Origin of the sequence: Saccharopolyspora shandongensis (assembly GCF_900106995.1) — a bacterium.
Classification (GTDB): domain Bacteria; phylum Actinomycetota; class Actinomycetes; order Mycobacteriales; family Pseudonocardiaceae; genus Saccharopolyspora; species Saccharopolyspora shandongensis.
This window is the reverse complement of sequence record NZ_FNOK01000050.1, coordinates 1-56015: the sequence shown is the minus strand read 5'-3', so window position 1 is coordinate 56015 and position 56015 is coordinate 1. Positions and strand designations below refer to the sequence as shown.

General features: G+C 68.6%; 54 protein-coding genes and 3 pseudogenes (1 of these 57 running past the window's edge). 38 read left to right on the top strand and 19 right to left on the bottom strand.

Annotated features, from left to right (window positions below):
* Together BLW84_RS35745 and BLW84_RS50510 are read left to right on the top strand one after the other, a co-directional pair.
* A protein-coding gene (locus BLW84_RS35745) for a hypothetical protein (RefSeq protein ID WP_093274861.1) crosses the window boundary here: on the top strand, positions 1–794 show its 3' portion. It extends 550 nt beyond the left edge of the window; only the last 794 of its 1344 coding nucleotides appear in the window; its start codon lies beyond the left edge, outside the window; its stop codon occupies positions 792–794.
* 28 nt (positions 795–822) lie between these two features.
* Positions 823–963 (top strand): annotated as a pseudogene (locus tag BLW84_RS50510) (hypothetical protein); the annotation flags it as partial.
* Positions 964–1714: 751 nt separating this feature from the next.
* Here BLW84_RS50510 and BLW84_RS49550 read toward each other — a convergent pair.
* Positions 1715–2407: a hypothetical protein gene (locus BLW84_RS49550; protein ID WP_245761621.1), complete on the bottom strand. Its 693-nt coding sequence runs from the start codon at positions 2405–2407 to the stop codon at positions 1715–1717.
* Between the two features lie 362 nt (positions 2408–2769).
* Between BLW84_RS49550 and BLW84_RS35735 the strand changes: the two genes are divergently transcribed.
* The gene (locus tag BLW84_RS35735; protein WP_093274858.1) at positions 2770–3207 is read left to right on the top strand and encodes a universal stress protein; all 438 of its coding nucleotides are present in this window, start codon (positions 2770–2772) and stop codon (positions 3205–3207) included.
* A 94-nt stretch (positions 3208–3301) separates the two neighbouring features.
* Positions 3302–3583: a hypothetical protein gene (locus BLW84_RS47955; protein WP_177226866.1), complete on the top strand. Its 282-nt coding sequence runs from the start codon at positions 3302–3304 to the stop codon at positions 3581–3583.
* 638 nt (positions 3584–4221) lie between these two features.
* On the opposite strand, the pseudogene BLW84_RS35725 reads toward BLW84_RS47955, so the two are convergent.
* A pseudogene (locus BLW84_RS35725) lies at positions 4222–4629 on the bottom strand (putative PEP-binding protein); the annotation flags it as partial.
* A 148-nt stretch (positions 4630–4777) separates the two neighbouring features.
* On the opposite strand from BLW84_RS35725, the gene BLW84_RS35720 reads away from it, so the two are divergent.
* From BLW84_RS35720 to BLW84_RS35710, 3 genes are all read left to right on the top strand, one after another.
* Positions 4778–6103, top strand: coding sequence for a phosphoribosyltransferase (locus tag BLW84_RS35720; protein WP_093274855.1), 1326 nt, complete (start codon positions 4778–4780; stop codon positions 6101–6103).
* A 100-nt stretch (positions 6104–6203) separates the two neighbouring features.
* Positions 6204–7073, top strand: a complete 870-nt coding sequence (locus BLW84_RS35715) for a universal stress protein (protein ID WP_093274853.1) — start codon at positions 6204–6206, stop codon at positions 7071–7073.
* A gap of 17 nt (positions 7074–7090) precedes the next feature.
* Positions 7091–8302, top strand: a complete 1212-nt coding sequence (locus tag BLW84_RS35710; protein ID WP_093274851.1) for a site-2 protease family protein — start codon at positions 7091–7093, stop codon at positions 8300–8302.
* A 122-nt stretch (positions 8303–8424) separates the two neighbouring features.
* Here BLW84_RS35710 and BLW84_RS35705 read toward each other — a convergent pair whose 3' ends face one another.
* Entirely contained in the window at positions 8425–11217 is a 2793-nt protein-coding gene (locus BLW84_RS35705; protein ID WP_093274850.1) for an AMP-binding protein, read from the bottom strand.
* 254 nt (positions 11218–11471) lie between these two features.
* Positions 11472–12008, bottom strand: coding sequence for a hydrogenase maturation protease (locus BLW84_RS35700; protein WP_218157604.1), 537 nt, complete (start codon positions 12006–12008; stop codon positions 11472–11474).
* Between the two features lie 101 nt (positions 12009–12109).
* Here BLW84_RS35700 and BLW84_RS35695 point away from each other — a divergent pair, with 101 nt between their 5' ends.
* From BLW84_RS35695 to BLW84_RS35675, 5 genes are read left to right on the top strand one after another with little or no spacing between them, the layout of a single operon-like run.
* A complete protein-coding gene (locus BLW84_RS35695) occupies positions 12110–13279 on the top strand; it encodes a 4Fe-4S dicluster domain-containing protein (RefSeq protein WP_093274845.1) in 1170 nt (389 codons plus the stop codon).
* Entirely contained in the window at positions 13276–13746 is a 471-nt protein-coding gene (locus tag BLW84_RS35690) for a Crp/Fnr family transcriptional regulator (protein ID WP_218157603.1), read from the top strand. Before BLW84_RS35695 ends, BLW84_RS35690 begins: the two co-directional genes overlap by 4 nt.
* Positions 13743–14561 (top strand): FAD/NAD(P)-binding protein, encoded by an 819-nt coding sequence (locus BLW84_RS35685; RefSeq protein ID WP_093274842.1) that lies wholly within the window; start codon positions 13743–13745, stop codon positions 14559–14561. Before BLW84_RS35690 ends, BLW84_RS35685 begins: the two co-directional genes overlap by 4 nt.
* 1 nt (position 14562) lies before the next feature.
* On the top strand, positions 14563–15360 hold the full coding sequence (locus BLW84_RS35680) for an NADH-quinone oxidoreductase subunit B family protein (protein WP_093274839.1): 798 nt from the start codon (positions 14563–14565) through the stop codon (positions 15358–15360).
* Complete coding sequence (locus BLW84_RS35675; RefSeq protein ID WP_093274837.1) at positions 15357–16733, top strand: Ni/Fe hydrogenase subunit alpha; 1377 nt, start codon at positions 15357–15359, stop codon at positions 16731–16733. Before BLW84_RS35680 ends, BLW84_RS35675 begins: the two co-directional genes overlap by 4 nt.
* A 441-nt stretch (positions 16734–17174) precedes the next feature.
* Here BLW84_RS35675 and BLW84_RS35670 read toward each other — a convergent pair whose 3' ends face one another.
* Positions 17175–19940, bottom strand: coding sequence for a cation-translocating P-type ATPase (locus BLW84_RS35670; protein ID WP_093274834.1), 2766 nt, complete (start codon positions 19938–19940; stop codon positions 17175–17177).
* Between the two features lie 155 nt (positions 19941–20095).
* Between BLW84_RS35670 and BLW84_RS35665 the strand changes: the two genes are divergently transcribed.
* Genes BLW84_RS35665 through BLW84_RS35625 form a run of 9 tightly spaced genes read left to right on the top strand, consistent with a single transcriptional unit; the run spans position 20096 to position 27718 of the window.
* Positions 20096–20542: a V-type ATP synthase subunit E family protein gene (locus BLW84_RS35665; RefSeq protein WP_143061218.1), complete on the top strand. Its 447-nt coding sequence runs from the start codon at positions 20096–20098 to the stop codon at positions 20540–20542.
* Positions 20539–21462, top strand: a complete 924-nt coding sequence (locus BLW84_RS35660; RefSeq protein WP_093274829.1) for a V-type ATPase subunit — start codon at positions 20539–20541, stop codon at positions 21460–21462. The genes BLW84_RS35665 and BLW84_RS35660 overlap by 4 nt, the downstream gene beginning before the upstream one ends.
* Positions 21449–22852 (top strand): V-type ATPase 116kDa subunit family protein, encoded by a 1404-nt coding sequence (locus BLW84_RS35655; RefSeq protein WP_143061217.1) that lies wholly within the window; start codon positions 21449–21451, stop codon positions 22850–22852. Before BLW84_RS35660 ends, BLW84_RS35655 begins: the two co-directional genes overlap by 14 nt.
* Entirely contained in the window at positions 22849–23271 is a 423-nt protein-coding gene (locus tag BLW84_RS35650) for an ATP synthase subunit C (protein ID WP_093274827.1), read from the top strand. Before BLW84_RS35655 ends, BLW84_RS35650 begins: the two co-directional genes overlap by 4 nt.
* Positions 23268–23498 (top strand): hypothetical protein, encoded by a 231-nt coding sequence (locus tag BLW84_RS35645; RefSeq protein ID WP_218157602.1) that lies wholly within the window; start codon positions 23268–23270, stop codon positions 23496–23498. Before BLW84_RS35650 ends, BLW84_RS35645 begins: the two co-directional genes overlap by 4 nt.
* A complete protein-coding gene (locus BLW84_RS35640) occupies positions 23495–23998 on the top strand; it encodes a hypothetical protein (RefSeq protein ID WP_093274826.1) in 504 nt (167 codons plus the stop codon). The genes BLW84_RS35645 and BLW84_RS35640 overlap by 4 nt, the downstream gene beginning before the upstream one ends.
* Positions 23986–25710, top strand: coding sequence for a V-type ATP synthase subunit A (locus BLW84_RS35635; protein WP_093274823.1), 1725 nt, complete (start codon positions 23986–23988; stop codon positions 25708–25710). Before BLW84_RS35640 ends, BLW84_RS35635 begins: the two co-directional genes overlap by 13 nt.
* The gene (locus BLW84_RS35630; protein ID WP_093274821.1) at positions 25707–27107 is read left to right on the top strand and encodes a V-type ATP synthase subunit B; all 1401 of its coding nucleotides are present in this window, start codon (positions 25707–25709) and stop codon (positions 27105–27107) included. Before BLW84_RS35635 ends, BLW84_RS35630 begins: the two co-directional genes overlap by 4 nt.
* Before the next feature lie 5 nt (positions 27108–27112).
* Complete coding sequence (locus tag BLW84_RS35625) at positions 27113–27718, top strand: V-type ATP synthase subunit D (protein ID WP_093274898.1); 606 nt, start codon at positions 27113–27115, stop codon at positions 27716–27718.
* Between the two features lie 142 nt (positions 27719–27860).
* Here the strand turns inward: BLW84_RS35625 and BLW84_RS35620 are convergent, their stop codons facing one another.
* Positions 27861–29915, bottom strand: coding sequence for an NAD(+) synthase (locus BLW84_RS35620; RefSeq protein WP_093274818.1), 2055 nt, complete (start codon positions 29913–29915; stop codon positions 27861–27863).
* A 163-nt stretch (positions 29916–30078) separates the two neighbouring features.
* Here BLW84_RS35620 and BLW84_RS35615 point away from each other — a divergent pair, with 163 nt between their 5' ends.
* Positions 30079–30924, top strand: a complete 846-nt coding sequence (locus BLW84_RS35615; protein ID WP_245761620.1) for a universal stress protein — start codon at positions 30079–30081, stop codon at positions 30922–30924.
* Positions 30925–30962: 38 nt separating this feature from the next.
* Here the strand turns inward: BLW84_RS35615 and BLW84_RS35610 are convergent, their stop codons facing one another.
* Both BLW84_RS35610 and BLW84_RS35605 read right to left on the bottom strand, forming a co-directional pair.
* Positions 30963–31394 carry a universal stress protein gene (locus BLW84_RS35610; RefSeq protein ID WP_093274816.1) on the bottom strand — a complete coding sequence of 144 codons (432 nt, stop codon included), beginning with the start codon at positions 31392–31394 and terminating at the stop codon, positions 30963–30965.
* 57 nt (positions 31395–31451) lie between these two features.
* A complete protein-coding gene (locus BLW84_RS35605) occupies positions 31452–32156 on the bottom strand; it encodes a hypothetical protein (protein ID WP_093274813.1) in 705 nt (234 codons plus the stop codon).
* A 118-nt stretch (positions 32157–32274) separates the two neighbouring features.
* Between BLW84_RS35605 and BLW84_RS35600 the strand changes: the two genes are divergently transcribed.
* Entirely contained in the window at positions 32275–32700 is a 426-nt protein-coding gene (locus BLW84_RS35600; RefSeq protein WP_342743203.1) for a sigma 54 modulation/S30EA ribosomal C-terminal domain-containing protein, read from the top strand.
* Positions 32701–32707: 7 nt separating this feature from the next.
* Here BLW84_RS35600 and BLW84_RS35595 read toward each other — a convergent pair whose 3' ends face one another.
* The 5 genes from BLW84_RS35595 to BLW84_RS35575 form a co-directional block, all read right to left on the bottom strand.
* A complete protein-coding gene (locus BLW84_RS35595; protein WP_093274811.1) occupies positions 32708–33079 on the bottom strand; it encodes a CBS domain-containing protein in 372 nt (123 codons plus the stop codon).
* Positions 33043–33738 (bottom strand): CBS domain-containing protein, encoded by a 696-nt coding sequence (locus BLW84_RS35590; protein ID WP_245761618.1) that lies wholly within the window; start codon positions 33736–33738, stop codon positions 33043–33045. Before BLW84_RS35590 ends, BLW84_RS35595 begins: the two co-directional genes overlap by 37 nt.
* A 223-nt stretch (positions 33739–33961) precedes the next feature.
* The gene (gene fdhF / locus BLW84_RS35585) at positions 33962–36643 is read right to left on the bottom strand and encodes a formate dehydrogenase subunit alpha (RefSeq protein ID WP_093274808.1); all 2682 of its coding nucleotides are present in this window, start codon (positions 36641–36643) and stop codon (positions 33962–33964) included.
* Positions 36643–38322, bottom strand: a complete 1680-nt coding sequence (locus BLW84_RS35580; RefSeq protein ID WP_093274806.1) for an NAD(P)H-dependent oxidoreductase subunit E — start codon at positions 38320–38322, stop codon at positions 36643–36645. The genes fdhF and BLW84_RS35580 overlap by 1 nt, the downstream gene beginning before the upstream one ends.
* 21 nt (positions 38323–38343) lie before the next feature.
* A complete protein-coding gene (locus BLW84_RS35575; RefSeq protein WP_093274803.1) occupies positions 38344–39162 on the bottom strand; it encodes a universal stress protein in 819 nt (272 codons plus the stop codon).
* A gap of 501 nt (positions 39163–39663) precedes the next feature.
* On the opposite strand from BLW84_RS35575, the gene BLW84_RS35570 reads away from it, so the two are divergent.
* The 10 genes from BLW84_RS35570 (at position 39664) to BLW84_RS35525 (ending at position 48610) form a co-directional block, all read left to right on the top strand.
* Positions 39664–42006, top strand: a complete 2343-nt coding sequence (locus BLW84_RS35570; protein ID WP_245761617.1) for an acetate--CoA ligase family protein — start codon at positions 39664–39666, stop codon at positions 42004–42006.
* A 135-nt stretch (positions 42007–42141) separates the two neighbouring features.
* The gene (locus BLW84_RS35565) at positions 42142–42660 is read left to right on the top strand and encodes a nitroreductase family protein (protein ID WP_245761625.1); all 519 of its coding nucleotides are present in this window, start codon (positions 42142–42144) and stop codon (positions 42658–42660) included.
* Positions 42657–43544 (top strand): universal stress protein, encoded by an 888-nt coding sequence (locus BLW84_RS35560; protein ID WP_093274798.1) that lies wholly within the window; start codon positions 42657–42659, stop codon positions 43542–43544. The genes BLW84_RS35565 and BLW84_RS35560 overlap by 4 nt, the downstream gene beginning before the upstream one ends.
* A gap of 29 nt (positions 43545–43573) precedes the next feature.
* Positions 43574–43831 carry an SHOCT domain-containing protein gene (locus BLW84_RS35555; RefSeq protein ID WP_093274795.1) on the top strand — a complete coding sequence of 86 codons (258 nt, stop codon included), beginning with the start codon at positions 43574–43576 and terminating at the stop codon, positions 43829–43831.
* 115 nt (positions 43832–43946) lie between these two features.
* The gene (locus BLW84_RS35550) at positions 43947–44585 is read left to right on the top strand and encodes a hypothetical protein (protein ID WP_245761616.1); all 639 of its coding nucleotides are present in this window, start codon (positions 43947–43949) and stop codon (positions 44583–44585) included.
* Positions 44586–44597: 12 nt separating this feature from the next.
* Complete coding sequence (locus tag BLW84_RS35545) at positions 44598–45935, top strand: nicotinate phosphoribosyltransferase (RefSeq protein WP_093274794.1); 1338 nt, start codon at positions 44598–44600, stop codon at positions 45933–45935.
* Between the two features lie 34 nt (positions 45936–45969).
* Complete coding sequence (locus BLW84_RS35540; RefSeq protein WP_245761615.1) at positions 45970–46407, top strand: cation transporting ATPase C-terminal domain-containing protein; 438 nt, start codon at positions 45970–45972, stop codon at positions 46405–46407.
* A gap of 56 nt (positions 46408–46463) precedes the next feature.
* Entirely contained in the window at positions 46464–47060 is a 597-nt protein-coding gene (locus tag BLW84_RS46715; RefSeq protein ID WP_143061216.1) for an Rv1733c family protein, read from the top strand.
* 34 nt (positions 47061–47094) lie between these two features.
* Positions 47095–47601: a universal stress protein gene (locus BLW84_RS35530; protein ID WP_245761614.1), complete on the top strand. Its 507-nt coding sequence runs from the start codon at positions 47095–47097 to the stop codon at positions 47599–47601.
* Positions 47602–47716: 115 nt separating this feature from the next.
* Positions 47717–48610, top strand: a complete 894-nt coding sequence (locus tag BLW84_RS35525) for a universal stress protein (RefSeq protein ID WP_093274784.1) — start codon at positions 47717–47719, stop codon at positions 48608–48610.
* A 25-nt stretch (positions 48611–48635) separates the two neighbouring features.
* Here the strand turns inward: BLW84_RS35525 and BLW84_RS35520 are convergent, their stop codons facing one another.
* Together BLW84_RS35520 and BLW84_RS35515 are read right to left on the bottom strand one after the other, a co-directional pair.
* Positions 48636–49472 (bottom strand): universal stress protein, encoded by an 837-nt coding sequence (locus BLW84_RS35520; protein ID WP_093274782.1) that lies wholly within the window; start codon positions 49470–49472, stop codon positions 48636–48638.
* Positions 49473–49485: 13 nt separating this feature from the next.
* Complete coding sequence (locus tag BLW84_RS35515) at positions 49486–50304, bottom strand: universal stress protein (protein WP_093274780.1); 819 nt, start codon at positions 50302–50304, stop codon at positions 49486–49488.
* A gap of 249 nt (positions 50305–50553) precedes the next feature.
* Between BLW84_RS35515 and fbp the strand changes: the two genes are divergently transcribed.
* The 4 genes and pseudogenes from fbp to BLW84_RS50670 all read left to right on the top strand — a co-directional run bounded on the left by fbp (position 50554) and on the right by BLW84_RS50670 (position 52507).
* A complete protein-coding gene (fbp, locus tag BLW84_RS35510; protein ID WP_093274888.1) occupies positions 50554–51672 on the top strand; it encodes a fructose-1,6-bisphosphate aldolase/phosphatase in 1119 nt (372 codons plus the stop codon).
* 176 nt (positions 51673–51848) lie between these two features.
* Positions 51849–52025 (top strand): hypothetical protein, encoded by a 177-nt coding sequence (locus BLW84_RS49545; protein WP_245761613.1) that lies wholly within the window; start codon positions 51849–51851, stop codon positions 52023–52025.
* Between the two features lie 36 nt (positions 52026–52061).
* Positions 52062–52262, top strand: a pseudogene (locus BLW84_RS50675) (P-type ATPase actuator domain-containing protein); the annotation flags it as partial.
* A gap of 80 nt (positions 52263–52342) precedes the next feature.
* On the top strand, positions 52343–52507 hold the full coding sequence (locus BLW84_RS50670; protein ID WP_245761612.1) for a hypothetical protein: 165 nt from the start codon (positions 52343–52345) through the stop codon (positions 52505–52507).
* A gap of 13 nt (positions 52508–52520) precedes the next feature.
* Here the strand turns inward: BLW84_RS50670 and BLW84_RS35500 are convergent, their stop codons facing one another.
* The 4 genes from BLW84_RS35500 to BLW84_RS35485 form a co-directional block, all read right to left on the bottom strand.
* Entirely contained in the window at positions 52521–52790 is a 270-nt protein-coding gene (locus BLW84_RS35500; RefSeq protein ID WP_093274777.1) for a DUF1876 domain-containing protein, read from the bottom strand.
* Positions 52791–52803: 13 nt separating this feature from the next.
* Positions 52804–53070, bottom strand: coding sequence for a DUF3040 domain-containing protein (locus BLW84_RS35495; protein WP_093274775.1), 267 nt, complete (start codon positions 53068–53070; stop codon positions 52804–52806).
* Positions 53071–53240: 170 nt separating this feature from the next.
* Entirely contained in the window at positions 53241–54140 is a 900-nt protein-coding gene (locus tag BLW84_RS35490; protein WP_093274772.1) for a universal stress protein, read from the bottom strand.
* Positions 54141–54240: 100 nt separating this feature from the next.
* Positions 54241–55059, bottom strand: coding sequence for a universal stress protein (locus tag BLW84_RS35485; RefSeq protein WP_093274771.1), 819 nt, complete (start codon positions 55057–55059; stop codon positions 54241–54243).
* Positions 55060–55214: 155 nt separating this feature from the next.
* On the opposite strand from BLW84_RS35485, the gene efeU reads away from it, so the two are divergent.
* On the top strand, positions 55215–56015 hold an 801-nt coding region (efeU, locus tag BLW84_RS35480), incomplete at its 3' end, for an iron uptake transporter permease EfeU (RefSeq protein WP_093274769.1).

Below are 56015 nucleotides of genomic sequence, written 5' to 3'. Positions count from 1 at the left end.
ACGCGAAGGAGCTGCTGAACCAACCGGAGCAGATCCTCCTGGTGCTGCTTGTGCTGATCCTCGCTGGGATGTTCCACGAGTGCGGGCACGTCGCGGCCTGCCGATATGGCGGTGCGCGGCCGGGCGCGATGGGTGTGGGTATCTATCTGGTGTGGCCCGCGATGTATAGCACGGTCACCGATTCCTACCGCCTCAGCCGCGTTGGTCGGCTGCGCACTGATCTCGGTGGCCTCTACTTCAACGTGATCGCGATGCTCATCATGATCATCGGCTACGTGCAGACCGGGCTCCCCTGGCTGCTGGCGGCACTCTTGGCCTGGCAGGTGACGAGCTTCTGGCAGTTGCTGCCGTCGATCCGCTTCGATGGCTACTACATCCTGAGTGATCTGGTGGGCGCCCCCGACCTCTTCGACCGGATGGGGCCCGTGCTGCGCAGCCTGCTACCGGGCCGCCGCCCGCACCCCCGCGTGCAGGAGCTGAAGCCCTGGGTCCGCCGAGTGATCACGGTGTGGGTCGTGCTGACGATCCCGTTCATGGCGTACTGGATCACCGCTTTCCTGCTCCTCGCACCGTACGTGCTGCCGACCCTGTGGCACTCGCTGATCCTGCAGTGGAACATCACGGGCGGCTCGATCCAGGCCGGCGACGCCGCCGGAGCCGCAGTCGGCATGCTCCGGCTGGCCATGCTGGTGCTGCCATGGGCGGGCATCACGCTTGTCCTCCCCAACCTGACCAGCCAATTCGCCCGCTCCTTCCGCAAGTGGCGAACCCGCCACACGCTCGAACCGCGCTAGCGCCACGGCCGGTTTCCGCGCAAAACCGGCACTTCGCGAGGGTGAGGAAGAAGGAGGCGTGAAGTTCGCGGACTACTTCGATTTCTCCGATTCGTTCACGGGCCAGCCGTCGCACCGCGTCCGGGCGCTGTTCCGCGGCGAGAACGAAGAAGCCTGGAGCTGTCCGTGAAGCGGCTACCCACACCTCGCGCGCTGACGGTGACCGCGGAGCCCTGCGGATCCTGCTCAGCGCACGCCGTGAGATCACTACCGCACGGACCCGTCAGATCAACCGGTTGCGGGCATTGCTGCTCGTCGGAGATGACACTGATCGCGACCTTGCTCGCGGTCCTCTCACGGACAGTCGCTGAATTCGATTGCGCGCCGCCGCGGCAAGAACGGCGACACCACCGAGCACGCGGTGCGACGCGCCGAAACCCGCCGCCTTGCGCTCGCCATCGACGACGCCGATCACGTGCTGACCGACAACAAGCAGCAGCTGACCGAACTGGTGACCGCGGTTTCCCCACTATTGCTGGAAAAACCCGGTGCTGGACCAGTCTGCAGCGCCCAGGCGAGCTCTCTTGGAGCTGGAACGAAAGGTGACGCTCGTTCGAATGGTCGCCGTAGTGATGTTCATGGGCGTTGTTGTTGGCATGGTCCTTTTCGTGTACCTGCCAGCCAATTTCGTCATATTCGGGCTCACGCTCGGTTTATCTGCCGGGATTATTCGTTTGGTGATTTCGGCGTGGGGGAGTTGGCTGCTCTTCACACTCCTGTGGCTGCCACTGACCGGCCGTTTGCCGTGGCGCCCGAAGCGTTTTCTCGAAGATGCCTACGACCGTGGCGTACTCCGCACAACTGGTGCGGTCTACCAATTCCGCCACGCCTGGCTCCGCGAACACCTCGCCGACCACTACCGAAGCTGGCCGAACAGCACATCACGACACCCGACCCGAGCGGCCGAACCACACCAGCGACTCCGAAGTCTGCGATCGCCAGAGACGGTCATGATCGGCACGGTAGTGCGCCCTCGGCGAGCTACCTGACGACCATGCGGCCTGAACGTGCGTGCATCTGCGCCAGTTCGCGCCAGCGGGTGGGGACTGTCCCACGAGCAGGCCTGCGCAGGCAAGCAGCACGGTGAGGGCCGTCAGGGGCACACAGCACGGTGATGGTGAGACGGGCTGGGGGGGATGGCGCGGCCGGTGCGGATGGCTGTGCGGACATGGTGGACTCGCTGGGTGAACGTTGCGTTGATCAGGCTGACCACGCCTGCGATGGCGAGCCGGCTCGTGTTCGCGCCGCGTGCGGCCAGGAGCAGGACCGCGTCGGCTGCGGCCATGACCAGGGCGGTGGAGCCCCAGGCGTTGCGGGTGGCTGATGTCGTCGTCGGTGACCAGGCGGGTGGCGAAGCGGTGGAGCGGTCGTTTCGCGGCGAGCAGTGCCACCACGGCGACGGCGATCGGCACGGCCCAGGTCGGCTGGGTCCAGGCCAGCGCCCCGAGCAGCACGGTGGCGATCGCCGCGATCTCGGTGGTCGCCCCCACGTCGGCCTCGGCGGAAGCCCGGATGATGAGGACGTACCAGGCGATGACCAGCAGGCCGGCGGCGCTGATCGTGACGATCAGCACGGCCGGGCCGAGCGCCTCGGCTGCCCGGCGGTGCTGTGCTCGCGTTCCAAGCCCAGCAGCAGCCCGATCGCCATCGCCGTGGCGAAGTGCACGAGCGCAGTCGTGGTGTCCACCAGACCCCCTCAGCCCGGGACGATGTGTGGTCATCGGCGGCGCGGGGAAAGCCAGGGAGACTCCGCACTGCGTCGCCGGATGCCACCCGCCCGTTCTCCCCATCAGCGTTGCCGCCAACGGTGTCCGTCCCTAGAGGACTTCGTCAGCACGGGTTCGGCCGCGTCGATGTGCGATCTCGCGTAGTGGCGAGTACACCCGGCGTCATTGACTGCCAGGTGCCGACCTGAGGTCGGGGAAGCGGGGGAGCTATGACGGAGGACGAGCCGCGGATCGTGGTGGGTGTGGACGGTTCGCCCGGCTCCCGAGCTGCACTGCGCTGGGCGCTGCGGTACGCGGAGCAGAGCAGCGGACGCGTCATCGCGTTGATCGCGTGTGGGTATCCGGCCCTCATCGACGTGGTGCTGCCGATGTCGGAGGGCGACGTAGCCGCCGAGGCCAGGCGGGAGTTGCGGAAAGCGGTCGAGGAAACCGCCGCCTCGCTGGGAGCGAAGGTTCCGGTGGAGCAGACGGTGGTGCGAGATCACGCGGCACGGGCGCTGCTGGACGAGGCCCAGGAGGCGGACCTCTTGGTGGTGGGCAGCCGCGGGCGCGGTGGGTTCGCCGGGGTTCTCCTCGGATCGGTCGGCCAGCACTGCGTGCTCCACGCGCCGTGTCCGGTCGTCATCGTCCGCCACGCCGACGGCTGACCGCCCGGGGTCGACCGGCCCCGTTCCGGCCGACCGACTCGCGGGTATCCGGGCGGCGTTGAGCGGGAAACCCGTGGTGCGGGGGAGTGTCGCGATGACGAGCAGAACGATCCCGTCGCAGGAGACGATGCGTTCGGTGCTGGCCCTGGCGTGCCGGGCGCCGTCGGTGCACAACAGTCAGCCCTGGCGGTGGAAGCTGGCCGAGTATTCGGTGCGCCTCTACCTCGATCGTTCCCGGCTGTTGGAGGTCATCGACCCGACCGGGCGGGAGATGGTGATCAGCTGTGGCGCGGTCCTCAACCACGCCCGCATCGCGTTCGCAGCCGACGAGCCCGGGTGCACCGCCTGCCGAACCCGGCACAACCGGACCACCTGACGTCGATCGAGTTCACCGAGCTGACCGAGATCGATCCGCACGTCGAGACACTGGCGGCAGCGGCGGCGAACCGGCGCACCGACCGGCGGCCAGAACTGCACGCTCAGATTCGCCCTGGAAGACGGCGAGCGCCGCGAAGTGGAACTTGCGATCCAGCACGCCGGCGCGGAGCAGCGGGACCAACCCGAGCACAGGTAGGAGCTCGCCGCCTGGGCGGGCCGGCACGCGTCTGCCGAGGGAGTGTCGGCGCACAGCCTTCCAGCAGAGCACCTGCGCGGCATGCCTGAACGCGATTTCGCGCTGGTTGCCGAGGCCGAGGGGGAGTTGCCGGTACCGATCCTGGACGACGGCGCGGTGCCGGCGGTGCTGTCCACTCGCGGCGACAGCTAGGAGGAGCGCGGTCCTTCTCAGCGTGACGGAGCAACGTCTGGCGACGTGCCCGTTGAGCCAGGTCGGCGAGGTCGCCACCGCCCGCAATCAGGTCCGGGACCAGGTCCTGGGTGGAAGTGGCTTTCCGCAGATGGTGATCCGGCTGGGGTGGCCGGTCACGAGCGAGTTCCCCGACCTGCTCACACCGCGCCGCCCGTGTCGGAGGTGGTCGAGCCGTTGTTCCCCCGGGGATGACGTCTCAGACCTGATCTGGCCGCTTCCAGGAGGATCTTGCGTTCGGCAGCATCCACGACGTGCCGCACCGCGGGCACGGCGTCGGGGTTGACCGAGATCGACGTGATGCCGAGCCGGACCAGGTGTTCGGCGAACTCCGGATCGTTGGTCGGGGCCAGGCCGCACAGCGACGACGTGATCCCATTCCGGCGGGCGGCGCCGATGATGCGTCCGATCGCATCCAGCACCGCAGGATCGGACTCGTCGAACAGCTGCGTGCACACCTCGGAGTCGCGGTCGACGCCGAGGACGAGCTGGGTGAGGTCGTTGCTGCCGATGGACACGCCATCGATGCCCAGCCGGGTGTAAGCGGACAGCCAGTACTGCACAGACGGGACTTCCGCCATGACCCACCGTGCTGCGCCTCGATGTCCGCCATCAGGCCGTGTAGGACGTTGCCAGCGGTCGCGCTCGTGCGCATGCCCAAGTACTCGGCGGACGGAGTCCGAGCACGGACGAAGGGACGTTGGGCCGGTGCGTGCGTGTTGTCTGCGGGCGAACACTGGCCGGGGAGCCGTAGGAGGTGACGGCATGCCGTTCGGTGATCGCAGAGATGCGGGGTGGCGGCTGGCCGAGCAGTTGCAGCACCTGCGCGACGAGGACGTCGTGGTGTTGGGATTGCCGCGGGGTGGTGTTCCGGTCGCATTCGAGGTGGCCCGGGCACTGGACGCCCCGCTGGACGTGATCGTCGTCCGCAAGCTCGGAGTTCCCTTCCACCCGGAGTTGGGGATGGGGGCGATCGGAGAGGGCGATGTCCGGATCATCAACGACGAGGTGATGTGGCGAACCGGCGTGCGGCCCGCCGAGCTGGCCGAAGTCGAGCAGCGGGAGCGGGTCGAGTTGGACCGGCGGGCCCAGCGGTTCCGGGACGGTCGCGCGCGGGCGGAGCTGTCGGGGCGGACGGCGCTCATCGTCGATGACGGGATCGCGACCGGCTCCACTGCTGCGGTGGCCTGCCGCGTGGCTCGCGCGCAGGGCGCGGCGCGGGTGGTGTTGGCGGTGCCGGTAGCCCCGCGCAATGCACTGGAGAGGCTGCGGGAATCCGTGGACGAACTGGTCTGTCTGGAAACACCCGAGGGGTTCTGGGCTATCGGCCAGTGGTACGCGGACTTCTGCCAAACCTTGGACGCGGAGGTGGTCGACTTGCTCGACCGGGCTGCGCAGGCCCATCCCGCTCCCACCACGGCCGGGGATCCCGATGCGTGGCTGCGGGATGAAGAGGTCGAAGTCGCAGTCGGTCCGGTGCGGCTGGCGGGACATCTGAGCGTGCTCGAGCGCGCCCAGGGGACCGTGGTGTTCGCGCACGGCAGCGGCAGCAGCCGGCACAGCCCCCGCAACCGGTACGTGGCCGGGAAACTCAACCGCGCCGGGTTGGGGACGTTGCTGTTCGACCTGCTCGCCGGGGCCGAGGAGCTCGACCGCAGAAACGTCTTCGACATCGAACTGCTGGCGTCTCGGCTGGTCGAGGTCGCCAGGTGGCTGCACACCCAGCCGGAAGCCCGGCACCTCGGCGTCGGTTACTTCGGCGCGAGCACCGGTGCCGCGGCAGCGCTGTGGGCGGCTGCCGAGGCACCGGACCTGGTGAATGCTGTGGTCTCCCGCGGCGGTCGGCCGGACCTGGCTGCCGAGCGGCTGGCCGAGGTGCAGGCACCGACGCTGCTGATCGTGGGCAGCCGGGACGACGCGGTGCTCGAACTCAACCAGCAAGCACACGCCCTGATGCGCGGTGAGAGCCGGATGGCGGTCGTGCGGGGAGCGACCCATCTGTTCGAGGAGGAAGGGACTCTGGACGAGGCTGCGGAACTAGCCCGCGACTGGTTCACCAGTCACCTCGCGGCAGTCGGGCGCAGGGCCTGAGGCGCAACGATCAGCGCACCCGAGCGCAGGGCATCGCCAATTGATGGCCCTTCTCCTCGTTGCGTCGATTCCTGGCCCATCGAGGGGAGGGGCGAGTCCGATGCCGGAAGTCGGTCATGCGGTCGTAGTGGGACTTGATGCTTCGAAGGCATCCCGCCATGCTGCAGGGTGGGCAGCTCGGGAAGCTGCCAGCAGGCGTCGTCCGCTGTTGCTGGTGCACGTGTTCCCCAGGCCATTGCTGGAGCTCACCCGGTTTCGCCAGCCGGGCACGGCAGAACCTCACGAGCCCCTTCAACAGGCCATGTGCCGGGAGTTGAGCACGGTATTGCAGCAGTGCCTCCAGATCGCTCCCGGATTGGAGATATGCACCGAAATGATCTCCGGCGATCCGGTTGAGGTGCTCGCGAGGAAGTCCGAGCACGCCGAGTTGCTGGTGGTGGGCTCGTCGGGCATCGGCAGCCCGGATCTGGTCTTGGTCGGCTCTACCGCAGCCGAGTTGCTCACCCACCAGACAGGTGCACCCGTGGTCATCACCCGCGGCGCTGATCAGGCTGGGCAGGAATCCCCACAGGTTGTGGTCGTGGGCGTGGACGGCTCCTCGAACAGCGTTCGTGCGGTTGACTTCGCTTCCCGGCATCATTGCCGTTTGGTCGCTGTGCACGCCTGGAGCGACCTGCCTCTGGATTACCCGCAGGCATGGGTTCTTGATCATGACGAGGCGCATCGGGAAGCCTCGGAGCTGTTGTCGCGCTCTCTGTCGGGGTACGCGGAACGCTATCCCGATGTTCTGGTGCGCGAAGTGGTCACGGTCCAGCGTCCGGCGCAAGCGCTCGTCGAGGCTTCGCGAGGTGCGGGGTTGCTGGTTGTCGGTAGCCGTGGTCGGGGTCCGGTCCGCCGGGCCGTGCTGGGGTCGGTCAGTCACGCTGTGGTGCACGCCGCGCCGTGCACCGTCGCGGTGCTCCGCGGATAAAGGGCGGGGTGGGGACGATGAAGGACACGATCCCGCTGGGACGATTCGCCGGAGTGCGGATCGGCTTGCATTGGAGCGTGGCGGGCATCGTCGCACTGGTGGCGGTTGGCCTGGGAGTGTATTGGCTACCGGTTGCCTTTCCTGGGCATGCGCCGGTTGCCTACGCGCTCGGCGGGGCCGTCTCCGCGGTGCTGTTGGTGTGTTCGGTGTTGGCGCACGAGCTCGCGCATTCGGTCGTCGCCCGGCGCAACGGTGTCGTGGTGGAGGGCATCACCCTGTGGTTGCTGGGTGGAGTCGCGCGGCTTCGGGGCGAGGCGCGCACTGCTGGAGCCGACTTCCGAATCGCCGTCGTCGGTCCGGCGTCCAGTGCGGTGCTCGCGCTGGTGTTCGGAGTGGGCGGCTGGATGGCGGTTCGGCTGGGCGCCGATGAGTTGATCGTGGCCGTGCTGGGCTATCTGGCGGTGCTCAACGCCGTGGTGGCGGTGTTCAACCTGGTACCCGCAGCGCCACTGGACGGTGGCCGGGTGTTGCGGTCGGCGTTGTGGGCGTTGACTGGTGATCGGTTCAGGGCGGCGGTGTGGTCGGCGTGGGCGGGACGCGGCTTCGGATTCCTCTTGATCGTCGCGGGCCTCGCCGAGGTGCTGGGGCGCAGCACCGGTGGGCTGTGGTTGGTGCTGGTGGGCCTTTTCATCGTCAACATGGCCTCCGCTGAGGAACGCCAGGCCCGCATCGGCGTGGCGCTGGCCGGGATCTCGGTCGGGGACGTGATGTCCAGCCCCGTCGAGACGGTGGAGGCCAGGCAGTCGGTGGAGCAGTTCTTCCGCGATGCCGTCGTATCTCACCGGCACTCGGCTTTTCCGGTGCTGGACGAGCACGGGCAGCTGCGAGGTCTGGTGACCCTCCAGCACCTTCGTGAAGTGCCGGTGGAGGTACGCGGCGGGACCGCGCTGGGGCAGGTGGCCTGCCCGGTGGAGAAGATCGCGGTGGCCGAGCCGGGGGAGCCATTGGCACTTGTGTTGCCTCGCATGACTCAAACCAGCCGGGGCCGGATCCTCGTCTGCAGCGCAGGAGAACTCCGCGGCATCATCTCGCCCTCCGACGTAGCCCGCGTCCTGTCCGACCACAGCCTCACCGCCACGCTGCCCGCAGGGGCCGATCTCACCTGGGAGCCCGAGACGAGACCCCCGCCATCGGACTGGTGGTTCCCGGGGCAGCAGCGGCCCCGCTGACTTCCAAGTCGAATCCCGGCTCGGTGCGTGTCCGCAGAATCCGACCGGAGTGAATGGCGTTGGTGGAGCTTATTCCTCAAGGCCCAGCGTCCACAGCATCAGCACGGCTGCGGCTTGCGCACTCAGCTGCTGAGATCTGGTTCCCCGCAGTGTTCGGAGATCGCGTGGCGGGCCGCCCGCTCCAGTTCGATCGCCGCCGCCCAGTCCGAACCCGTGGGAAAGATTGGTGTTCCAACGGTGACGTGCACGGCATTGTGGCGACTGAAGCGGTGCTGACCGGGCGGGAAGATGGCACGTGTGCCGTGAACAACAACGGGGACGACTGGACGCCCTGAGCGTGCGGCGATCACGAACGCTCCCATGTGAAATGGCCGCAAGCCAGGCGTCGGCGACAGTCCACCCTCCGGGAAGAGAACGAGCCGTTGACCGTCCTGCGCTGCAGCAGTGAGGCGGTCGGTGTCGGCAACACCCTGCTCTCGATCGGTCCGCTCGACGAACAGCGTGCCCACGCGCCGCAGCAGGAATCCGGTCGTTCGCTTGGTTGCGAGGATTTCGGCGGCGACGAATGTGTAACGGCCGGGCAGGGCCGCGATCAACGCGATGACGTCGAGGTAGCTGGGGTGGTTGGCGACCACGATGCAGCCTTGGACGTCTGCGAGGGACTCGGCATGGTCCACGGCCAGCCGAGTCCGGGTGAGACGGGCCAAGCTCAGAGCCGCCCGGCGGGCGATGTCGAAAGCTCGGTTGGGAAACACGGCTGCACCGAGAACAGTCGGGCCGCCGACCAGCACGACCAGGAACCAACACCAGACTGTGAAGGCGACATCGGACACTCGCCGCACACCGCGGCGCAGTGGACCTGTCATCGCCTCCGCGGCGAAGCGAAGTCCGTGCCACCACGCGGGGCGGCCAGGCGCACCCACCACGCCCTGTTCGTAGCTGCCACGGCAGGCCGCGCGCCGGATCTTGCCGCTGGCGGTCTTCGGCACCGCGCCGGGCGGCGCGAGCACGACATCGTCGGGCGCCGCGCCCAGCAGGTCAACGGAGACGGCGGCGATGCGTTCACGCAGCGCGGCACGTGCGGCTGTTGCTGTTTGGGGTGTTTCTGCGACCACGATGAGCCGTTCGGCCTTGCCGGCGCGCGATGTCGTGGCGAACACGGCGACGCAGTCCTTGCTGATTCCCGGAAGGTCGCCGACGGCGGCTTCGAGCTCTTCGGGGTGCAGGTTCCGTCCGGCCCGGATGATGAGGTCCTTGACCCGACCGGTGACGTACAGTTCACCGACGTCTCGATATCCGAGATCACCGGTGTCCCACCAGCCGCGCCGGCGCAGTGCCGCAGTCTCGAGGGGATTGCGGAAATAGCCCGGAGTCGCCGACGGACCCCGGAATTCGATCCGGCCCTCGCGCCGATCATCGGTCTCATTGCCTGCGGTGTCCACGATTCTGATCTCATGGCCAGGAAGCGGCACACCGCAGCCGACGAACCGCAGCGGATCCGGATCATCTTTCGCGGCAGGCCGTGCGCGCCCCGATCGCAGGAATTCCTCGCGGTCCACGCGATCCACGACCGGTCCGCGTCCTATGGGCGGAAAGGTCAGCCCCACGCATGACTCGGCCAGACCGTAGGCCGGGGTCAGCGCCTGTCGGCGCAACCCGTATGGCTGGAATCGATCCGCGAATCGCGCGAGGGTATCGGCGCGGACCGGTTCTGCACCGCTGAACGCCAAGCGCCAAGAGCTGAGATCCAGCCCGTCGAGCTCCGCGTCGTCGATCTCTCGCACGCACAACTCGTAGGCGAAGTTCGCTCCTGCAGACAGACTGGCCCGGTGGTTGTGTACGGCCCACAACCATCGGGACGGCCGGGTCAGAAACGCCGACGGTGGCATGGCCACCAGCGGAAGTCCAAAGTAGAGACTTGACAACCAAGTCCCTATCAGGCCCATGTCGTGATACAACGGCAGCCAGCTCACGCACACGTCTGATGTGGACACCCCGGCGGCTTGGCCCATCGCCCGGATGTTGGCCAGCAGGTTGGCATGGGTGAGCATCACGCCCTTTGGGTTGCCGGTACTGCCCGACGTGTACTGCAGCAACGCGACATCCCGGGCGTTCCGCCTGACCGCACCAGACTCGCCGTGCCCGGTCAGCTCGGAAGATGTGACGACATGCCGCAGCGACGCGACGTGTCCACGAACCAGCTTCGTCATCCGAACGGCAGCGGAATCGGTGACCAGCACCCTCGCTTCGGCGTTGGCGAGGATACCCACCTGGCGACGAAGATGGTTGGTCAACTGCGACGGACGCGCAGGCGGATAGATCGGCACCGGGACTCCGCCGGCCAGCATGACCCCTGCGAAGCAGGCGAAGTACTCCCGACCGGTGGGCAGCATCAGCGCCACCGCATCACCGGGACGAACATTTCGAGCCGCCAGTCCCGCGGCCACCGTTGCCGCACCGTGCCCGAGATCGGAGTAACTGAGGTCCTCGACAGCGGTGTCGTGCAGGATTCGCAGATGCTGCCGCTGCGGGTGGACCTTGATATGCCAGTCCAGGGCCTCGACCAAGGTAGTGATCGTGTCGGGTATCCGTTCGGCCTGCGGCGGCAACACCTGCCAGTCCTGGGCCGGCCGAGGCGCGCCCGTACGGGAGGAACGGCGCACGACCGCGAGAAGATCGCGAGGCGTCTCGATGCTGCCCAGGGTGCCCTCCGGCAGGCTGACACCGAAGGCGCCCTCCATCCGGGTCAGCAACTCGGCGAGGGCGAGACTGTCCAGCCCGAGATCGCGATCAAACGCACTGTCAAGGGTGGCGACAGCGGCGAGATCGGCGGTACGCCGTTCAGCCACCAAACCCCGCACCGCACTGACCAACAGCGTCTCATCACTGGCCGCTGTTGGTTCGGCTGCGCTCATAGCGACCGCTCCCCACTCGCCTGCATCCACGTCCAGCGCCGGGCTGCCCGAGGTGATCGGTAACCGGCCATCTCAAACGCGGCTAGACCACCCTGAGACATCCCCCTCCGTAGCTCCCCGTCCAGCCTTCACGCCTGGCCAGGGCACTGTGAATAGGCCCAAAGGCCCCACATGGCGAAACGCGTATGCGCCCCCGCGGCGACGGATCACGTTCGCCAGCAGCCCTGCGGAGGCAGATCAGCTCGATGTTTACGTCAGCTGTTGATCGCGCGAACCACGGTGTGCCTGATCTCTTCCTCGATTCGATTCGCGAGGGGTTCCACTACGTCCGAGACCTGCTGCGACAGGCCAGAGCCGAGACTGGTCTCCGCGCTTTCGACCGCGAAGACGACCAGTTGCCGCGGCAGCCGGTCCAGTACGCGGGCGAGTTCGACGGCGTCGCTGAGGCCGAGTCCGTGCGAACTGGTCTTGCTGCGCGGTCTCCATGGCTGGTCGCCTTCGAACTGCAGCCGGTGTACTCGGCCGGGGTGGGCGGGGCGGGCGTGTGCCGCGTCGACCACGATGGTGAGGTGGGTGTCCTCCCACATGGCGATCAGCCGGGCGGGGTCGCCGTCGCACGCCGTGAGGATGGCTTCGCCGGGCAGCGGTCGGCACCGCGCACGTTCGCTCATCCGGGACACGACGGCCCAGCCCACGCCGTCGTCGCGACGGTACTCATTGCCGACTCCGATGACAGCGATCCGGGCAGGGACATACATGCGCTTCTCCCTTCGCCCGTTCGTGCCGGCCACCTCGGGTCATGGTGTGGGCCGCTGGTTGTGGCCGCCATGCGGGGCTGCCGGTGGGTCGCCATAATCCCGCCAGCGGCACTCTCGGCACCGGGAGGTGGGCGATGACGAACAGCGGTGGCTCCACCGCAGTGATCGACTCAACTGGCCTGGACGCGTTGATCTCGGTTCTGGCCGGTCGGGGCCGAACTGTCATCGGACCCACCGTTCGCGATGGGGCCATCGTGCTGGCCGAGATATCCAGCGGCAACGAGCTCCCCTACGGCTGGGGCGTCGAGCTGGAGGCCGGCTACTACCGGCTGCGTGCCCGCGAGGACGGGGCCGCGTTCGCCAACAGCGCGGGGCCACAGTCGTGGAAGACGTTCCTGCACCCGCAACGGGTACGGCAGTGGACCGCCGAACGCGGCGCCGAAGGCGATTTCACGGTGGCTGAGGACACCACGCCGCCCCCATCGTATGCGTTCCTCGGCGTGCGCCCGTGCGATCTGCGAGCCATCGCGGTGCAGGACCGCGTGCTCACCGGCGGACAGTTCACGGACCCTGCGTACCGCGGGCGGCGCGAGCGGGCCTTCCTGGTGGCGGTGGAGTGCACCGAGCCAGGTGCCACATGCTTCTGCGCGTCCATGGACGCCGGGCCAGCCGCTGGCCCCGGCTACGACCTGGTGCTTACCGAGGTGCTCGACGACGAAGGGCATCGCTTCCTCGCCCGGGCCGGCAGCGAGGAGGGCGAGTCGGTGCTGGCTGAGCTGCCGCGCCGCCCTGCCGACGACACCACCCGTGTCGCGGCGCACGAACGGGTCACCGACGCCGCAGGGCGCATGGGTCGCACCATGCCGGCGGTCGACCTGCATGTGCTGATGCGTGACACGTTGGCGGCCGAGCGCTGGAACGATGTCGCATCACGCTGTCTGACCTGCGGTAACTGCACCATGGTCTGCCCCACCTGCTTCTGTACCACGGTCGAGGACGTCACCGACCTCAGCGGTGACCATGCCGAGCGATGGCGGCGCTGGGAATCCTGTTTCGACTTGGAGTTCACCCACCTGCAGAGCGGCCCGGTCCGTACGTCGCAGCGTAGCCGCTACCGGCAGTGGGCCACCCACAAACTCGGCACCTGGTATGACCAGTTCGGCAGCTCGGGGTGCGTTGGCTGCGGGCGGTGCATCGTCTGGTGCCCGGTCGGCATCGACATCACAGAGGAAGCCCACGCGCTGAACAACGAGAGGGCTGCCTCCGCATCGGAGCCTGCCGCATTCGACGAGGATCCATCGTGACGGTCGTTCGGCACGGCTTTGTCGGTGCGCTGCCACCTGAGCATCGCGAGCGGCTGCTCGGACTTGCCCACGAGACTTCTTTCCCCTCTGGCATCCGCATTTTCGATGAGGATGGCGAGGCCGATCGGTTCTGGATCATCCGTTCGGGACGGGTCGCGCTCGATATCCACATCCCAGGCCGCGGCTCCGTTGTCGTGGAGACCATTGGTGATGACGAACTGCTCGGCTGGTCCTGGATGTTCGAGCCGTATCGCTGGCACTTGGGGGCGCAAACGTGCAGCCCGGTGCGGGCGTACGAGTTCGACGCGAAGCAGGTGCGCGACGCGCGTGATGCGGATCCTGCGTTCGGATTGGCGCTGACTGACTGCGTTGCCCAAGTGGTCGCACGGCGGTTGAAGGCCGCGCGCCTGCGCCTTCTGGACCTCTACGCGGTCGGAGGCACCGACGACGGCGGTAGCAGCGTATGACCGCCGGGTTCGCTCTTCCATCGCCGTACCGCGTCGTGGAGCGCACCGACGACACGCTGAACACCGCGACGATCGTCCTGGAGCCGGCGAGTTCGGCGCTGCCCCCGTTTTCTCCCGGGCAGTTCGCCATGGTGTACGCGTTCGGTGTCGGCGACATCCCGGTGTCGGTCAGCGGTATCCACGGGCATCGCTTGACGCACACCATCCGGGCCGTCGGGGCGATCTCCAGCGCACTGCACACGGTGCGGCCTGGCCAGGTGGTTGGTGTGCGCGGTCCGTTCGGCACCGGCTGGGGCCTGCCCCGCAGTCGCGGGCGCGATCTGCTGGTCGTGGCAGGTGGTATCGGGCTGGCGCCGCTGCGGACGGTGGTGCTTGAAGCGCTCGCCGAGCCCGAGTCGTACGGGCGGCTCAACGTTCTGGTCGGAGCGCGTGCCCCCGGCGAGTTGCTCTACACCGCTCAGACGCGCAGCTGGCAGGCGGCCGGGGCCCGAGTCTTGATCACTGTGGACCAGCCAGACGAGGCGTGGACCGGAGATGTCGGGGTCGTCACCACTCTGCTCGACCGGGCGACCTTCGAGCCGAAGGAGACGGCGGCGTTCCTCTGCGGCCCGGAGGTGATGATCCGGGCCACCGCCCGCGACCTGGTCCATCGAGGCGTTCCAGCCGACCGGATCCGCGTCGCGCTCGAACGCACCATGCACTGCGGCACCGGCCATTGCGGCCACTGCCAACTCGGACCGCTGCTGCTGTGCCGCGACGGGCCTGTCGTGAGTTGGACGCGTGCCGGGCCCCTGCTCGCAGTACGGGAGCTGTGACATGTCTGCTGAAACCGACCACCGCGAGAGGCTACCGAAACTGGCCGTGTGGAAGTTCGCGTCCTGCGATGGCTGTCAGCTGACCTTGCTGGACTGCGAGGACGAACTGCTTGGCATCGCGGAGAACATGGAGATCTCCTACTTCCTCGAGGCTTCCAGCGCGCCCGGGCCGGGACCCTATGACCTGTCGCTGGTCGAAGGCTCGGTGACCACGCAGCATGATGCCGAGCGGATCCAGCACATCCGCAACGTCTCCAGTCGGCTGGTGACCATCGGTGCCTGCGCCACCGCGGGCGGCGTGCAGGCGTTGCGCAATTACGCCGACGTGGCCGAGTTCCTCTCCGTCGTCTACGCCCGGCCGGACTACATCGAGACCTTGGCTACCTCCACTCCGATCAGCGCGCATGTCCCTGTCGACTTCGAGTTGCGAGGTTGCCCTATCGACCGCGGGCAGCTGATCGAGGTCATAATGGCGTTTCTCGCTGGACGAACACCAAACGTGCCCGCCCACAGCGTGTGCTTCGAATGCAAGCGGCGCGGCAACGTGTGCGTGACCGTCGCGCACGGCACGCCATGCCTCGGCCCGGTCACGCATTCCGGTTGCGGTGCACTCTGCCCGACCTATGGACGCGGCTGCTACGGCTGCTTTGGCCCGTCCAACTCCACCAACTTCGGCGCGTTCATCCCGTTGTTGCGCCGAGACGGGATGGACACCCTCGACGTGGTGCGGGTGTTGCGCACTTTCAACACCGCCGCCCCGGAGTTCGACGAGGTTTCGCGAAAGGAACTGCGGCAGTGACCGACCGTACGTCGAAGGTGCTGCGCATCGGTGCCCTCGCCCGCGTCGAAGGCGAGGGCGCGCTGCATTTGAGACTGCAGGATGGCGAGGTCGCGGAGGCCCGGCTGGCGATCTACGAGCCCCCGCGTTTCTTCGAGGCGTTCCTGCGCGGGCGCTCCTACCGCGAGCCACCCGACATCACCGCTCGTGTATGCGGAATCTGTCCGGTTGCGTACCAGATGAGCGCGTCCCGGGCGATCGAGGATGCTTGCGGTGTCGTCGTGGGCGGCCAGCTGGCGGCACTGCGTCGGCTGCTGTACTGCGGCGAGTGGATCGAAAGCCAGACCCTGCACATCTACCTGCTTCACGCGCCCGATTTCCTCGGTGCAGACAGCGCCACCGATCTGGCTCGTACCCACCGCGCCGATGTCGAACGCGGCCTTCGCCTCAAGCAGGCGGGCAACGCGATCGTCGAACTGCTGGGTGGGCGCGCGATCCACCCGATCAACGCGCGCCTCGGCGGCTTCCACCGCCTCCCCGCATCGTCCGAGCTGCGCCCGTTGGCCGAGCGGTTGCGTCGCGCTCGGGACGATGCCGCGGCGACTGCGCGCTGGGTGGCGGGTTTCGACTTCCCCGACACCGGGTGCGATCACGACTTGCTGGCTCTGGCCGAACCCGGCACCTACGCCATCGAATCGGGCACCCCGACGGTGATGATCAGCCCGAGCGGGGCCGGACTACCCGCCGACACCAACCTCGCGCTGCCCACCCGCACCTTCGATGTCCGCGAGTTCGACGAACACGTCGTCGAAACCCAGGTGCCACACTCCACCGCGCTGCACTCCCGTCTCGACGGGCACCGTCACCTGACAGGCACGCTCGCCCGCTACGCGATCAGTGGCCGCTGGCTGTCCCCGATCGCACTCGAGGCAGCCCAGGACGCCGGGCTCGGTGACCCGCGTGAGGGCGCGGTGTGCCGCAATCCATTCCGCAGTATCGTCGTCCGAGCGATCGAGGTGCTCTACGCGGTCGACGAGGCACTGCGCATCATCGACGCCTACGAGCCGACGCCACGGCCCTGCGTCGACGTGCGCCCGCGCGCCGGCACCGGTTACGGAGCGACGGAGGCACCGCGGGGCCTGCTGTACCACCGCTACAGCATGCGTGACGACGGAACGATCACCGACGCGAACATCGTCCCACCGACCGCGCAGAACCAGGGCGCGATCGAGCACGACCTGCTTCGGCTCGTGCAAGAACGCCTGGACAGTGGGCGAACAACGGATGCCGAGTTGGCCTTTCTATGTGAAAAGGCCATCCGCAACCACGACCCATGCATCTCCTGCTCAGCCCACTTCCTCAATCTCACCGTCGACCGCGGAAACCATCGTTGATCACGTGGTCCCGAAAGGCATGTCCTCGACGCTGTGCCGGATATCGGCGGGTGCGGTTTCTCGCTGGTGCCAAAGAAGTTCGGCGGGACAAAACCCTCCCACACCACGGGCCTGCGCAGCCTTCTCCTGCCGCGGCTGGTGTGGTCGGATTCCCCGATGGTGTGTGGATCGCGCCGACCGTGATCGAGAACCCGCCATGTCTGCGGACACCGGCATCCTCTTGCCGATGTAAGCGTCTCGTGGAGTAATTACGTGTCCGACCCTAGCTCGTTGATCCACCACTGGGATTGTCGAATCCCGGGGGAGCCCGTCCCGTCGCCGGTGATTACCGGCAAGCACGACTACCTGAAGAATAGCGCTCATGGCGCATGCGGCGCTGCAAGATCTGCGCCCCCGAACTTCCCGCAGCTTGGGTGACGGAACCTCCTCTGGGCCCTCAACTTACTGACATTCCACTGGTCTGCCGCGGTTCGCGTCCTCCGTGAAGCGGTGCTTTCTGCGGCGCAATAGCCAGCGTCGCAGCTCGTCGGCGCCCCAGACGATGACGGGATAGGGCAAGACGAAGGCGAGCATGTCCGGCGTCAACGCCGCTGTGCCGAGAAGTTCTTGCAGGGGCGGGAGGTAGATGATCGCGACGGTGAGGAGTAGTTCGAACGCGATTCCCCACAGCAGCAGCGGGTTGGACAGCGCGCCGATGGATCGCAGCGACGCGTGTTCGGTGCGTGCGGCGAAGGCGGTGCCGATCTGGCCGGCGACCATGCCGAGGAAGGTCATGGTCGTGGCTTGCAGGTACGCGTGGTGCAAGGGCGTGCCGGGGGCGGTGGGGGCGCCTGGACGCCACCCGGCGGTGAGCAGGACGTAGCAGAACCCGGCCATCGCCAGGACGGCGGCGATCACGCCGAGGAACAGCCAGGCGCGCAGCAGCATCGGCGCAGTGACGACCGGTTCGCTGCGTTTGCGGGGCGGCCGCCGCATCAGGCCGGGTTCGGCGGGTTCGCGACCGAGCGCAAGCGCAGGGAGGGTTTCGGTGCCGACGTCGAATGCCAGCAGTTGCAGGACGGACAGCGGTAACGGGATGGCGCCCCCGGAGAGCGCGAACACCAGGAATGGCGTCACTTCTGGGGTGGCGTGGGCGAAGATGTAGACGATGAACTTCCGGATGTTGTCGTAGACCTGCCGCCCGGCCTGGATCGCTTCGGTGATGGTGGCGAAGTTGTCGTCGGTGAGCACCATTGTGGACGCTTCCCGGGCGACGTCCGTGCCCGAGCGACCCATGGCCACCCCGATGTCGGCGCGCCGCAAGGCGGGGGCGTCGTTCGCGCCGTCGCCGGTCATCGCGACCACGTGCCCGGCGTCGCGCAATGCGTCGGCGATGCGCAGCTTCGCTTCCGGCGACGACCGGGCGAAGATCAGCTCGGTCGTCTCCCGGAGCAACTTGTCGAGGTCGTTCTCGTTCATCTGGTCGAGCTGGTCGTCGGTGACCACCACGGGCTCGTCGCGGGTGATCCCGACCTGGGCGGCTATGGCGGTTGCGGTCAGGCCGTGGTCGCCGGTGATGACGATGATGCGGATGCCCGCTTCGTGGCAGTTGACGACCGCGTCGGGCACCTCGGCGCGGGGCGGGTCGATCATGGCGGTGGTGCCGAGCAGGACCAGGTCCCGCTCGGCCTGCTCGTGGTCTTCCGGGATGTTCTCGCCTGTTGCCAGGTCTCTTTCTGCCACTGCAAGCACTCGCAGTCCGCGCTGCGCTTGGGCGTCGACGAGTTCGTCGAGCGCGGTGCGCCGCTGCGGTGTGAGTGGACGTGGATGGCCGCCGGCGTCGAGTTCGTGGGTGCATCGCGGGAGGACGGCTTCGGGCGCTCCCTTGGTGTGAACCCGGATCTGGCCGTCGGTGTCCTCGTCGATGGTGGACATGCGCTTGCGAGCGGGGTCGAAGTGGAACTGGCGGCGTCGTCTGCGTTGTCGGTCGTCGGGGTCGACCTGCACGCCCAGCTCGGCGCTGGCGTTGAGCAGCGCGATTTCGGTGGGGTCGCCGACCGCGCCGCCCGGATCGTCGAGGCGGGCGTTGTTGCACGCCGCCATCGCGATCGCTAAGTGGGCGAGCGGCACATCGCCAGGCGATGCTCGGTCCGGGGCCGAACTTCCGGTCGCGGTGCTGATGATCGTGACGCGCATGCGGTTCTCGGTGAGGGTTCCGGTCTTGTCGGTGCAGATCACATCCGTTGAACCGAGCGTCTCGACCGCGCTGAGCCGTTTGACGACCGCGCCGCGGCGGGCGAGTCCGCGCACTCCGATCGCCAGCGCCAGGGTGATCACTGGGAGCAAACCTTCGGGGACGTTGCCTACGAGCAGACCGACCGCGAAGATCACGGCGTTGAGGAACGACAGCCCGGCACCCAGGGTCGCCACCGGGATGAAAGCCGCTCCCAGCAGCACCGAGATCAGCGCGATCAGCCAGGCGACCCGCCGCACCTGTGTTTCCAGCGGGCTGTCGTCCTTCTTCACCCGCTCGGACAACGCGGCGATCCTGCCCAGCTCGGTGTGCATGCCGGTGGCGAACACCACCGCGCGCGCTTCGCCCTCGGTGCACGTCGTGCCGCTGAACACGAGGTCACGTGCGTGCAGCAGGGGGACGCGGCTGTCGACCAGGTCGGCCGAGCGGAAGGCGGGCATCGATTCCCCGGTCAGCGCGGACAGGTCGACCTCGATGCCGCCGTCGAGCAGCCGGGCGTCCGCCGAGACCCGATCGCCTTCCTCGATGACGAGCACGTCCCCGGGCACCAACTCGATGGCCTCCACCTCGGACGCCCGCCCGTCGCGGAGGACCTTCGCACGCATCGGCAGGTACGCCGCGAGCGCCTCCACCGCCTTCTCCGCGTGTTGTTCCTGGACGAACGCGAACGCGGCGTTGATCACGATCACCACGACAATGGCGATGGCAACCGGTTCGATGCCCACCGCCCACGCCAGGCCGGCCGCCGCCCACAGCAGCAATGCCAGCGGGTGCGTGAACTGCTGTGCCAGCTCGCCCGGCCACTTCAGGCCACCTCGCCGCCGCAGTTCGTTCGGCCCGGCGTGGACCAGCCGTCGCTGCGCTTCGCGGGTGGTGAGCCCGGACCGGGAGCTGCGCAGGTCGCGCAGCAGGAGGTCGACCCGCTCGGTCGGGTCGAGGCGAACTCCGGGCTCCACATCAACGGCCTCAGCCATCGGGCACCCCCCCATCGACTTCCGGTTCCGCCACCGTCCAGGGCTACCCGTCGCAGCGGTCGGCCTCGCCGGAGCCATGGGACGTCCAAGGCTGCGTGTGCGGGCGGTCTGCGCGACCATCGGTGGGTCGGGGCCGCGTGCGGGAGGGAGCGCGGATGCGAGGAATTCGGGGCTTCTTCGAGCGCTTTCGCCCGGCGGGAACGCCAGGAGCGGCGGTGCGCCCCGGTGTGCCGGTCGACCGCGTGGCGGAGGCGTCCGCCGAGCTGGCACCCGTGTTCGCGCTGCTTGAGGATGCTGAGGCCGAGGCGCAGCGGGTCCGCGCGAACGGGCGGGAGGAGACCGCTCGAATCCGGCAGCAGGCCCGCGAACGAGCGGAGGCCATCGTTGCCGATGCCAACGCGCGTGCCGGAGCGGTGCGTGCCGACGTCGTGGCCGAGGCGTGGCGAACGGTAGAGCGGGAAGCGGAGCTCGTCGCCAGGTCGGCCGACGAAGCCGCGGCGCGGCTTCGGGAACGCGCGCGCGAGCGCATACCCTCGTTGGTGGACCGCGCTGTGTCCGCGGCTCTGGTCGCTCTCGGTGAACCCCCGGAACGCGTCCCATGAGCGCCAGGTGGAGCGCCGGATGCGTGCGGGCGAGGTCGCTGCTCAACCGGCGGCTGGGGATCGGCGGTGCCCGGGAGGTGGCCGCGTGCTCGTCATTGTCCGAGGCCCTGCACGTGCTCGCAGCCGGCCCGTACCACCAGGAGGTCCGGCCCGGGCAGTTGCTCGAGGATGCGGAGCGAGCCGTGGCCGCGACGGTGCTGTGGCATCTGCGGGTGCTGGCGGGATGGCAGCCGCACGAGGGCGCTGAGCTGGTGCGGACCTTGGCTGGTTGGTTCGAGGTCACCAATGTCGTGGAGCAGACCAGGGTCGGGGAGGCGGAGGCACTTCCCGACCCGTACCACCTCGGTGCGCTGGCGGTTTCCTGGCCGCGACTGGCCAACGCGGAGACGGCGGATGAGCTGCGGCGCGCGCTGGCCGCATCACCGTGGGGCGACCCTGGCGGGAGCACCGCACTGTCCGTGGCTGTCGGGATGCAGCTCGCGTGGGCGGTGCGAGTCGCCGTGCGAGTGCCCCAGGCGCAGACGTGGGCCGCGGGAGGCGCGGCGTTGCTGGTCGCGAGAGAGCGTTTCCTCGGGGACTGCCCGCTCGCGGAAGCGGCGGCGCGCCGAGCAGCGGTTCTGCTGGGTGCCGCTGCGTTGGACGCCGCGTCGCTGAGCGACTTCCGCGACCGGCTGCCCGGCGAGGCCCGGTGGTCCTTGTCTGGCGTGGCGGAACCGGGCGGACTGTGGCGGGCCGAGGCCGCATGGTGGGCCCGGGTGGACAGCGACGCGCGCAGGCTGGTGCGGTCTTCGGGGTTCGGACCCGACCCGGTGGTCGGCTGCATCGCGTTGCTGGGTGTCGATGCCCGGCGGGTGCGGATCGCGCTGGAACTCGCGGCGCGCGGCGGTAGGCCGCTGGAGGCCTTCGATGTCGTGGCGTGAGGCTGCACAACCGGTGCGGATGCAGCGCGTGGCTGTCCTCGCCCCGGCGGATCTCCTGCGCGACGTGCTGGTGCGCGTGGCCGACGCGGGAGTGGTCCAGTTCGAGCCGGACGGGCGAGGCGGCGAAGCGGCTCGGCGGCTTCACCGGGTGCGCTCGGGTGACGTCGCCCCGAAGCTTGCTGCGAGCCGTCCCGATCTGGACGCGTTGGAGGGCGCGGGGCGCTCGGACCTGCTGGCCGGGGAAGCGGAACTCGAAGGGCACCTGAGCGCAGCGGTGCGGCACGGCGCAGTCGCCGGATTGGTCGGCTGGTGCCCGACCCCGGATCTGCCGGGGTTGACGGCGAACCTGACCGCGGTCGGTGGAGCCGTGGTGCCCCTCCCCATGCCGGTCGGCGTCGACCCGCCGACGTTGTTGCGCTCGAAAGGCCCGGTGCACCGGTCGTTCGCCGGGTTGGTGCGGACCTACGGCACGGTCGCCTACCCCGATGTGGATCCCACGATGGCGGCGGGCGTCGCCTACGTGTTGATGTTCGGGATGATGTTCGGCGACGCCGGGCACGGCCTGCTGCTCATGGCGGCCGGAGTCACTTTGGCGATCGGGCGGCCGGGCCGACTGGCGCGCTGGCGACCGGCATGGCCGTTCGTGGCCGGTGCCGGGTTCACCGGCATCCTGTTCGGCCTGCTGTACGGAGAGTTCTTCGGGCCGACCGGGGTGCTGCCGGTGCTGTGGCTGGCTCCTCTGGCCGAGCCGGTCCGGCTGCTGACCGCAGCGGTCGGATCGGGTGCGGTGCTCCTCTCGGTCGCGTATGCGGTCGCGATCATCAACCGGTGGCGGGAGGGAGGGCCGCGGCTGGCGGTCTACGCCTCTTCCGGGATCGCGGGGGCGGCGCTGTTCCTCGGCATCGGTTCGGTCGCCGGTGGCCTGTACCTGTCCAGCGACGCCTTGGCCGTGGCTGGTGCGGGCGTGGCGGTGATGGGGCTGGTGTTGGCCGGTATCGGGTTCTTCGCCGCCGCCGCCGGTGGCGGCGCGGCAGGTGCGCTGCAGGCGGGTGTCCAGGTTTTCGACGCGGTCGTCCGGGTCGGCTCGAACCTGATCTCGTTCGCGCGGCTGGCCGCCTTCGGGCTCACCCATTCCGCGCTGGGCTGGCTCGTGTGGCTCGGCACTGCGACGTTGTTCGGAACCGGTCTGCTCGGCGCCTTCGCCGCCGTCGGGTTGTTCGTGGTGGGCAACGCCCTGTCGTTCGCGTTGGAGGCGCTGGTGGCCGGGATTCAGGCATTGCGGTTGGAATTCTATGAGCTGTTCTCGCGGGTGTTCGCGGTCGAAGGCCGACCGTTCCAGCCCTGGCACGTGCCCACCGAAGGGGCTGCTTCGTCCGGGGAGGCATCATGATCGCCTGGTTGTTGGGTTCGCCCGCGCTGCTGGCGGTGGTGTTCGCCGCAGCCTTCCTCCTGCGGCGCAACGGACGTGCGGCGTTGAAGGTGTTTCTCGCGCTGGACGCGGTGCTGCTGGTCGCTGCGCTGGTGGTGCTGGTGGTGGCAATGACAGGTGGCGCCGCCGAAGCGATGCCACCGGCAGCTCCGCCCGCCACCGCACCTGGCAACTGGGCGGCGCTGCTCGGCGCGGCGATCTCGGTGGTCGGTTCGTCGATCGGCGCCGCGATCGCCGTCGCCTACACCGGTGCCGCGGCACTCGCCGCCCTCAGCGAACGGCCCGAACTGTTCGGTCGAGCCATGGTGATCGTCGGGCTGGCCGAGGGCATTGCCATCTACGGGTTGATCGTCGCGATCGTTCTCATCGGGAGGGCGTGACGGAGATGGGCACCGTGGTGGCGATCGGCGAGTGGGCGCGGGTGCAGGGCTGGGGGCTCGTCGGGGTTGAGATCCGCGGGGGAGAAGACGCCGCAGCGGTGCAGCTGTCGTGGGATTCGCTGGGGGATGACGTGTCGGTGGTGATCTTGACCCCTGCCGCAGCAGAGGCTCTCGACCACCGGCTCGACGGCAGTGCATTGCCGCTTGTGGCGGTGATGCCGCCATGAGCTCCTCGGTACGAGCGGCGCTGGCCCCGCTGCGCGAGGCGCTGGTGACGCGGGCCGGGCGCGAAGCGGAACGAGACCTTCACGCGGCTCGACAGGAGGCCGGGGAGTTGATCGCCAAGGCCCAGGTGACAGCGCAGACCATCCTCGACGATGCCGCCGCACGGGGACGCACCGACGCCGACGCCGTGCTTGCCGCCGAAAGGACTCGCGGTCGGCGGGCCGCACGAACCGTCGAACTGGTGGCGCGGCGGGAGGCCTTCGAGGAGCTGACGAACGAGGTCGTCGCATCCCTGGCTCGGCGCGACGATCCAGCGCTCCGAGATCGGCTGGTGAGCCGAGCGCGCAGGGTCCTCGGCAACGATGCGCAGGTGTGTGATGCGCCCGGAGGCGGAGTGATCGGCGAGGCGCCGGGGCAGCTGCTGGACCTCAGCTTCCACACGGCGGCGGTCCGGGCGGTCGAGGAGTTGGGCGCCGACGTGGAGGGGCTGTGGGTTCCGTGAGTCCCGGGTGGATCCGGCGTATCGCCGGGCCTCTCGTGGAAGCCGAAGGGCTGGGGGCCGTGGCGATGTCGGACGTCGTCTCGCTCGGAGCCGCCCGGCTGCCCGGCGAGGTCGTGGCCATTCGCGATGGAGTCGTCACCGTGCAGGCCTACGAGTACACCGGCGGGCTCACCCCGGGAGATTCCGTGCTGTCACGGGGGAAACCACTGATGGCGCGCCTGGGCCCGGGGCTTCTCGGGAACGTCTTCGATGGTCTGCTGCGCCCATTGTCGATGGCGTCGCCCTTCCTGACTCCGGGCGCTGTCGAATCCGGTGCTGCACGCACGTGGCGGTTCGAGCCTCGGGTGGCTGCAGGCGACCAGGTCTCGGCGGGAGACGAGCTCGGAGTGGTGCGCGGGGGCGGACCGCCGGAGTACCGAATTCTGGTGCCGCCGGACGTGGCAGGTGCGGTGGACGATCTGGCCGTGGGCGAGCAACCGCAGGACGCCGTGGTCGCGAGGGTCGATGGAAAGCCTGTGGGTTTGTGGACCGACTGGCCGGTGCGCCGGCCGCGTCCCTACCGCGCCCGCCGTGCGGAAATCGGGCCCCTGCACACAGGGCAGCGCGTGCTGGACCTGTTGTTTCCGGTTGCGCAGGGCAGCACGGCTGCGGTGCCGGGAGGCTTCGGCACTGGCAAGACCGTGCTGCTGCAGCAGGTGGCCAAGTGGTGCGACGCCGATGTGATCGTCTACGTCGGCTGTGGTGAGCGCGGCAACGAGATGGCCGAGGTCGTCGCCGAGCTGTTCGCACTCGCCGATCCGCGAACCGGCGGTCGGCTCGCCGACCGGACGGTCGTCATCGCCAACACCTCCAACATGCCGATGATGGCCCGGGAGGCCAGCATCTACACGGGCGTCACGGTCGCCGAGCACTTCCGAGACATGGGCCATCACGCGGTCGTTATCGCGGACTCCACGTCCCGCTGGGCCGAGGCGTTGCGCGAGTTCGCGTCCCGCACCGGGGCGCTCCCCGCAGAGGAGGGCTATCCCGCCGATCTCGCTTCGGCCCTGGCCGCGTTCTACGAACGCGCCGGATCCGTCGAGGCGCTGGGCGGAACAACCGGCTCGGTGACCATCATCGGCGCCGTGTCCCCACCCGGCGGGGACATGGCGGAACCGGTCACCGCCCACACGGAGCGGTTCGTGCGCTGCCGGTGGGCGCTGGATCGGGACCTCGCCTACGCCCGGCACTACCCGGCGGTGTCGTGGTCGGACTCGTTCTCCCGGGACGCTGACCTGCTGGCGCGACATCACGTGCGTGCGGGCGACCCGGAGTGGCCTCGGCGGCGGGCGCGTGTGCTGGGCGTGCTCGCCGAATCGGACAGGTTGTCAGAGTTCGCCGAGCTGGTCGGTGTTGGTGCGCTGCCGGGGCGAGAACGAATCGTGCTGCTGAGCAGGCGCTTGATCCGGGAATCGGTCCTACAGCAGAACGCGTTGTCCACTATGGATTCGTTCTGCGGTGGAGACAAAGCGGTCGCGCTGGTCGAGTCGGTGCTCGCGATCACGACCGAATGCCAGGAGCTGGTCGACGCAGGCGTCTCGGTCGAGGTGATCGAGGAGTTCGACTTCGCACCCCTGGTGCGCGTTCGGGAAGAGACCGCACCGCACGATGCCGACGGCGTTCGCCGGCGCTGCGGGGCCGTGCTCTCCGCGTTGCGGGAGTTACAGCCGTGATAGCCCAGCAGCGCATCGAGTACACCGGGGTCCGCGAGCTGCGCGGCCCGTTGGCGGTCGTTGCCGGTGTTCGCGGCGTCGGGTGGGACGAGTTCGTGCGAATCCGATTGTCCGGCCGGGAGATACGGCACGGCCTCGTGTTGGAAGTCGACCGGGACCTGGCCGTCGTGGAAGTGCTGGAGGGCACCGCAGGCATGGACACCGAGGGTACCCGGCTGGAGTTCACCGGGGAGCCGCTGCACGTTCCGGTCGGGCCTGGTTGGCTGGGACGGGTCTGCAACGGCCGAGGCGATCCCGCCGATGGTGGACCTCCGGTGTTCACGTCGCGGCGCACCAGGGTGGCCGGTGCCCCGATCAACCCCGTGCGCCGCGAACCCCCGGCCGAACCGGTGCTCACCGGGCTGTCCGCGATCGACGCGCTGACCACCCTGGTGCGCGGGCAGAAGCTGCCGGTGTTCTCCCTCCCCGGGCTGCCGCACCTGGAGTTGGCCACCCAGATCGCGGCGCAGGCCAACGTCGGGGGCGAGCCCTTCTCGGTGGTGTTCGCAGGCATGGGGCTGACGCACACCGATGCCGCGTTCGCCCAGGACGCCCTGGCCCCGCGCTCGGCTGCCGGAGAGCTCGTGCTGCTGCTCAACACCGCAGACGACCCGGTGATCGAGCGCATCCTCACGCCGCGGCTGGCGCTGACCATCGCCGAGGCACTGGCCTTCGACGGCGGGCGGCACGTGCTCGTGGTGATGACCGACATGACCAGCTACGCCGAGGCCCTGCGCGAGGTCTCCGCCGCCCGGGGCGAGGTCCCGGGCCGCCGCGCCTACCCCGGTTACCTCTACAGCGACCTGGCGGCGGTGTACGAGCGGTGCGGCCGGATCCGCGGTCTGCCCGGATCGGTGACGGTGCTGCCTGTGCTCACCATGCCGGGCGGCGACATCACCCACCCCGTGCCCGACCTCACCGGCTACATCACCGAAGGTCAGATCGTGTTCTCCCGCGAGGTGAACGCGCAGGGCATCTACCCGCCGATCGACCCCCTGTCCTCGCTGTCCCGCCTCATGCGCGTCGGGGCGGGCCCGAACCGCACGAGGCCCGACCACCTGCCCGTCGCCGCGCAACTGGTGGCCGCGCTCGCCAGGGCCCGGCAGCTGCGGGAGCTGTCCGAGCTGATCGGAACATCGGCGCTGAGCCGGACCGATCGGTCGTACCTCGATTTCGAGGAGGCGTTCCGGCGTGACCTGGTCGCCCAGCGTCCCGACGAGTCCCGAACCCTGGACGACACCCTCGAACGCGCCTGGCAGGTGCTCCTCCACCTGCCGGCCGGTGAACTGACCATGCTGCCGAGCGATCTCCTCGACCGCCGTCGCGCCGATCGATCGGCCCAGCAGGAAGCGGGGTGACCGAGATGGCCGAGATCCGGGTCCCGCCGGGACGCGCCGGGCGGCTGCGGCTGCGCCGCCGGCTGGACGTCGCCGAGCGGGGCGCCGTGCTGCTGGAGCAGAAACTGCGTGCTCTGCAACGAGAAGAGCGTCGGCTGGCGCAACTGGCCCGCATCAGCGAGCGGGAATGGACGCGAGCCGCGACGGAGGCCGAGACCTGGCTGATCCGGGCGACCCTGCTCGCCGGGCAGCGCGGGCTTCGGCTCGCGCATCCCGATCAGGTCGCCGAAGTCGGCGTTCACTGGACCACGGCGATGGGGGTGCGGTATCCGGACGACGTCTCCTGCGCCCTTCCTCGGCGAGGCCCCGAGTCGCCCGCAGTACCCTGCAGCGCGGCCGTGATCGAAGCAGGAACAGCGCACGAGGCAGCTCTCGTCGCGGGTCTGCGGCACGCCGCAGACCTAGCGGCCTGGCGGTTGATCGGTGCGGAGATCGCCACGACCCGGCAGCGCGTGCGCATTCTGCGGCGCTACTGGGTGCCTCGGCTGCGGGACGCGCTGACCGCCATGGACCTCGCGCTGGAGGAACGGGAACGAGCCGAGGCAGTGCTGCGTCGTTGGACAAAGCCCTGATGATCCCAAACCCGAGTCACCTCGGCGATCACGTCCAGGAACAGCGTTTTCGGGGGACCTCTGCATCAGGCCGCGCAACTACGTACCTGACCACGCCGCCGCGCTCTGATGCAGGACACGACTGCGTCCGCGCGGTGAATCCTCAGCCGGGCACGTTGCGTTCCAGCTCGTCGAGCCATGCGCGGGCGGTGGCGTCGCTGGGCGCCCGCCAGTCGCCGCGGGGCGACAGCGCGCCGCCGGATCCGACCTTGGGCCCGTTGGGCAGCGCGGAGCGCTTGAACTGGCTGGATTGCACGAACCGGTGCAGGAACACGGCCAACCAGTGCTTGATGGCGGGTAGGTCGTATTCGTTGCGCTTCTCGGGTGGGATCAGCGACGGCCAGCTGCCTCGGTCGCGGTCCGACCACGCCTGGTGCGCGAGGTAGGCGATCCGGCTCGGCAGGTACCCGAACCGAAGCAGGTGGTAGAGGTGGAAGTCCTGCAGTTCGAACGGGCCGACGGTGGCTTCCGAGCTCTGCGCCGGTTGGCCCGTCCCCGGTCTCCCGGCGGGAACCAGCTCCGGCGAGATCACGGTGTCCAGGATGGACTGCAGGACTTCGGCTGCCGCGCCGCTGAGCTCCCCGGTGTCGATGGTCCACCGGATCAAGTGCTGGACGAGCGTTTTGGGCACCGAGGCGTTGACGTTGTAGTGCGACATGTGGTCGCCGACCCCGTAGGTGCTCCAGCCCAGCGCGATCTCGCTGAGATCGCCGGTGCCTAGGACGATGGCGCCGCGCTGGTTGGCCAGCCGGAACAGGTGTGACGTGCGTTCTCCGGCCTGGACGTTCTCGTAGGTGACGTCGTAGACGGGCTCGCCGCGGGCCGCCGGGTGGTCGAGGTCGCGCAGCATCTGCATCGCCGACGGGCGGATGTCGATCTCCTCGGCCGTGACGCCCAGCGCCGCCATCAAGCGGTGGGCGTTGCTGCGGGTCCGCTCACTGGTGGCGAAACCGGGGAGGGAGAAACCGAGCACGTTGCTGCGGGGCAGCTCGAGCAGGTCCATGCTCCGCGCCGCGACGATGAGCGCCTGGGTGGAGTCCAGCCCGCCGGAAACTCCGATCACGACCTTCCCGGCACCGGTGGCGGCCAGCCGTCGGGCCAGGCCCTGCACCTGGATGTGGTAGACCTCGCGGCACCGCTCGCCCAGGGTCGCCGGATCGGAAGGAACGTAGGGAAAGCGCGGCACTTCGCGGCGCAGGGGGACCGACGTGGCCGGTGGGGCCAGGTCGACCTGGACGCGGCGGAGATCGCGTACGCGCTCCATGTGGTCGTGCGCGGAGTCGGCGAAGCTGGTGGTCCGCATGCGGTCCTGCACCAGCCGTTGCAGGTCCACGTCCGCTGTCACCAGTTGCGGGCCGGAACCGAACCGGACGCCCTCGGCCAGTTTCTGGCCGTTCTCGTGGATCAGCGCGTGCCCGTCCCACGCCAGGTCCGTGGTGGATTCGCCCGGCCCTGCCGCGGCGTAGAGGTAGGCGGCGATGCACCGCGCCGAGTGCGACGCGCACAGCTGACGCCGGTAGTCGGCCTTGGCGATGGTGATGTTGCTGGCCGAGAGGTTCACCAGCACGTTGGCGCCGCCCAGCGCGGCCCACGTGCTGGGCGGGACCGGGACCCACAGGTCCTCGCAGATTTCGACGTGGAACGTGAACCCGGGAAGTCGTGGCGCCTCGAACAGCAGGTCGTCGCCGAACGGGACGTCGTTGCCGAACAAGGTCACGCGCCGCGCGATCGCATCACGCGCCGCGGCGAAGTAGCGCTTCTCGTAGAACTCCCGATAGGTGGGCAGGTAGCTCTTGGGGACGACGCCGACGACCTCGCCCCGGTGGATCACCACACCGCAGTTGAAGAGCCGTTCGCCGAAACGCAGCGGAGCGCCGACCACGAGCACCGTGTCCAGCTCACCGCTCCCAGCCACCACGCGGCGCAGCCCGGCCAGCACGGCGTCCAGCAGTGCATCTTGGTGGAAGAGGTCGTCGATGCTGTAGGACGACAGACCGAGCTCGGGGAACAGGGCCAGCACGGCGTGGTCCGAGGCGGCGCGGCGCGCGAGGTCGAGGGTGCGGTCGGCGTTGAGCTCGGGGTCGACCCCGCCGACTGCGGGCACGCCGACCGCGACCCGCGCGAAGCCGTGCCGGTACAGCGATCCGAAATCAGCCATCGCCGACCATCGTCGAACACGCTCGGAACCGGCGCAGCGTGTGGTCAGTGCGCCTGCGTTCATCGGGTGGGCGAGGTTCACTGGATCCACAACGGCCGGGATGGCCCGTGGGTGTTGGCCAGTCTGGGGGGCTTTTCCAGCTGCGATTGCGAGGTGCCGAGCCATGGCGGCGGAACGGAAGATGCCGGTGTTGGTCGGAGTGGACGGCTCGGAGCAGTCGCTCGTGGCTGCGCAGTGGGCTGTCATGGACGGCGACCTCCGGACGGCACCGGTTCGTCTGGTGACGGTCGTCGACGATGCGAGCCGGGACGACGCTGCGTTGGAGCTGCTTTCGAGGGTGGCTGAGCAGTGCCGCAGCGATCGCCCGCGAGTCGAGGTGTTCGACGAGATCAAGCACGGGTTGCCGATCGAGAACTTGGTTTGGGCGTCCTCGGGGGCGCAGCTGCTGGTGGTCGGATCGCGTGGGCGCGGCCAGGTCGCCGAGGCAGTGCTGGGTTCGGTGAGCACCGCGGTGGCCATGCATGCTCATTGTCCCGTGGTGGTCGTTCGGGATCGTCGTACGAGCTTCGCAGTCGGCCCCGTGGTGGTCGGTGTCGACGACTCAGCGCCTGCCCGTGCAGCACTGCGATTCGCGTTCGAGGAGGCCGCAGCGCGACAGACCGACTTGCTGGCGATGCACATCTGGCGACCGGTGCTCGCCGAGTATTCCTGGATCGAGACCCCCCAGGCGGGGGCGGCGTGGTTCAGCTTGGATGACGCGCAGCGGGAGCTGGACGAGCAGCTCGCCACGTGGCGTGAGAAGTATCCGAACGTCGAGGTGCGCAACGTCGTGCGCTACGGGCATCCGGTCGAGGAGCTGACGAAGGCGGCCTCTCACGGCCAGTTGCTCGTCGTCGGCCATCGCGGCATCGGTGGGTTCAAGCAGCTGTTGCTGGGCTCCGTCGCGCATGGCGTGTTGCATCACTCCGAGTGTCCGGTGGCCATCGTTCGTTCCAGTCTCACGCCTTGACAACGGAAACACCGCGGCAGCATTTGCCGGGCCTGATGTCATGCGTGGTCGCGGACTACCACCACGGGGCAGGGCGCGTGGTTGACGCAGTACTGGCCGACCGAGCCGAGCAGGGCGTGGGCGAAGCCGCCGTATCCCCTGCGCCCGACGACGAGGAGGTCCGCCGATCCGGCTGCTTTCAGCAGGGCATTGGCCGGGTGACCGCGAGCCACCTCCTTCCGGATCGCAGCGGCGTCGGCGTCATCAACGGTTTCACGGATGACGGTCTTGAGTGCCTCTTCCGTTGCGCGATCACATTCTTCGGACGTGCGCATGGGCCAGTCGTAGAGCTCAGGGAGCTCCCACGACATGACCGCGGTGACGAGGCCGTTGGTCAAGTGGGCTTGCCGGACGGCCCACCGCAGGGCAACCCGGGACGACGGTGAGCCGTCGACACCGACGACGATCGCGTAGTCGCGTTGCTCGCTCATGCTGTCTCCAAAACGTTGCGGTCCGCTTCCGAGGCGGGCCGCAACGACAGCGTCGGCTCAAGCCGGTCCGACAGCGGGACCTTTCTGCACGGAGATGGTGGGGAGGTGTTCGCGGACCAGCAGGCCGCTCATGGCCAGCACCCAGAGCGCGGTCAGGCCGCCAGGAATGTAGGTCGTCAGGGCTGCCCCCGGGACCAGGACTCCGCCGGCTGAGAGGATGGTGATCGCGCTGAGAACTGAGATGACGGCGACGAATCCGGAGAACCAAGCTGCCCATTGCGGGAACACCCCGGTCCGGGCGATGGCCACTGCAGTGGCTGTCAGTGGAATGGCGAGGGCGATGCCCGCGACAGTGGCTGCGACGGTCACAACTGTGTAGGGAGCGGCGGCGAACACGAGCAGGGCGGGGCGCGAGGTCATGGCGAAGACCGCTCCACCGAAGACGGCGGCACCGAAGAATCCGATCGTGGAGGTCAGCGCGAACCCCGCCAGGACGACCGCTGGGGCGTCGCTCCGGTCGTCCGCGAGCCGGAAGGCGGTGGCCAGGGTGGCGCCGAACCACAGGAACAGGGCGATCGCGGCGGCGTAGAGCAGCACGGCTGTGAGGACGACACCGCGTGCCGCGAGCAGGTACCCGGCGATTGTGTCTGCGGATTCGGTGATGCGCGGGGCGCCGGCGAGCAGGATGCCCGCGATGATGGAGAGAACCAGCGCGCCGAGACCAGCCAGCCCGCCCCAACGCATCTCGTGACCTTCATTCATCAGTTCCCCTTCGAAATTCGAAATGGGATCAATGTCCGAGGGTTCACCTCAACCGGCAACGCGTCATGCGGCCGAAAGTCCCTTGTTTCCAGAGTGATGTTCTTGCCGCAGATCAGCGATCGCAGGCCTGTCTCAGCGGGTTCCGGTAGCGCTTTCAAGTTCGCGGCGCGAGGTCGTCCGGCACAAGTCGTTCACGCTGGTGCGCTGCGATGTGGACGAAGCGGTGTTCGAGATGGAGGACATGGACTACGACTTCCACCTCTTCACCGAACTCGGCTCCGAGCAGGACAGCGTCTTGTACCGGACGCCGGACGGCTACCGCATGGCCCAGATCGACCCGCACCCGGAGGAGTTGGCCGAGCATTTCGTGCCGGTCACCGTGAGCGAGCGGCCAACGCCCGTGCTGACCACCGCCGAGGCGGCCGAGCGGCTTGGGACGCTGGGCCTGCCGTTCCTGTTCTACCTGGACGGTGAGCGGGGCCGAGGTGCTGTGCTTTATCGCCGGTACGACGGGCACTACGGCCTGATCACGCCTGCCGGGTGACGCGGCTTCACAGCCACGTCTCGATGGCCAGCAGGTCTCGCATGGAGATCACTCCGACCACCATCCGGCCCTGCATGACCGGCAGGTGGCGGACGCCGGCGTCGAGCATGCGTCGCGCGACGTCCCGGGTTTCCTCGCCGAACTTGGCGGTCTCGATCTGGTGGGTGGCGAACGTGGTTGCCGTTGTGGTTCGCGGATTGACGTCCTGGGAAATGGCTCGGACGACATCTCGTTCGGAGATGATGCCCGTGATCCGGTCGTCCTCGAGAACCGCGAGGGCACCGACGTGATCGGCGGTCATCTTCTCGGCCACTTCTTTGATCGAATCGGTCGCATCGCAGGTCAGCGTTCCTTGGCGGAAGACTTCCTCGACTCGCATGGATCCTCCTCGCGGGAAGCGCGCACGGTTGTGCGTGTGGGCGATGGGGACGGTTGAGCTCGGTGCTCGATGACCTGGACCTGGCGTGTTCCCGGAGTCGCCAGGGCGAGCGCACGAGCGACGTGGCGGGCGGCGATGTCTCCGACCGGGTCGATGATCAGCACCGCGCCGTCGCGCACCGACACGGACCACTTGTCGAAGCCTCCGTTGCGATCGAGGTTTCGCCGTACTTCGGCTCTGATCACCGGATCGTCCCGGGCCAGACCGCGCATCAGATCGCGCCGGGTCACGATGCCGACGACCACGCGGTTCTGCACGACGGGAACGGCACGCAGGTGGTGGCTGAGCATCGTCTTGGCGATGTCGGCGCAGTCGGTGTCTGGTGCCGCGGTGCGCACTTTCCTGGTCATGACCTGGTTGACGAGGGTCGGTGGTGCCCCGCTCGGCGTGTCCAGGTGGTGTTCTGCGGCGCGGGGATCGTGCGGGATCGCGTCGTGGATCAGGTCGGCCTCGGTGACGATACCGACGAGAATGCCGTCCCGATCGACCACGGGTGCGGCGGTGAACCCGTGTTCGGCCAGCGTCCCGGCAGCCGCTCTGATCGAGTCGTTCTCCCGGACGGCGAGGACCGGGCGTGACATGATGTCTTCGGCTTGCATCGTTGCTCCCGTGACTATCCCGTGGCCACGCCTGTTGGCGCAGACGGCACAGGGACTGCAAGCACTCGTTCCTGCGCCCCCACCTTGCCGAGGTCATCACAGCGCACGGCAGGGCCGATGGGCCTCCATCCAACCGGTCGCGGTTCGGATGGACCGATCAGTCCCGGGCGACGGTGACTTTCTCCCCAACCGCATCGTGAGCCGCCAAGCGCTGCTCGGCTGGTCAGGAGCCCCGCGCTACCGGCTGGATGTGCACTGCGGTGACCTTGTACTCGGGGCAGTCCGTGGCGGTGTCGGTGTGCGGCGAGGTGAGTTCGTTGACGGGTGCGGTGGGGAAGTGGAAGGCGGCGAACACCTGGCCGGGTGCGACGTCGGTGGTGAGATGTGCGGTCAGGACGGTCTGCCCCCAGCGGCTGGTGATGATCGCATCGGTTCCGTCGGTGATGTCGAGGCGGGCTGCGTCCGAGGGGTGGATCTCCAGGGTTTCGGCGGGGCGGAGTTCGAGGTTGGCGGTTCGGCGGGTCATGGAGCCGGTGTTGTAGTGGACGAGCCGGCGTCCGGTGATCAGCAGGAAGGGGAAGTCGGCGTCGGGCTGTTCGCCGGACGGCAGGTAGGGGCGAGCGGCCAGCGCCGCTTTGCCGTCCGGGGTGGCGAACCGGTCGAGGTAGAGCACGGCTTCGCCCGGCCGGTCGGAGGTCGGGCAGGGCCAGTGCAAGGGGCCTTCGGCCTCGAGGCGCCGGTGCGACAGACCTGCGAAAACCGGTGTCAGGGAGGCGCATTCGGCCAGTGCTGCGGCCGGGGTGGGGCAGCCCAGGTCGGCGCCCATCGCTTGGGCGACCTGCTGCAGGACGTTGAAGTCGTCGGATGCGTGGCCGGGTGGTGCCAGGGCTGGGCGGACGCGTTGGAAGCGCCGGTCGAAGTTGACGAAAGTCCCGTCTTTTTCCAGGAAGGAGGCTGCGGGGAAGACGACGCTGGCCTGTTCGGCGGTGCGGGAGCGGAACACGTCGTGGCAGACCACGAATTCGCACGCGTCGAGTGCGGCGCGCACGTGACCTGAGTTCGGGTCGCTTTGCGCGATGTCTTCTCCGATGACGTAGAGGGCTCGCAGTTCGCCGGAGAGAGCGGCGTCGAACATCTGCGGGATGCGCAAGCCAGGACGCTCAGGAACCGGACGTCCCCAGGCGCGTTCGAAGCGCGCGCGGATCGCTGGGGCGGCGATGTGCTGGTAGCCGGGAAGCACATCCGGAAGGGCGCCCATATCTGAGGCGCCTTGGACGTTGTTCTGCCCGCGAAGGGGGAGGATGCCGCAGCATCCGGTGGTGCCGACTGCACCGCGGAGGATGGCGAGGTTGGCCAGGGTGCGCACGCCGTCGGTGCCGTGGGCGTGTTCGGTGACGCCGAGCCCGTAGACGATGGCGGGATGCTGAGCCTGTCCGAAGAGGCGGGCGGCGGCCACCAAGTCTGCCGAGCGCACGTCGGCGATGGCTGCCACCGCCTCGGGCGGGTAGTCGGCCAGGAGTGTTGCGAGGTCGTCGAAACCCGTGGTGCGGTGGTCTAGGAACGCGTGGTCGAGGTGATCTTCCTCGACCAGGAGGTGAGCGAGTCCGTTGAAGACGGCGACGTTCGAACCCGGCGCGGCTTGCAGGTGCACATCGGCGAGTGCGGCGAGCTCGGTGCGGCGAGGGTCGATGACGACCAGCCGGGCTCCGGCGAGCACGCGTTGCTTGATGCGCGCTCCGACGACGGGGTGCGCTTCGGTGGGGTTGGCGCCGGCGAGGAGGATGCAGTCGGTGTGGTCGAGGTCGTCGAGCGGGTTGGTGCCGCCTGCCAGGCCGAAGGAGGCGGTGAGGCCGGCGGCCGAGGGTGCGTGGCACAGCCGCGAGCAGTTGTCGATGCTGTTGGTGCCGATGACGGTGCGGATGAACTTCTGGGCGAGGTAGTTCTCCTCGTTGGTGGCTCGGGCCGATGAGATCATGGCGATCGCGTCAGGGCCGTGCTGGTCTCGGATTGCGGCCAGCCGCTGCGCGACCAGGCCGAGCGCTTCGTCCCAGGTTGATTCGACGAGTTGTCCGTTGTGCCGAACCAGGGGTGCGGTCAGCCTGTCCTCGGCTTGGATGAAGGTGTGCGCGAAGCGGCCTTTGATGCAGGCGTGGCCGCGGTTGACCGGCGCCCCGTGGGCAGGAGTGATCGCGGCGATGGTGTCGTCGCGGACATGGACGTCTAGGGTGCAGCCGACTCCGCAGTAGCCGCAGGTGGTCGTGGTGGTGGAGGTGATGGGGCGGAGGTCGAGCAGGCCGGGTTCGGACAACGCACCGGTGGGACAGCTGTCGACGCAGCCGCCGCAGCCGACGCAGGGCGAGGAGACCCACGGGCCGCCGTCGCCAGGTGCCACGACGGTGTCGAAGCCGCGGCCGGTGAGTTCGAGCGCGAAGGTGCCTTGGACTTCCGCGCACATGGCGACGCATCGTCCGCAGGCGATGCACAGGTCGCGGTCGAGTTTGACGTACGGGTGCGAATGATCCACCCCGCGATCGTGTTCCGCGCCGGAGAAATTGCTGGCCGTGATGCCGAAATGGGCGCAGGCGCGGACGAATTCGCTGCGTTCTGCCGGAATCTCCAGCGCTCGCGCCGGAAGCTCGGACACCATCAGCTCAACGGCTCCGCGCGCAGCCTGGTGGGCGGTTGGATCGTCCAGTTGGACTGCAATGCCTTCGGCCGCAGGAGCGGTGCACGCGGCAACAATACGACTACCCGCGCGGACCAGGCAGGTGCGGCACGAGCCACGCGGAGACAGCCTTGCGTCGTAGCACAGCGTCGGGAGGTACCTGCCGCAGGCGCGTACGGCGTCGAGCACCGTCGCGTTCTCCGGAACGTCCACAGTGGCGCCATCGACGATCACACGCATCAAGATCCCCCGGCGAGCAGTTCGTCGCGGTAGACCCGCACCAGGCTCCGGACCGCGCCGGGCACGCCCCGCCCGAAGGCGCACAGGCTGCCAACACCCATCACATCGAGAAGTTCTTCCTGCTGGGCCAGGGCTGTCGCGCTACCCGGAACCAGGTCTGCCAGCTCGCGGCCACGGCGTGATCCGACCCGGCACGGTGTGCAGGCACCGCAGCTTTCCGCGGCGGCGAAGGTCCACACATGCCGGAGGAGCTCGGCCGCGGAAATGCCGTCGTCGATCGCCACGAGACTGCCGTGACCAAGAGCTACTCCCGCCTCGGCGAGCGCTTCGGCGAGCAGCGGGACGTCCAGGTCGTCCGGGCCGAGGAAACCGCCGAGGGGCCCGCCGACCTGCAGCGCCCGCAGCCTGTGCCCGGGCTTCAGCCCGCCACCGAGCGTTTCGACGAGATAGCGCAACGGCACCCCGAACTCGACCTCGTACACGCCGGGTCGGCGGAACCGCTCGCTGAGGCACACCAGCTTGGTGCCGGTCTCGACGTCGGCACCGAGGCGGGCGTATGTGCTGCCGCCGTGCCGAACGACCCAGGGCACCGCGGCGAGGGTTTCCACGTTGTTCACGACTGTGGGCCGCCCGGCAAAGCCGGCGCTGGTCGGGTACGGGGGCCGAGGCAGGACGCTGCCGCGAAGTCCCTGCAACGCACGCAGCAGCGCGGTTTCCTCCCCCGCAACGTAGGAACCCGCACCGCGAACGACCTCCACGTCGAAGTCGAACGCCGAGCCGTGCACGCCGATCCCGAAGTGCCCGGCGTCGCGCGCAGCTCCTACTGCGGACAGGGTTTTCTCCACTGCCTCTGGGTATTCGGAGCGGACGAACACCACGCCCCGGGTCGCGCCGGTCGCGAACCCGGCGAGGGCGAGTCCTTCCAGAACGCGGTCCGGATCGCTTTCCAGCAGCAGCCGGTCGCAGAACGAACCCGGATCGCCCTCGTCGCCGTTGGCCACGACGAACCTCGGGGCGGGGCCACAAGACGCCGCCTGCCACTTGTTCGCCACCGGGAACTCGGCCCCGCCTCGGCCGCGCAGTCCGGCGCGGGCGACCTCCGCGAGGACCGCGGCCGGAGATCCGGCCGTCACGGCTTCCGGCCACACCTGCCAGGGCTCCTCCGCGCCGAGCAGACCCGCGAGTAAGACCGGCTTGCGGCTGGCGTTGCGGTAGGGGACCGGGGGCGGCGGAGGCGGGTGTGCAGGGGAGAGCAATCGCGCACCGAGATCGGGCCCGGTGACGGGGTTCTGCCCGTCGAGCGCGGTGGGGGAGGCGTAGCAGTAGCCCAGGCAGTACGCCCCGGCCAATGACAGTGAGCCGTCGGTGCTGGTGCGTCCGCATTTGACGCCGAGAGCCGCTTCAGCCAACGGCACGGTGTGGTTGCCAGCGGAGACAAAGCACGACGTGCCCTCGCAGATGCGCACGTGGCGGATTGCCTCGTCGCCGGTGAAGTCGGCGAAGAACGAGGCGGCACCGTTGACGGCAGCAACCGGCAAACCCAGCTCGCCTGCGATGCGTCGCACGTCGGCATTGCTGATGTGCCCCCGGAGATCGAGGACTGTTCGCAGCCCGCGGAGCACGTCGGTTCCGTGAATCCCGAACCGCTGTTCCCATCCGGCGAACGCGTCATGTGTCACGACTGCAACTCCCTCACCACATCAGGTGCGGATCACCGCTACGGGACATGGCGCGTGGTGAAGCACCCCTCGGGCCACCGAACCCAGCAGCAGCCCGGCGAAGCCACCGTGCCCACGGTGGCCGACGACGAGCAGTTGCGCATGCTGAGCGGCTTCGCACAGTGCTTGCACCGGGTGTTCGTTGGTGATCGCTTTGCGCACGCCTACGTCGGGATAGTCTGCGGTCCACCCGGCAAGTTGCTCCGCGAGATGGAGCTCGGCCCACCCTTGGATTTCGTGTCGGTCCGGGTGTGGGTAGGGGCCGGGGATGAAGTACGCGTCGGGCAGTGCTTGCACGGCGACCAAGTCGGTACGGCGCCGGTTGGCGGCGTCGAAGGCGTAGTGCAGCGCCGCTTTGCTGCCTGGTGAGCCATCGACCCCGACGATCACTGGTCCCGTCGTTGCGGTGCCTGCACCACGCATCACGACGACCGGGCACCTGGCGTGCGTGGCCACAGCGGTGCTGATGGAGCCGAGCAGTGCGTCATGGAAGGCGCCGTGCCCGTGCGACCCGACCACGATCAGCCGGGCGGCGTCGGATCGCCGGGCCAGCTCTTCGGCGGGATGCCCGAAGCCGACCTCGGCTACGAGTTCCAGGGTTGGTACGGCGAGCCGACAGCGGTCCGCGATCTCCTGCACCGTCTCCTTGGCCTGCGACTCGCGAGCGGGATCGTCGCCGACCAGGAGCAGGTGCAACGGAACGCCCAGTCGGGCCGCTTCGGCAGCCGCCCACAGCGCAGCCCGAGCCGAGGGCTCGGACCCGTCCACCCCGGCCACGACGGACTGCTTCTCCCTCGGCATGTCCCGTGCTCCCACGCTTGCGTGCGGTGACCACGTTTTCAATCAGCCTGGTGCCATGGCGAGGGCCGATGGACTCTTGCCTCGGATGTTGCGGGTGCGGAGCGTCCACAGCACGGCTGCTTCGCACGCGGGGACCAGGAGGGGGCAAACGTCGGTGTCGGATGAGGAACCGGTTTCTGGTCGTCCGCGCGCGGCGCGCGTGGTTCTGGCCGATGGAAGCGTCGTCACGATCCGGCCGCTGCGCCCTGACGATCTTGCCGAACTCGAACGCCTGCACGGCGAGCTCACCGAGGAGGATCGTTACTTCCGGTTCTTCGGGATTCCGTCGCGGACCGGCCTTGAGCGTTTCCTGCGTGGGCTGGTGGCCGTCGGCGATGCGCACGTGCTGGCCCTCGGCGCGTTCCGCGTCGACCACCTGGTCGGGATCGGGCACTTCGAGACCCTGGTCGGGGAGGTTGCCGAGGTCGCTTTCCTGGTCGACCCCCACTCCACGCGCACGGGGTGGCCACGTTGCTGCTGGAGCACCTGGTGGCCGCGGCGCGGCAGCGCGGGATCCGGATGTTCCTGGCCGAGGTGTTGGCGGAGAATTCGGCGATGCTGCGGGTGTTCCTCGACAGCGGCTTGCGGTGCAGCACCCGGCTGGACGGGACGACCTACCAGGTGAAGCTGGACCTCCACATCGGCGAGCAGTACTACTCCCGGCTCAGCGACCGGGAACGGGTGGCCGATGTCGCGAGCCTGCGGTGGTTGCTCCGCCCAGCGTCGGTGGCGGTGGTGGGGGCCAGCCGGCGAACGTCCGCCGCCGGCAACGCCGTGTTGCGCAACATCCTCGACGGCGGCTTCGCCGGTGCGGTCTACGCGGTCAACCGCCGTGGTGGCCGGGTCTGCGGCCTGCCGGCGCATCGAAGCGTGATTGATCTACCTGACCCGCCGGAGCTGGCGGTTCTGTGCGTGCCAGCGGACGTCGTGCCGGATGTCGCTGAGGAATGCGGGCGGTCCGGGGTGCGGGCGCTGGTCGTGCTCGCTGCGGGGCTCACCGAGGACCAGGTGCTCGCCGAGCGGCTGCTGGAAGCGGTCCGCTGTTGGGGGATGCGGCTGCTTGGGCCGAACTGCCTGGGGGTGATCAACGCTGATCCCGAGGTACGGCTCAACGCGACCTTCGCTGCGGCCGGCATCCCGGCGGGACAGGTGGGGGTCGCCACCCAGTCCGGAGGCGTCGGGATCGCTCTGCTCGAAGGTCTTTCCGGACTAGGACTGGGGATTTCCGCTTTGGTGTCCACAGGGGATAAATACGACGTGAGCGGCAACGACATGCTGCTGTGGTGGGAGCGCGACGAGGCCACCCGGGTAGGAGCGCTGTACCTGGAATCCTTTGGCAATCCGCGGAAATTTGCGTGGCTGGCTCGCCGGGTGAGCCGCACCAAGCCTTTGATCGTGCTGCGCAGCGGCGCGAGCCCGGTCGCTCAGCAGGCGGCGGCATCGCACACCGCGGCCACCGCGACGCCGGGCACGACCAGGGACGCCTTGCTGCGGCAGACCGGTGTCATCGGCGTCGACGATCTCGCGGAACTGCTGGCCGTGATCGGCGTTGTCTGCTGGCAGGCGGTGCCGTCCGGGCGGCGTGCCGCGGTGGTGACCAATGCCGGCGGTCTCGGCGTGCTCTCCGCTGACGCATGCGCACGAGCGGGGCTGGAATTCCCGTCACTGCGTGAGGACACCCGCGACTGGTTGGCCGCGAACCTCCCGGGGCACGCGAGCCTGAGCAATCCGGTGGACGCGACTGCCACGATCGACAGCGACAAGTTCGCGCGAACCGTGACGGCCGTCCTCGGCGATCCATCGATCGACTCCGTCGTCGTGCCGGTGGTTCGCACCGCGGTAAGCGATCCGGCAGCGGGGCTGGCCGAGATGGTGGCGCGGGTGCGGGCGGGTGGATGCGACAAGCCGGTGCTCGTCGTGCGCGGCGGGCAGTCGGAATCGGTCGCTGCGCTCGAAGCGGGCAATGTGCGGGTTCCCGCGTTCGCCGATCCCTCGCTGGCTGCCCGCGTGCTTGCCGATCTCGCCGAGTACGCGCACTGGCTGGCTCGCCCTCCCGGAGTCGTTCCCGACTTCGCTGATGTCGACATCGCCGCGGCCCGCGCGCTCATCGCAGAGGCGCTCGAGAAGATGCCCGGGGGAGGGTGGCTGGATCCGGAGCCTGTGACGGCTGTCCTGAGGCACTTCGGGCTCCCCGTCGTGCCGGCGAGGACCTGCACCACCGTGGCTGAGGCCCTCGCCACATTCCGTGAGCTGGGCGGGTGCGTCGTCGTGAAGGTCCGGGCGGCAGGAGTCCTGCACAAGGCGCAGGCAGGCGGTGTCGTGCTGGGCGTGTCGACCGTCGCCGAGCTGCGCGGCGCCTGGACTCGGCTGCATGGCCGCTTCGGCGCAGCGTTCAGCGGCGTCGTGCTGCAACCCTCGGTAGAGGCCGGGCAGGAGTTCTTGGTCGGCGTTACCAATGACGCCGCGTTCGGTCCGGTGGTCACGTTCGGGCTGGGCGGGACCGACACCGATCTGATCGCCGACCGCAGCCACCGGCTCGTCCCGCTGACCGATCGCGACGCCGCAGACATGCTCCACGAACTGCGCGCCGCTCCGCAGCTGTTCGGCCACGCGCGGCTGGACAGCGGCAAGCTGATCGACGTGCTGCTGCGCACCGCTCGCATGGCCGAAGTGCTGCCTGAAATCGCTGAGGTGGACCTCAATCCAGTGATCGCCTCCGAACGGGGCGTGTGCGTTCCCGACGCGCGCGTTCGCCTCGAACCGCGGGAACCCGTCGACCCGCTGATCCGCAAGCTGCGGGCGTGAGTGGTGACCATCAGCCCTACCCGCCCACCTGGCCGGTGCGGAACCGTCGACGCGGGTGTTTCGTCTGCCGAGGTGACATTTGATGGGTGGTTTGCCCAGCAGCAAGCGGCGTCGGCTCGACGAGCCGGCTTGTCGGTGGTCGGCCGGTGGATCAGCGGTGGAGACGAAGCGCTCGCGGTGGTGCGGCTGCTCGCTTACGCGGCGGGGGCCTTCCAAGGCAATGTCGACTACCAGCGCGAGTTGAGCTTGTGGACCAACGCGCCGGGCGAGTCGAGAGGGGAGGGCGAGCTTGGGTTGGCCTGGGACGACCTATTTTCGGCGGGTTTGGGGGCGGTCGGCCTGGCCACCTCCCGGACCCGGATTCCGGATGAGTCCGTGCTCGCCGCCCGGATCGAGCGTGAATCCCTGCTCGTGGTCAGCAGCCGGGGTGACGAGTCGCTTGATCACATCCGGGCCGGCGAGGCCGTCGAACAAGCGTGGCTGGAGGCCACCAGCGCCGGACTGGCGGCCTCGATCATGACGCAGCCGCTGCACCTGGAAGAGGTCAGGGATGCGCTGGCGGTCCGCCTCGGGTTGTCGACGGTGCCGCAGGCGCTGATGCGGTTCGGGCATCCAGCGGAGGCGACGCCCGGAAACCGCAGGGGGCAGCCGTGACGATTCCTGGGCCGAAACCGGTGACGGTGGGCATCGACGGCTCCTCGTCGGCGCTCGACGCGGCGTGCTGGGCGGCGGCCGAGGCTGTTCGCCGCAGCACGTGGTTGCGGGTCGTCTTCTGCGATGTCCTCGCGCAGATGTACCTTCCGGATCTGCCGACGATGCCGCCGCCGCAGACCTATAGCGACGCGCTGGCACGACAGGCCCAGGTTTGGCTGCACCGCGCCAAGGAAGAGGCGCACGCCGCCGCCCCAGTGGTGGAAGTGCGGACCTTCGTCCGCGCCGGCGACGCCGCGTCCGTGCTCATCGAGGAATCGCGCAAGGCGCAGCTGATGGTCGTGGGCAGCCGCGGACTCGGTGGCTTCACCGGCTTGGTCGTGGGATCGGTCGCGGTGGCCTTGTGCGCGCAGGGTCAATGCCCGGTCGCGGTCGTGCGGCGACCGGCGACCGACCTGAGGCCCGACGCGCCGGTCGTCGTCGGCGTGGACGCCCGGGACGGGCAGGAGCTGGTTCTGACAGCGGCGTTCGACGCCGCCGCAATGCGCAGCGCCCCGCTGGTCGCAGTCCACGCCTGGCACGAAGCCGGGTCCGAACAAGCCTGGTACAGCTTCCACGCAGAGGGCCGTGGCGCCGCCGTACAAGCCGAGGAAGAACGTTTCCTCGCCGAAACGATGGCCGGCTGGGGCGACAAGTATCCGGATGTCGCGGTGCGACGCGTCGTTGCGCACGGCCGACCAGCACGAGCACTGCTCGAACAAGCCGAACACGCCCAGCTCGTCGTCGTCGGTGCGCGCGGACGAGGAGGTTTCACCGGCCTGCTGCTGGGTTCGACGAGCCAGCAGCTCGTGCACCACGCACCGTGCCTGCTGCTAGTGGTGCATTGATGTCGGGGAATTCCCGGAAGGAGAGGGCGATGCACTACTGGGACGGCTACGGAGTGGGGGTATGGGGGTTCGCGATGATGACGGTGAGCATGGTGCTGTTCTGGGCACTGATCATCGCCGCCATCGTTGCACTGGTCCGCTACCTCGGGCGCACCGGGCGGGCCGAGAAGGGCACCGGCTCCGCGGAAGAGATCCTCGGGGAGCGGTTCGCTCGTGGAGACATCGACGAAGAGGAATACCGCCGCCGGCTGCAGGCGCTGTCGGAGCACGGTCGCCGGAGAACATGACGTGCTGCGGCGCCGGATGTATCGCCCCTTCGCGGTGGTGGTACCCGAGGCATGCGGATCGTGCGCCGACGCCTTCCAGCAACCGAATTCGTTTTCAGGACGGGGAGAAGATCCGATGAACAAGGAAACGAAGGAGACCGGTACCACGCCTGACACCACCGTCACCTCGACGCCCTGGGAGGTCACCGGCCGAACCGTGACGATCGACGACTTCGCCGCCGAATACGACTTCGACGCAGTGGAACACCTCGTGGTGAACAGGCCGCCGGATGCGGTGTACTCCGCCCTCCGCCACCTCGATCTGCTCACGATCCGGTCCCGCACCGCTGACCTGGCGATGTGGGTGCGCGCGCTGCCCGAACGGCTCAAGAGACGCGTTCCGCCACGGCAACCGACCCGGCTGACCTACGACGACCTCGTCGCCAGTGAGGACTGGGTGCTGCTCGGCGAGCAACCGGGACGCGAGGTCGTCTTCGGCGCGACAGGCCGGTTCTGGACCCCGATCGTGCGCTGGGAGCCCGTGCCGGCCGAGGAGTTCCGCGAGTACGGCAAACCCGGCCGAGGCAAGATCATCTCATCGCTGTCCGTACGCCCCTACGGCCGCAACAGCAGTCTGGTGACGTACGACATCCGCACGACGCTTTGCGATCCGATGACCCGTCGGGTGTTCGGGGTGTACTGGCGGACGGTGAAGCCGTTCGTCCGGGCGATCATGCGGGCCACCCTGCGCACGGCCGCCGAGCAGGCGGCATAGTCGGCGGCCGCGATGTCGCTGTGCACCGATCTGTACGAGATCAGGATGGCGGCCAGCTATCTGCGCCGTGGCATGACCGCGCTGGCGACGTTCAGCCTGTTCGCCCGGAAGTTGCCGCGTGATCGGGGATTCCTGGTCTCCGCTGGCCTTGCCGACTGCCTGGATTTCCTCCAGCACCTGCATTTCGACAATGACGAGCTGACTTACCTCGCCGACGTGGTCGGGCTGCGCGAGGACGACTTGGCGGCGCTGGACGAGCTGCGGTTCACCGGCGAGGTGTGGGCGGTGCCCGAGGGGCGGGTGGTCTTCGCTGACGAACCGTTCCTGGAGGTCACCGCACCTATTGCGCAGGCGCAGCTGGCGGAGACGGCTTTGCTGAACTTCGTGACGTACCAGTCGTCGGTGGCGGCCAAGGCGGCACGGTGCCGGATCGCCGCGCCGCGGGCGGATCTGATCGACTTCGCCGCACGGCGCACCCATGGCCTGGAAGCCGCCAGGGCGGTCGCGCGGGCATCGGCGATCGTCGGCTTCGCAGGCACCAGCTACGTGGCCGCGGCGCGGGAGTTCGGCCTTCCGGCTGCCGGGACGATGGCGCATTCCTATGTGGAGGCGTTCCAAGATGAGCGGGCGGCTTTCGGGGCCTTCGCGGAAGACTTTCCCGGTGCCACGGTGTTCCTGGTGGACACTTATGACACGTTGCAGGGTGTGCGCACCGCCATTGAGGTCGCCGCGGAGGCACGTCCCGGCGGGCACTTGGGCATCCGGCTCGACTCCGGCGACCTGGGCGAGCTGGCGATCCACTCCCGCCGCCTGCTCGACGACGCCGGCTTCACCGATGCGCGGATCATGGCCAGCGGCGGGCTGGACGAGCACCAGCTCGCGGCCCTCGCCGACACCCCGATCGACGCCTTCGGCATCGGGACTCGCATGGGTGTGTCAGCCGATGCGCCGTCCTTGGACAGCGCCTACAAACTCGTCGAATACAGCCATCGCCCGGTGATGAAACTATCGTCGGGCAAACTGACCGCGCCCGGCGCGAAGCAGGTCTACCGCGGCGATTCCGGAGAGCCGGACCTCCTCGTCCTGCGAGACGAAACACCACCAGATGACCGAGAACCGTTGTTACGTCTGATGATGCGCGGCGGAGATCGCCTGGACGGCCCGGAACCCGTCGCCGTGGCGCACCAGCGATTCGATCGAGATCTCCAATGGCTCCCCGATACGGCGCGCCTGCTCACCGACCCCACACAGGTCGAGGTGAAGTGGAGTACGAAGCTGCGACGGTTGACGGGTGATCTGCAACGGTTCCTGGCAACCCGGTACGGCCTGGAGGACACCTCTAGCCGATAGCGGTGTTCCGGTCGACGCTTCGAACGACCCCGGGTTGCTTCACACGTACCTGCAAGCCACGACAACGAGTTTCGTCGCGATCGTGTTCTTCCAGCTCGGAACCGCGCTCACCGCCCGCACCGCGCTGCGCCGAGTGGGCCTTGCCACCAACCGGCTGCTGCTCGCGGGCTGCGCGTTCGAGATCCTGTTCGCCGCCGCGATCATCTACCTGCCGCCGCTGCAGGCCGTGTTCGGCACCGCGCCCCCGCCTGGATGGGCCTACGCGCTGATGCTGTCCTTCCCCGTGCTGGTCTGGGGTGCCGATGAGTTCTACCGCTACCGCGGCCGGACCCGGTCGACCGCTGTTCCGGAGCAGCACAGTGCCGGGATCTCGACTGGGAGTGGGCCGGACGGCTCAGGAGACGGGGCACGCGACTGCGCGCCGAGACCGGCGCGGCCGCACGGGCCCGGTCTCGATGACGAAATGCCCTAATCGCCGCCGGGCGGGTGGTCCAATCTTGAGTGGAGGAAAACCTTCTGGAGCACGTGATGGACGCCAAATCGGTCGGGGCCCACGTTCGTTGGCTCACCCATTCCCTGGGGCGGAATCCGTTGCGGCGACGGCTGGACCGGGTCGCTGCGATAGCGATTCTCGCGTTGCTCGCAGCGGCCGTGTTGATGGTTCCGGCTGCGATCGCGGCCGGAAAAGCGAGCTATGCCAGTGCGGCAGGTGCGGCTGCGGTTGCCGCAGCGACCGGGCGACCGGTGGAAGCGGTGGTGACGGGTACACCCGAAGCCCACGTGATCGGCGGACCGGAGAACCACTCCGTCACGTACTCGGCCGAGGTCTCGTGGATCGGCGCAGACGGGAACGGATACATGGATACGACTGCCGTCCCGCCGAGAACAGTGCTTGGCAGCAAGATCTGGGTGTGGGTCGACAGGGCCGAACACATCACGGTTGCGCCGCCGAGCGAAAGCCAGCTGCGGGCCTCTGCTGTCGGTTTCACGGTCGGAATCATGGTCACCGGGCAGTTGCTGTGCGCAGTGTCGATCTGGGGTGTTCGGAAGATCGCCGACGCATGCGCCGTGCGTGCCTGGAGCCGGGAGTGGGCGAGCGTCGAAGCGAAGTGGCTGGAGCACTGAGCCGTTGGTGTGACGGGAGTGCGATGTGGGGACCGTGAACTATGACGGGCCGCTGGTGGTGGGAATCGACGGGTCGCAAGCCAGCATTCGCGCCCTGCGGTGGGCACTGAGGGAAGCGCGGGTACGCGCTGCGTCGGTGTACGCGATCATGGTGTGGCAATCGCACGCGGTTCTCGCCGGGCCCGGGCCGCTGACGATGCACCCCGAACTGGCACCGCATCACGCCCGCGAACAGCGCTGGCGAGACCTCACCAGCATCGTCAGAACCTGCCTGGGCGGGGAGTCCGCACCCGAGGTGCATGCCGAGCTCCTGGAAGGACACCCCGCCGAAGTGCTGGCGGACCGCTCGATGAAGGCCGCCATGCTGGTGCTGGGCGATCAACGGCATGGGCGGGTTGCCGACGTGGTGCTCGGCAGCACGGCGCTGCGCTGCATCCACAAAGCACGGTGTCCGGTGCTGATCGTCCCCACCGGAATGGACATCGGGGACATCGATGAGGAAGCAGCGGAGAACCCGGGCCTCGACCCCGTGCTCGGTTGAGCAGGCGACTGCGAAACGGTGCAGTGGACGGGGATGTAGCGGAGAATCGTCGGAAGACCCGAAACGCCGCGTCTCGAAGCGGATAGGTCGGTTGTAGGTGTTTGGGGCGGTTGCCATGGTGGAGGCAGGTCGCAAAGCGGTGGTCGTGGGCTTCGACCATTCGGAGTTGTCCCGGCATGCGGTCAGGTGGGCCGCGCGGGAAGCATCCAGCCGACGCAGGCCGCTGCTGCTGGTGCACGTGTTCACGTGGCCGTTCGAGGAGGCCACGATGGTTCGCCTTCCGGGCCGCGATGACATGCTGGAGCCTCTCCAGGAGAACCTGCGTCGCGAGCTCGCCGTTCTGGGCGAAGACTGCCGGCAGATCGACCCCGAGCTGGAAGTGCACTCCGACCTCCTGTTCGGGGATCCGGCCGGCGAGCTGGGTGCGCTGGCCGAGAAGGCCGAACTGCTCGTGCTCGGCGGCGCCCAGGTCGATGGCGGCGGCGTGCTGGGCTCGACGTCGGCGGAGGTGCTGGCGAGCCGGTCCGGGGCACCGGTCGTCGTCGTTCGTGGTGACCGCGAGCATCCTGCGCTGGAGGCAGCGCCCGTCGTTGTGGGCACCGATGGATCAGCGACTAGCAAGCTCGCCGTCGGTTTCGCCTACGACTTCGCCTCGCGCCACGGCTGCGAACTCGTGGCGGTCCACGCCTGGAGCGACCTCCCACTGGACCCCTTCGCGCGCGTGCAGGGCTGGGAGCTCCCCTGGGGCGAGGTGCGCGGTGAAGCCGAAGAGGTGCTCGCCGAATCCCTCGCCGGCTGGGGAGAGCGCTACCCGGACGTTGAAGTGCGGCGGGCGATCACGCCGGAGCAACCGGCTGAAGCGCTGCTCCGGGAAGCCCAGGAGGCGAGCCTGCTCGTCGTGGGCAGCCACGGGCGCGGTCGGCTCCGCCGGGTTTTCCTCGGTTCGGTGAGCCACGTGGTGGCGAACCGCGCACCGTGTCCCGTCGCGGTGCTACGCGCCGAGCGGTGACAACTCCGGCACGCGATGCCGCGGATCACGATGCCTGGGTCTTGGTGCCGCGGATGACCGCGATCGGGCAGGGGGCGTGATGCAGGACGCCGGCTGCTACGGAGCCCAGGAACAGTCCGTCGAAGCCGCCGCGCCCGCGGTGTCCGACGACCAGTAGCTGAGCGTCCCGGCCGGCGTCGGTCAGCGCTGCTACGGGGTGTCCGTGCTGCGCCACCTCGCGGGTGTGGACCTTCGGGAACTCCGCGCGCAACGCGGCCGTCAACTCGGTGAGCGAGCGTGCGATCTCTCGCTGCACCCGCTCGCGGTCGACGGGCGTCAGCGGTACGGCGAGCAGCCCCTCCTCGTGCCACACCTGCATGACCACCAAATCCGCTCCGCGGCCGGCCGCCTCTTCGAAGGCGAACCGCAGCGCGGCCAGGCTGCATTCCGACCCGTCCACGCCGACCACCACCGGACCCACGGTCGTCGGAACACCCTTGCGCACCACGACCACCGGGCACGCGCCGTGGGTGGCCACGGCCGCGCTGACTCCGCCCAGCAAGGCGTCGGTGAAGCCCCCGTGCCCACGTGCACCGAGGACCACCAGCTGCGCCTTCTCGCTGTGGCGCAGTAGCTGCTCGACCGGGTGACCGGGGACGATTTCGGTGTTCACGTCCACATGGGGTGCTTGAGAGCGGCATTTCGCGGCGGCCTTTTGCACGGCTTTCTCCGCGTAGTCAGCGCGTGCGGGGTCGTCGTTGACGATCACCAACCGCAGGGGTGCGCTGTGGAGGTCAGCTTCGGCCACAGCCCAGACGGCCGCCCTGACGGAGTCTTCCGAGCCGTCGACGCCCACGACGATGGACTTGTCCGATGTCGCCATCTCGCCCTCCTCTTCAGCTTTCGCCGCGGACAACGGCCACCGGACACGTCGCGTAGTGGAGCAGGCCGGCGGCCACTGAGCCCAGCAGCAGTCCGGTGAACCCGCCCCGTCCTCGATGCCCGATGACGAGCAGCCGTGCTTCTTCGCCGGTGGCGGCCAGCTCGGAAACCGGGTGGCCGCGTTGCGCGACTTGTCGCACCGGCACGTTCGGATAGGCCTCCGCCCACCCGGCGAGCTGTTCGGACAGCCCGCGCAGGGCTTCCGCTCGCAGGTCGAGCAGCTCGTACTCCAGCCTGGGCACGATCGGGGCGTACTCGACGTCCCGCCAAACCTGCATGGCCACGAGTTCGGTGCCGTACCGGGATGCAGCATCGAATGCGTACTGGAGGGCTGGGCGGCTGTACCGGGAGTTGTCCAGCCCGACGACCACCGGACCGGTGTCGCGGTGGTCGCGGACCACGACGACCGGGCAGTTCGCGTGCGTCGCGACCTGGCTGCTGACCGACCCCAGTACCGTCGCACTCAGAGTGCTGCGTCCACGTGACCCGACGACGACCAGCTGTGCGTTGCTGGACAGGTGCACGAGCACGTCGGCCGGATGCCCGTGGACGACGGCCGGCTCGATTTTCAGTTGCGGCCAGCGGGCGACGAGTTGATCAGATACGGCCCCGACGGTGTCCCACGCCTCATCGTCCTGCAGGGGATTGTCGGTGACCATCACGACGCGAACCTGCGCCGCCTGCCGCAGGTCGGCCTCGCGAGCGGCCCAGACGGCAGCGGTAGTGGATCGTTCGGATCCGTCGACACCCGCAATGACCGGCGCGTTCGTCATTTCAGCCCCCACAACGCGAATCCGGGCCCACCGCAGAACGCGAGCTTCGTGTGCCACTAGGGCATTGGCCCGGTGTCGTTCCCCAGGATGCGGGACCTGCCGAGGCCCTGCACGTCGCACCTCGTCCTGCGTTCATGACGACGGTTCGTTCGAGGTGGAAGAGCGGGGACCGACGACCAAGGGCCGGAAGGCTCTAGCGACCGGTTGCGCAGCGGGCGCAGAGTGCGAGAGCTCGAGCTGGAGGTTGTGATGGTTACGCTGAGCATCATCAAGGCCGACACCGGAGGGTTCGTCGGGCACTCGGCGGTGCACCCCGACATGCTGGCCGCCGGGCAGGATGCGCTGAGCAGCGCGGTCGCCGACGGTCTGCTGCTGGACGGCAAGGTCGGTCATTGCGGAGACGACCTGTCGTTGATCATGACCCACGAGCACGGTGCCGATGCCGAGGAAGTGCATTCCTTCGCCTGGGACGTGTTCCTGCGAACCACGGAGATCGCCAAGGGGCTCGGGCTCTACGGTGCGGGGCAGGACCTGCTTTCCGATGCGTTCAGCGGGAACCTGCGGGGGATGGGCCCGGGGTACGCGGAGCTAGAGTTCACCGAACGCCCGAGTGAACCGGTGGTGTGCTTCCTGGCGGACAAGACCGAGCCGGGGGCGTGGAACCTGCCGCTGTACAAGATGTTCGCGGATCCGTTCAACACCGCGGGCCTGGTGATCGATGCGAAGATGCACGCAGGGTTCCGGTTCGAGGTCTACGACCTGTACGAGGAGAAGCGGATCTGGTTCGACTGCCCTCGCGAGCTCTACGAGATGCTGATGTTCATCGGGGCGCCGGCCCGGTACGTGATCCACTCGGTCGAGTCGAAGACCCTGCACGAGCAGGCGGTGGCAACCTCCACTCAGCGGTTGTCGCTGATCGCGGGCAAATACGTCGGCAAGGACGACCCGGTGATGATCGTGCGCTGCCAGTCGGGGCTGCCCGCCCTTGGTGAGGTGTTGGAGCCGTTCTCCTTCGCCTACACCGCGGGCGGGTGCATGCGCGGATCGCACCACGCACCGATGATGCCGGTCAGCGTCAACGACGCCCACCCGGCACGGTTCGACGGACCACCCCGCGTGGTCGCCCTGGGATTCCAGGTGCATCAGGGCAAGCTGATCGGGCCACGTGACCTGTTCGACGACCCGTCGTTCGACCGCGCCAGGGCGCAGACCAACGAGGTCATGGACTACCTTCGCCGCCACGGGCCGTTCGAGCCGCACCGGCTTCCCCTGGAGGACCTGGAGTACACCACCATGGCGGACTTGGAGAAGCTCCTGGCCGACCGGTGGCAATCGATGCCCGAAGCCGCTGTCCCGGCCCCGCGCTGACGCGGGTAGCCGATTGTCGTGGTATCGCGCGATTTCCGGGGCAGTGGGCGCTTCGCCTCGCCAATCGGTTCCGCAGCGTTGGATGCAGCCGCAGGTTCCCACAGCCTTTCGGCGCAGGACGTCGTGCGATCCCTGCACACCGACCTCCAGCGCGGTTGGAGCGGTATGGCCCGAATGTGCTGCCCCGAGCGGGTTCGGCAGGCCCGTTCATTCGGCTGCTGCGGCAGCTCAACCACCCGTTGATCTATGTGCTGCTCGTTGCCGGGGCAGGCGCGTTGGCGTTCGGCGAAGCCGTCGACGCAAGCGTGATCTTCGGCGTCGTCCTGGTGAACATGCTCGTCGGCTTCGTGTAGGAGTCGAGGGCCGAAGCGGCGCTGGACAAGCTGCAGATGATGGTGCGCACGGCCGCGATAGTTCTCCGTGACGGCCGTGAGCGCACGGTGCCATCCGACAACGTCGTGCCCGGTGATGTGGTGCTGCTCGATGCGGGCGACAAAGTACCGGCGGATCTCCGCCTAATCCGGCTGGCCAATCTCCGCGTCGACGAATCGGCACTGACCGGCGAATCCGTCCCGGTGCTCAAGGAGACAGCCGAGTTGCCGGCGGCGACGCCCGTGGCTGATCGCCGCAACATGCTGTACTCGGGACGCTCGTCGCTACCGGAGCTGGGTTGGGCATCGCGGTGGCCACCGGGGCGGACACCGAGCTGGGCAACATTCACCGACTGGTCGCTTCGGCCGAGGAACTGGCCACCCCGTTGACGCGGAAGATGGCCTGGCTCAGCAAACTGCTCACCGTCGCCGCCGACAAACGACTGCGCAAGCGCCTCATCTAGCCACCGTCCCTAGCTAGCTGTGAAGGTGCGCGGGCTCGCCGGTCACTTGCTCGACGTCGATTTCGGCGCTCTTGAGCAAGCGGTGAGCCAGGTCGTACAACGCCCGGGCGGCTGCCAACTCATCCCCGATTTCCGGCACGTTCTGATCCCCCGGATTGCGCCGGGCCGCACCTTTGCCACGGAGGTCGGTCGCGTCTCGGGTGTGCAGTCGCGCTTCGGCGTGCGTGTGGTCGGCATCCTCGTAAAGATCGATGTCGACGGTCCAGCGTTGTGTCGACGTCATGTCCGGCTCCTCGCTACTCGGTCTGAAGCTTCCAGCCGTCGAGCAGGAGCAGCGCCCCGGCCAGCGCCCCGGTCGCGAAAAAACCCGCGCCATCACCGAGGAACAGGCAAAGTACGGCAAGGCCTGCCGACGTGATCCCAAGTGCCCTTCGAGCCGACAGCCATGCGCGGAAACGGGTGAGCGGACGGACGTCGTTGATCTTCCGCGCGAATGCCGGGTCTTCGGCGTTCAGGTGCCGCTCGATCTCGTCGAGGAGCCGGCGTTCGTATCGTCGAAGCATGACTTCCTCCGGAGCTCGACCAGCCTGCTGGGGAAAGCATCGCCAAGCGCGAGTACGACGAACAGAGCCCATTGGCATCTCTCGGGCTCGTGGTGAGTCATCGACGTCGAGTTCCGGTGCGTCACCGTCTACGTGGGCACCGTGCGGACGCCGTCGGCGAGCGTCGATGTTCAGCGGACTATGGCCACAGGGCAGGGCGCGTAGTGCGCTACGGCGTGGCTGACCGAACCGAGCAGTGTGGAGCGGATGATTCCGCGTCCCCGAGTGCCGACCACGAGGAGATCGGCGTCGACCGCAGCGGTGAGTAGGGCTTCGGTCGGGCCTTCGGTAGTGGTCACGGTCTGGTGCAGGACAACGTCTGGATAGCGGTCCCTCCAGCCCGCCACGGATTCGGCCAGAACCCGGCGGCAGTCATCGACGACGTCGGAGCCGGAGATCCATCCCTGGTTCGGGCGCAGGGCGTCAGACGGTTCCTCGGCGAACGCCAGCAATGCAGTCAATTCAGAGTGGTGGCGGGAAGCGAAGTCGTAGGCGAAACCGACCGCCCGCTGGCTGCATTCGGAGCCGTCCACCCCTACGACGACGCGTTCGAAACCAGCGGGAGGTCGTGCCGAGGCCGGCTCTCGCTCGCCGCGCACGACGATAACCGGGACGTGCGCGGTGCGTACCAGTTCGCCGGCGGTTGAGCCGAGCAGGACCCGGTGAACGCGGCCCAATCTGGGCGGGCCCAGCACGAGGACGCTCGCATGCGTGGCTGAGTCCAGCAGCACACTCGCCGGATGTCCCATGCGTACCGCTGTCCGCACCGACAGGCCCGGAAGCTGCCGGCGGCATTCCGCAGCCATGTCCGCCGCTGCGCGCTCGGCGGAGCTGCGCAGGGGCTCGAAGGTGACGGTTTCGGTGGGGAGGTGGATGCGGGTCAGCTCCTCGAGCGGGACGGAGATGGCGTGCACCAGCAGCAAGGGCTGCCCGCGGGTGACGGCCTCGAGCGCCGCCCACCACACGGCCCTTCGTGATTCGGCTGAGGCATCGAATCCGACGACGACCCCGCTGGACTGGAGCATCGGCATCGCGATCAACCTCCCGACACCATGTGCCGTGGCTAGCGCCGCCCGGGCGCCCAGCTGGAGCGGCACGCGGGTTCTGGTGGATCTTCTGGACGATACGAAGTCAACCGGGAACCACTGCGACTGGGCACGGCGCGTGGTGCAGTACGCCCCGGGCCACCGATCCGATCAGCAGTCCGGTGAACCCACCGCGGCCGCGGTGGCCGACGACCAGCAGTTGCGCGTGCTCGGCGGCCTCGTGCAATGCCTGTACCGGAGGGATGTTCGACACCACCTGGCGCACGACCACCTCCGGGTAGGACGCGGTCAGGGGCGACAGCTGTTCGGTGAGTTGCTGCTTGGCGTGGGCCAGGAGTTCGTCGCGATCCGGGTGGTCGTATGGACCTGGTATGAAGTAGGCGTTCGGTAGCGCTTGCAATGCGACCAGCTCGCTGCGCCTGCGGTTCGCGATCTCGAACGCGAACCGCAACGCCGGCCGGCATCCGGGGGAGCCGTCGACACCGGCGACGACCGGGCCCGGCAGATCCGCACTGTCGCTCGGTACGACGACCACCGGGGACGAGGCGTGCGTGGCGACCGCGGCGCTGGTCGAACCGAGTAACGTGTCCCGGAACGCGCCTTGTCCTCGGGATCCCACCACGACGAGCCGCGCGGAAGCCGATCGGTGTACCAGTTCTTCGGCGGGGTGGCCGTAGGTGACCTCCTCGGAGATTTCGAGCTCGGTCACGGCCTCCTGGCAGCGGCTGCCGATGTCGCGCACCACTTCCTCGGCGTACGGCTTTCGGATGGGGTCGTTGTTTACCAGGACCAGGAGCAGCGGTGCCGACAGGAGTTGCGCTTCGCCCGCAGCCCACAGCGCCGCCTGCATGGACGATTCGGAACCGTCGACGCCGGCCACGATGGGCTGTTTCGCTCGCGTCATGCCTCGCGCCTTCCGCGATGGTCGTGCCACAACGCCGACCACGCTGCCAACCACGGTCGCCGTGCGGATAGAGCCGATCGGCCCTGGAGCCCGGCAACCTCGTTGTGAATAAGGTGAGGCTTGCCTGAATTCTTCCTTGTTGAAGGAATTTGCGAATGTTGTTCGGTAATGCGTTGATCGGACTGCGGGAAGGGCTGGAGGCCGTTCTCGTGGTCAGCATTCTGGTCGCATTCCTCGTCCGGACCGATCGCCGCCGCGCGCTGGCGCACGTCTGGCTCGGGGTCGCCGTGGCGGTCGCGCTCTCGGTGGCCCTGGGCGCGGTGCTCACCTACACCGCGGCGACGCTCAGCTTCGAGGCGCAGGAAGCCTTCGGCGGGATCGCCTCGATCATCGCGGTCACCTTCGTCACCGGCATGATCTTCTGGATGCGCCGCGCCGGCCGCACCCTGGCGGCCCAGCTGCGCGGGCAGCTCGACGAGGCGCTGCAGCTCGGCCCGGTCGCCGTGGCCACCGTGGCGTTCCTCTCGGTCGCACGGGAGGGCATGGAGACCGCGGTGTTCTTCTTCTCCAGCGTCCAGTCCGCCGGCGGCGGCACCGTGCTGCCGCTGGTCGGCTTCCTGATCGGCATCGCGATCTCGATCTTGCTCGGCTGGCTGCTCTACGCCGGGGCGATCAAGGTCAACCTGTCGAAGTTCTTCACCGTCACCGGCGTGCTGCTGGTCTTCGTCGCCGCCGGGGTCTTCGCCTACGGCGTGCACGACCTTCAGGAGGCCGGGATCCTGCCCGGCCTGAACACGCTCGCCTTCGACGTCAGCAACATCATCCCGCCGACGTCCTGGTACGGCGCGCTGCTGAAGGGGATCTTCAACTTCTCCCCGCAGACCACCGTGGTCGAGGCCGTCGTCTGGGTCGGCTACGTCGCGATCGTCCTGCCGCTGTTCCTCCGCCCCCACCGC

What these genes read in the sequence shown, in the direction of transcription:
- BLW84_RS35735 (WP_093274858.1), top strand. Translation starts at nt 2,770, where the DNA reads ATGACGGAGGACGAGCCGCGGATCGTGGTGGGTGTGGACGGTTCGCCC.
- BLW84_RS47955 (WP_177226866.1), top strand. Translation starts at nt 3,302, where the DNA reads ATGACGAGCAGAACGATCCCGTCGCAGGAGACGATGCGTTCGGTGCTG.
- BLW84_RS35720 (WP_093274855.1), top strand. Translation starts at nt 4,778, where the DNA reads ATGCCGTTCGGTGATCGCAGAGATGCGGGGTGGCGGCTGGCCGAGCAG.
- BLW84_RS35715 (WP_093274853.1), top strand. Translation starts at nt 6,204, where the DNA reads ATGCCGGAAGTCGGTCATGCGGTCGTAGTGGGACTTGATGCTTCGAAG.
- BLW84_RS35710 (WP_093274851.1), top strand. Translation starts at nt 7,091, where the DNA reads ATGAAGGACACGATCCCGCTGGGACGATTCGCCGGAGTGCGGATCGGC.
- BLW84_RS35705 (WP_093274850.1), bottom strand. Translation starts at nt 11,217, where the DNA reads ATGAGCGCAGCCGAACCAACAGCGGCCAGTGATGAGACGCTGTTGGTC.
- BLW84_RS35695 (WP_093274845.1), top strand. Translation starts at nt 12,110, where the DNA reads ATGACGAACAGCGGTGGCTCCACCGCAGTGATCGACTCAACTGGCCTG.
- BLW84_RS35685 (WP_093274842.1), top strand. Translation starts at nt 13,743, where the DNA reads ATGACCGCCGGGTTCGCTCTTCCATCGCCGTACCGCGTCGTGGAGCGC.
- BLW84_RS35680 (WP_093274839.1), top strand. Translation starts at nt 14,563, where the DNA reads ATGTCTGCTGAAACCGACCACCGCGAGAGGCTACCGAAACTGGCCGTG.
- BLW84_RS35670 (WP_093274834.1), bottom strand. Translation starts at nt 19,940, where the DNA reads ATGGCTGAGGCCGTTGATGTGGAGCCCGGAGTTCGCCTCGACCCGACC.
- BLW84_RS35665 (WP_143061218.1), top strand. Translation starts at nt 20,096, where the DNA reads ATGCGAGGAATTCGGGGCTTCTTCGAGCGCTTTCGCCCGGCGGGAACG.
- BLW84_RS35660 (WP_093274829.1), top strand. Translation starts at nt 20,539, where the DNA reads ATGAGCGCCAGGTGGAGCGCCGGATGCGTGCGGGCGAGGTCGCTGCTC.
- BLW84_RS35655 (WP_143061217.1), top strand. Translation starts at nt 21,449, where the DNA reads ATGTCGTGGCGTGAGGCTGCACAACCGGTGCGGATGCAGCGCGTGGCT.
- BLW84_RS35650 (WP_093274827.1), top strand. Translation starts at nt 22,849, where the DNA reads ATGATCGCCTGGTTGTTGGGTTCGCCCGCGCTGCTGGCGGTGGTGTTC.
- BLW84_RS35640 (WP_093274826.1), top strand. Translation starts at nt 23,495, where the DNA reads ATGAGCTCCTCGGTACGAGCGGCGCTGGCCCCGCTGCGCGAGGCGCTG.
- BLW84_RS35625 (WP_093274898.1), top strand. Translation starts at nt 27,113, where the DNA reads ATGGCCGAGATCCGGGTCCCGCCGGGACGCGCCGGGCGGCTGCGGCTG.
- BLW84_RS35620 (WP_093274818.1), bottom strand. Translation starts at nt 29,915, where the DNA reads ATGGCTGATTTCGGATCGCTGTACCGGCACGGCTTCGCGCGGGTCGCG.
- BLW84_RS35615 (WP_245761620.1), top strand. Translation starts at nt 30,079, where the DNA reads ATGGCGGCGGAACGGAAGATGCCGGTGTTGGTCGGAGTGGACGGCTCG.
- BLW84_RS35610 (WP_093274816.1), bottom strand. Translation starts at nt 31,394, where the DNA reads ATGAGCGAGCAACGCGACTACGCGATCGTCGTCGGTGTCGACGGCTCA.
- BLW84_RS35605 (WP_093274813.1), bottom strand. Translation starts at nt 32,156, where the DNA reads ATGAATGAAGGTCACGAGATGCGTTGGGGCGGGCTGGCTGGTCTCGGC.
- BLW84_RS35595 (WP_093274811.1), bottom strand. Translation starts at nt 33,079, where the DNA reads ATGCGAGTCGAGGAAGTCTTCCGCCAAGGAACGCTGACCTGCGATGCG.
- BLW84_RS35590 (WP_245761618.1), bottom strand. Translation starts at nt 33,738, where the DNA reads ATGCAAGCCGAAGACATCATGTCACGCCCGGTCCTCGCCGTCCGGGAG.
- fdhF (WP_093274808.1), bottom strand. Translation starts at nt 36,643, where the DNA reads ATGCGTGTGATCGTCGATGGCGCCACTGTGGACGTTCCGGAGAACGCG.
- BLW84_RS35575 (WP_093274803.1), bottom strand. Translation starts at nt 39,162, where the DNA reads ATGCCGAGGGAGAAGCAGTCCGTCGTGGCCGGGGTGGACGGGTCCGAG.
- BLW84_RS35555 (WP_093274795.1), top strand. Translation starts at nt 43,574, where the DNA reads ATGCACTACTGGGACGGCTACGGAGTGGGGGTATGGGGGTTCGCGATG.
- BLW84_RS35550 (WP_245761616.1), top strand. Translation starts at nt 43,947, where the DNA reads ATGAACAAGGAAACGAAGGAGACCGGTACCACGCCTGACACCACCGTC.
- BLW84_RS35545 (WP_093274794.1), top strand. Translation starts at nt 44,598, where the DNA reads ATGTCGCTGTGCACCGATCTGTACGAGATCAGGATGGCGGCCAGCTAT.
- BLW84_RS46715 (WP_143061216.1), top strand. Translation starts at nt 46,464, where the DNA reads ATGGACGCCAAATCGGTCGGGGCCCACGTTCGTTGGCTCACCCATTCC.
- BLW84_RS35525 (WP_093274784.1), top strand. Translation starts at nt 47,717, where the DNA reads ATGGTGGAGGCAGGTCGCAAAGCGGTGGTCGTGGGCTTCGACCATTCG.
- BLW84_RS35520 (WP_093274782.1), bottom strand. Translation starts at nt 49,472, where the DNA reads ATGGCGACATCGGACAAGTCCATCGTCGTGGGCGTCGACGGCTCGGAA.
- BLW84_RS35515 (WP_093274780.1), bottom strand. Translation starts at nt 50,304, where the DNA reads ATGACGAACGCGCCGGTCATTGCGGGTGTCGACGGATCCGAACGATCC.
- fbp (WP_093274888.1), top strand. Translation starts at nt 50,554, where the DNA reads ATGGTTACGCTGAGCATCATCAAGGCCGACACCGGAGGGTTCGTCGGG.
- BLW84_RS35500 (WP_093274777.1), bottom strand. Translation starts at nt 52,790, where the DNA reads ATGACGTCGACACAACGCTGGACCGTCGACATCGATCTTTACGAGGAT.
- BLW84_RS35495 (WP_093274775.1), bottom strand. Translation starts at nt 53,070, where the DNA reads ATGCTTCGACGATACGAACGCCGGCTCCTCGACGAGATCGAGCGGCAC.
- BLW84_RS35490 (WP_093274772.1), bottom strand. Translation starts at nt 54,140, where the DNA reads ATGCCGATGCTCCAGTCCAGCGGGGTCGTCGTCGGATTCGATGCCTCA.
- BLW84_RS35485 (WP_093274771.1), bottom strand. Translation starts at nt 55,059, where the DNA reads ATGACGCGAGCGAAACAGCCCATCGTGGCCGGCGTCGACGGTTCCGAA.